Origin of the sequence: Aeromonas sp. ASNIH2 (assembly GCF_002934795.1) — a bacterium.
Classification (GTDB): Bacteria; Pseudomonadota; Gammaproteobacteria; order Enterobacterales; family Aeromonadaceae; genus Aeromonas; species Aeromonas caviae.
Map to the genome: position 1 here is coordinate 1599651 of NZ_CP026406.1, position 56343 is coordinate 1655993.

54 protein-coding genes, 7 tRNA genes, 2 pseudogenes and 1 riboswitch (2 of these 64 running past the window's edge) are annotated in these 56343 nt (G+C 57.0%); of the genes and pseudogenes, 19 read left to right on the forward strand and 44 right to left on the reverse strand.

Features of this window, described 5'->3' with window-relative positions:
• The 3 genes from C3F36_RS07355 to C3F36_RS07365 all read left to right on the forward strand — a co-directional run.
• Window positions 1–74 carry the 3' end of an ABC transporter permease gene (locus C3F36_RS07355; protein WP_103259501.1) on the forward strand. Its footprint begins 895 nt before the window's first position, so 74 of the gene's 969 nt are visible here — the last part of the coding sequence; the start codon falls outside the window, past its left edge; the stop codon is at window positions 72–74.
• 110 nt (window positions 75–184) lie between these two features.
• Window positions 185–1000, forward strand: coding sequence for an ABC transporter permease (locus tag C3F36_RS07360; RefSeq protein WP_011707522.1), 816 nt, complete (start codon window positions 185–187; stop codon window positions 998–1000).
• A 29-nt stretch (window positions 1001–1029) separates the two neighbouring features.
• Complete coding sequence (locus C3F36_RS07365) at window positions 1030–2460, forward strand: gamma-aminobutyraldehyde dehydrogenase (RefSeq protein WP_104454805.1); 1431 nt, start codon at window positions 1030–1032, stop codon at window positions 2458–2460.
• Window positions 2461–2582: 122 nt separating this feature from the next.
• On the opposite strand, the gene cyoE is transcribed toward C3F36_RS07365, so the two are convergent.
• Genes cyoE through C3F36_RS07385 form a run of 4 tightly spaced genes read right to left on the reverse strand, consistent with a single transcriptional unit; the run spans window position 2583 to window position 5669 of the window.
• On the reverse strand, window positions 2583–3461 hold the full coding sequence (gene cyoE, locus C3F36_RS07370) for a heme o synthase (RefSeq protein ID WP_104454806.1): 879 nt from the start codon (window positions 3459–3461) through the stop codon (window positions 2583–2585).
• Entirely contained in the window at window positions 3458–4468 is a 1011-nt protein-coding gene (locus tag C3F36_RS07375; RefSeq protein ID WP_104452226.1) for a COX15/CtaA family protein, read from the reverse strand. The genes cyoE and C3F36_RS07375 overlap by 4 nt, the downstream gene beginning before the upstream one ends.
• 59 nt (window positions 4469–4527) lie before the next feature.
• Window positions 4528–5010 carry a hypothetical protein gene (locus tag C3F36_RS07380; RefSeq protein WP_104452225.1) on the reverse strand — a complete coding sequence of 161 codons (483 nt, stop codon included), beginning with the start codon at window positions 5008–5010 and terminating at the stop codon, window positions 4528–4530.
• Window positions 5007–5669, reverse strand: a complete 663-nt coding sequence (locus C3F36_RS07385; protein ID WP_104452224.1) for an SURF1 family protein — start codon at window positions 5667–5669, stop codon at window positions 5007–5009. Before C3F36_RS07385 ends, C3F36_RS07380 begins: the two co-directional genes overlap by 4 nt.
• An 81-nt stretch (window positions 5670–5750) precedes the next feature.
• Between C3F36_RS07385 and C3F36_RS07390 the strand changes: the two genes are divergently transcribed.
• Window positions 5751–5957, forward strand: a complete 207-nt coding sequence (locus C3F36_RS07390) for a DUF2909 family protein (protein ID WP_043152873.1) — start codon at window positions 5751–5753, stop codon at window positions 5955–5957.
• 8 nt (window positions 5958–5965) lie between these two features.
• On the opposite strand, the gene C3F36_RS07395 is transcribed toward C3F36_RS07390, so the two are convergent.
• The 6 genes and pseudogenes from C3F36_RS07395 to C3F36_RS07420 form a co-directional block, all read right to left on the reverse strand.
• Window positions 5966–6847 carry a cytochrome c oxidase subunit 3 gene (locus C3F36_RS07395; RefSeq protein WP_104454807.1) on the reverse strand — a complete coding sequence of 294 codons (882 nt, stop codon included), beginning with the start codon at window positions 6845–6847 and terminating at the stop codon, window positions 5966–5968.
• A 2-nt stretch (window positions 6848–6849) separates the two neighbouring features.
• Window positions 6850–7404 carry a cytochrome c oxidase assembly protein gene (locus C3F36_RS07400; RefSeq protein WP_103859226.1) on the reverse strand — a complete coding sequence of 185 codons (555 nt, stop codon included), beginning with the start codon at window positions 7402–7404 and terminating at the stop codon, window positions 6850–6852.
• A gap of 9 nt (window positions 7405–7413) precedes the next feature.
• A pseudogene (gene ctaD, locus C3F36_RS24155) lies at window positions 7414–9011 on the reverse strand (cytochrome c oxidase subunit I).
• Between the two features lie 9 nt (window positions 9012–9020).
• On the reverse strand, window positions 9021–10151 hold the full coding sequence (gene coxB / locus C3F36_RS07410; RefSeq protein WP_233759727.1) for a cytochrome c oxidase subunit II: 1131 nt from the start codon (window positions 10149–10151) through the stop codon (window positions 9021–9023).
• Window positions 10152–10519: 368 nt separating this feature from the next.
• Entirely contained in the window at window positions 10520–12592 is a 2073-nt protein-coding gene (locus C3F36_RS07415) for a tRNA(Met) cytidine acetyltransferase TmcA (protein WP_104454808.1), read from the reverse strand.
• Window positions 12589–12903: an HlyU family transcriptional regulator gene (locus tag C3F36_RS07420; RefSeq protein WP_041211748.1), complete on the reverse strand. Its 315-nt coding sequence runs from the start codon at window positions 12901–12903 to the stop codon at window positions 12589–12591. Before C3F36_RS07420 ends, C3F36_RS07415 begins: the two co-directional genes overlap by 4 nt.
• A gap of 138 nt (window positions 12904–13041) precedes the next feature.
• On the opposite strand from C3F36_RS07420, the gene C3F36_RS07425 reads away from it, so the two are divergent.
• The 3 genes from C3F36_RS07425 to C3F36_RS07435 all read left to right on the forward strand — a co-directional run bounded on the left by C3F36_RS07425 (window position 13042) and on the right by C3F36_RS07435 (window position 14569).
• Entirely contained in the window at window positions 13042–13248 is a 207-nt protein-coding gene (locus C3F36_RS07425; protein ID WP_199769676.1) for a bacterioferritin-associated ferredoxin, read from the forward strand.
• Between the two features lie 132 nt (window positions 13249–13380).
• Window positions 13381–13860, forward strand: a complete 480-nt coding sequence (gene bfr, locus C3F36_RS07430; RefSeq protein ID WP_010675778.1) for a bacterioferritin — start codon at window positions 13381–13383, stop codon at window positions 13858–13860.
• Window positions 13861–14110: 250 nt separating this feature from the next.
• Window positions 14111–14569, forward strand: coding sequence for a methylglyoxal synthase (locus C3F36_RS07435; protein ID WP_041211864.1), 459 nt, complete (start codon window positions 14111–14113; stop codon window positions 14567–14569).
• 64 nt (window positions 14570–14633) lie between these two features.
• Here the strand turns inward: C3F36_RS07435 and C3F36_RS07440 are convergent, their stop codons facing one another.
• A complete protein-coding gene (locus C3F36_RS07440) occupies window positions 14634–15221 on the reverse strand; it encodes a superinfection exclusion B family protein (protein ID WP_041213974.1) in 588 nt (195 codons plus the stop codon).
• A 189-nt stretch (window positions 15222–15410) separates the two neighbouring features.
• A riboswitch (yybP-ykoY riboswitch) is annotated at window positions 15411–15518 on the forward strand.
• Between the two features lie 88 nt (window positions 15519–15606).
• On the opposite strand from C3F36_RS07440, the gene C3F36_RS07445 reads away from it, so the two are divergent.
• Window positions 15607–16593: a sodium:calcium antiporter gene (locus C3F36_RS07445; protein WP_267893454.1), complete on the forward strand. Its 987-nt coding sequence runs from the start codon at window positions 15607–15609 to the stop codon at window positions 16591–16593.
• Between the two features lie 94 nt (window positions 16594–16687).
• Here the strand turns inward: C3F36_RS07445 and ansB are convergent, their stop codons facing one another.
• From ansB to C3F36_RS07460, 3 genes are all read right to left on the reverse strand, one after another.
• Window positions 16688–17746, reverse strand: coding sequence for an L-asparaginase 2 (ansB, locus tag C3F36_RS07450; protein WP_104454811.1), 1059 nt, complete (start codon window positions 17744–17746; stop codon window positions 16688–16690).
• A 129-nt stretch (window positions 17747–17875) separates the two neighbouring features.
• Entirely contained in the window at window positions 17876–18070 is a 195-nt protein-coding gene (locus C3F36_RS07455) for a heavy-metal-associated domain-containing protein (RefSeq protein WP_104454812.1), read from the reverse strand.
• A 111-nt stretch (window positions 18071–18181) separates the two neighbouring features.
• On the reverse strand, window positions 18182–19132 hold the full coding sequence (locus tag C3F36_RS07460; RefSeq protein ID WP_041213976.1) for an AEC family transporter: 951 nt from the start codon (window positions 19130–19132) through the stop codon (window positions 18182–18184).
• Window positions 19133–19266: 134 nt separating this feature from the next.
• On the opposite strand from C3F36_RS07460, the gene treR reads away from it, so the two are divergent.
• The 4 genes from treR to C3F36_RS07480 all read left to right on the forward strand — a co-directional run bounded on the left by treR (window position 19267) and on the right by C3F36_RS07480 (window position 24204).
• A complete protein-coding gene (treR, locus tag C3F36_RS07465; RefSeq protein ID WP_041211765.1) occupies window positions 19267–20214 on the forward strand; it encodes a trehalose operon repressor TreR in 948 nt (315 codons plus the stop codon).
• Between the two features lie 186 nt (window positions 20215–20400).
• On the forward strand, window positions 20401–21831 hold the full coding sequence (gene treB, locus C3F36_RS07470) for a PTS trehalose transporter subunit IIBC (protein WP_104454813.1): 1431 nt from the start codon (window positions 20401–20403) through the stop codon (window positions 21829–21831).
• Window positions 21832–21919: 88 nt separating this feature from the next.
• A complete protein-coding gene (gene treC, locus C3F36_RS07475; protein WP_104454814.1) occupies window positions 21920–23581 on the forward strand; it encodes an alpha,alpha-phosphotrehalase in 1662 nt (553 codons plus the stop codon).
• A gap of 2 nt (window positions 23582–23583) precedes the next feature.
• A complete protein-coding gene (locus tag C3F36_RS07480) occupies window positions 23584–24204 on the forward strand; it encodes a sugar O-acetyltransferase (RefSeq protein ID WP_029314833.1) in 621 nt (206 codons plus the stop codon).
• Between the two features lie 87 nt (window positions 24205–24291).
• Here the strand turns inward: C3F36_RS07480 and C3F36_RS23795 are convergent, their stop codons facing one another.
• Complete coding sequence (locus C3F36_RS23795) at window positions 24292–24525, reverse strand: Lrp/AsnC ligand binding domain-containing protein (RefSeq protein ID WP_233759728.1); 234 nt, start codon at window positions 24523–24525, stop codon at window positions 24292–24294.
• The gene (locus C3F36_RS23800; protein WP_233759729.1) at window positions 24506–24751 is read right to left on the reverse strand and encodes a winged helix-turn-helix transcriptional regulator; all 246 of its coding nucleotides are present in this window, start codon (window positions 24749–24751) and stop codon (window positions 24506–24508) included. Before C3F36_RS23800 ends, C3F36_RS23795 begins: the two co-directional genes overlap by 20 nt.
• 96 nt (window positions 24752–24847) lie before the next feature.
• Here C3F36_RS23800 and C3F36_RS07490 point away from each other — a divergent pair, with 96 nt between their 5' ends.
• A complete protein-coding gene (locus tag C3F36_RS07490) occupies window positions 24848–25723 on the forward strand; it encodes an EamA family transporter (protein WP_104454815.1) in 876 nt (291 codons plus the stop codon).
• Window positions 25724–25776: 53 nt separating this feature from the next.
• On the opposite strand, the gene C3F36_RS07495 is transcribed toward C3F36_RS07490, so the two are convergent.
• Window positions 25777–27270, reverse strand: a complete 1494-nt coding sequence (locus tag C3F36_RS07495) for a histidine-type phosphatase (protein WP_104454816.1) — start codon at window positions 27268–27270, stop codon at window positions 25777–25779.
• A gap of 392 nt (window positions 27271–27662) precedes the next feature.
• On the opposite strand from C3F36_RS07495, the gene C3F36_RS07500 reads away from it, so the two are divergent.
• Window positions 27663–27995 (forward strand): hypothetical protein, encoded by a 333-nt coding sequence (locus C3F36_RS07500; protein WP_039039727.1) that lies wholly within the window; start codon window positions 27663–27665, stop codon window positions 27993–27995.
• 109 nt (window positions 27996–28104) lie between these two features.
• On the opposite strand, the gene C3F36_RS07505 is transcribed toward C3F36_RS07500, so the two are convergent.
• From C3F36_RS07505 to istA, 21 genes and pseudogenes are all read right to left on the reverse strand, one after another.
• A complete protein-coding gene (locus C3F36_RS07505) occupies window positions 28105–28704 on the reverse strand; it encodes a Yip1 family protein (protein WP_029314835.1) in 600 nt (199 codons plus the stop codon).
• 237 nt (window positions 28705–28941) lie between these two features.
• A pseudogene (locus C3F36_RS07510) lies at window positions 28942–30285 on the reverse strand (potassium channel family protein).
• A 266-nt stretch (window positions 30286–30551) separates the two neighbouring features.
• A tRNA-Asn gene (locus C3F36_RS07515) sits at window positions 30552–30627 on the reverse strand.
• 8 nt (window positions 30628–30635) lie between these two features.
• Window positions 30636–30711 (reverse strand) — tRNA-Phe (locus C3F36_RS07520).
• Between the two features lie 3 nt (window positions 30712–30714).
• A tRNA-Thr gene (locus tag C3F36_RS07525) sits at window positions 30715–30790 on the reverse strand.
• 125 nt (window positions 30791–30915) lie between these two features.
• Window positions 30916–32763, reverse strand: a complete 1848-nt coding sequence (locus tag C3F36_RS07530) for an AAA family ATPase (RefSeq protein ID WP_104454817.1) — start codon at window positions 32761–32763, stop codon at window positions 30916–30918.
• A gap of 368 nt (window positions 32764–33131) precedes the next feature.
• Window positions 33132–34853 (reverse strand): DUF2326 domain-containing protein, encoded by a 1722-nt coding sequence (locus C3F36_RS07535; protein ID WP_104454818.1) that lies wholly within the window; start codon window positions 34851–34853, stop codon window positions 33132–33134.
• On the reverse strand, window positions 34847–35083 hold the full coding sequence (locus tag C3F36_RS07540; protein ID WP_104454819.1) for a hypothetical protein: 237 nt from the start codon (window positions 35081–35083) through the stop codon (window positions 34847–34849). Before C3F36_RS07540 ends, C3F36_RS07535 begins: the two co-directional genes overlap by 7 nt.
• Window positions 35076–36041 carry an SMEK domain-containing protein gene (locus C3F36_RS07545; RefSeq protein WP_104454820.1) on the reverse strand — a complete coding sequence of 322 codons (966 nt, stop codon included), beginning with the start codon at window positions 36039–36041 and terminating at the stop codon, window positions 35076–35078. The genes C3F36_RS07540 and C3F36_RS07545 overlap by 8 nt, the downstream gene beginning before the upstream one ends.
• Window positions 36042–36703: 662 nt before the next feature.
• Entirely contained in the window at window positions 36704–37108 is a 405-nt protein-coding gene (locus tag C3F36_RS23240) for a hypothetical protein (protein ID WP_158656090.1), read from the reverse strand.
• The gene (locus tag C3F36_RS07550) at window positions 37101–39719 is read right to left on the reverse strand and encodes a hypothetical protein (RefSeq protein WP_104454821.1); all 2619 of its coding nucleotides are present in this window, start codon (window positions 39717–39719) and stop codon (window positions 37101–37103) included. Before C3F36_RS07550 ends, C3F36_RS23240 begins: the two co-directional genes overlap by 8 nt.
• A gap of 62 nt (window positions 39720–39781) precedes the next feature.
• Window positions 39782–40282: a hypothetical protein gene (locus C3F36_RS07555; RefSeq protein ID WP_104454822.1), complete on the reverse strand. Its 501-nt coding sequence runs from the start codon at window positions 40280–40282 to the stop codon at window positions 39782–39784.
• Window positions 40283–41695: 1413 nt separating this feature from the next.
• Window positions 41696–42409 carry a hypothetical protein gene (locus C3F36_RS07565; protein WP_104454824.1) on the reverse strand — a complete coding sequence of 238 codons (714 nt, stop codon included), beginning with the start codon at window positions 42407–42409 and terminating at the stop codon, window positions 41696–41698.
• Window positions 42409–43053, reverse strand: coding sequence for a TM2 domain-containing protein (locus C3F36_RS07570; RefSeq protein WP_104454825.1), 645 nt, complete (start codon window positions 43051–43053; stop codon window positions 42409–42411). The genes C3F36_RS07565 and C3F36_RS07570 overlap by 1 nt, the downstream gene beginning before the upstream one ends.
• 92 nt (window positions 43054–43145) lie before the next feature.
• The gene (locus C3F36_RS07575) at window positions 43146–44027 is read right to left on the reverse strand and encodes a helix-turn-helix transcriptional regulator (RefSeq protein WP_158656092.1); all 882 of its coding nucleotides are present in this window, start codon (window positions 44025–44027) and stop codon (window positions 43146–43148) included.
• Between the two features lie 741 nt (window positions 44028–44768).
• Window positions 44769–45995, reverse strand: coding sequence for a tyrosine-type recombinase/integrase (locus C3F36_RS07580; RefSeq protein WP_104454827.1), 1227 nt, complete (start codon window positions 45993–45995; stop codon window positions 44769–44771).
• Between the two features lie 178 nt (window positions 45996–46173).
• Window positions 46174–46620: a DUF2787 family protein gene (locus C3F36_RS07585; protein WP_104454828.1), complete on the reverse strand. Its 447-nt coding sequence runs from the start codon at window positions 46618–46620 to the stop codon at window positions 46174–46176.
• 65 nt (window positions 46621–46685) lie between these two features.
• Window positions 46686–47174 carry a hypothetical protein gene (locus C3F36_RS07590; protein ID WP_104454829.1) on the reverse strand — a complete coding sequence of 163 codons (489 nt, stop codon included), beginning with the start codon at window positions 47172–47174 and terminating at the stop codon, window positions 46686–46688.
• A gap of 19 nt (window positions 47175–47193) precedes the next feature.
• Window positions 47194–47718 (reverse strand): hypothetical protein, encoded by a 525-nt coding sequence (locus C3F36_RS07595; protein ID WP_104454830.1) that lies wholly within the window; start codon window positions 47716–47718, stop codon window positions 47194–47196.
• A 245-nt stretch (window positions 47719–47963) separates the two neighbouring features.
• Window positions 47964–48719, reverse strand: a complete 756-nt coding sequence (gene istB / locus C3F36_RS07600) for an IS21-like element ISAs29 family helper ATPase IstB (protein WP_104454438.1) — start codon at window positions 48717–48719, stop codon at window positions 47964–47966.
• A 14-nt stretch (window positions 48720–48733) separates the two neighbouring features.
• Complete coding sequence (istA, locus tag C3F36_RS07605) at window positions 48734–50275, reverse strand: IS21-like element ISAs29 family transposase (protein WP_104454439.1); 1542 nt, start codon at window positions 50273–50275, stop codon at window positions 48734–48736.
• Between the two features lie 477 nt (window positions 50276–50752).
• On the opposite strand from istA, the gene C3F36_RS07610 reads away from it, so the two are divergent.
• Window positions 50753–51541 carry an NYN domain-containing protein gene (locus C3F36_RS07610; protein WP_104454831.1) on the forward strand — a complete coding sequence of 263 codons (789 nt, stop codon included), beginning with the start codon at window positions 50753–50755 and terminating at the stop codon, window positions 51539–51541.
• A gap of 76 nt (window positions 51542–51617) precedes the next feature.
• Window positions 51618–52736 (forward strand): PD-(D/E)XK nuclease family protein, encoded by a 1119-nt coding sequence (locus tag C3F36_RS07615; RefSeq protein WP_104454832.1) that lies wholly within the window; start codon window positions 51618–51620, stop codon window positions 52734–52736.
• 538 nt (window positions 52737–53274) lie between these two features.
• Here the strand turns inward: C3F36_RS07615 and C3F36_RS07620 are convergent.
• The 5 genes from C3F36_RS07620 to plsY all read right to left on the reverse strand — a co-directional run bounded on the left by C3F36_RS07620 (window position 53275) and on the right by plsY (window position 54351).
• Window positions 53275–53350, reverse strand: a tRNA-Asn gene (locus tag C3F36_RS07620).
• An 8-nt stretch (window positions 53351–53358) separates the two neighbouring features.
• A tRNA-Phe gene (locus C3F36_RS07625) sits at window positions 53359–53434 on the reverse strand.
• A 3-nt stretch (window positions 53435–53437) separates the two neighbouring features.
• Window positions 53438–53513: transfer RNA gene (locus C3F36_RS07630), tRNA-Thr, on the reverse strand.
• Between the two features lie 52 nt (window positions 53514–53565).
• Window positions 53566–53641 (reverse strand) — tRNA-Phe (locus C3F36_RS07635).
• Window positions 53642–53688: 47 nt separating this feature from the next.
• Entirely contained in the window at window positions 53689–54351 is a 663-nt protein-coding gene (gene plsY, locus C3F36_RS07640) for a glycerol-3-phosphate 1-O-acyltransferase PlsY (protein WP_029314836.1), read from the reverse strand.
• Between the two features lie 171 nt (window positions 54352–54522).
• Between plsY and folB the strand changes: the two genes are divergently transcribed.
• From folB to C3F36_RS07655, 3 genes are all read left to right on the forward strand, one after another.
• The gene (folB, locus tag C3F36_RS07645) at window positions 54523–54894 is read left to right on the forward strand and encodes a dihydroneopterin aldolase (protein WP_010675798.1); all 372 of its coding nucleotides are present in this window, start codon (window positions 54523–54525) and stop codon (window positions 54892–54894) included.
• Window positions 54894–55403 carry a 2-amino-4-hydroxy-6-hydroxymethyldihydropteridine diphosphokinase gene (folK, locus tag C3F36_RS07650; RefSeq protein WP_041211771.1) on the forward strand — a complete coding sequence of 170 codons (510 nt, stop codon included), beginning with the start codon at window positions 54894–54896 and terminating at the stop codon, window positions 55401–55403. Before folB ends, folK begins: the two co-directional genes overlap by 1 nt.
• Before the next feature lie 117 nt (window positions 55404–55520).
• On the forward strand, window positions 55521–56003 hold the full coding sequence (locus C3F36_RS07655) for a YbaK/EbsC family protein (RefSeq protein ID WP_104454833.1): 483 nt from the start codon (window positions 55521–55523) through the stop codon (window positions 56001–56003).
• A 9-nt stretch (window positions 56004–56012) separates the two neighbouring features.
• Here C3F36_RS07655 and mdtD read toward each other — a convergent pair whose 3' ends face one another.
• A protein-coding gene (mdtD, locus tag C3F36_RS07660; RefSeq protein WP_104454834.1) for a multidrug transporter subunit MdtD crosses the window boundary here: on the reverse strand, window positions 56013–56343 show its 3' end. It continues 1058 nt past the right edge of the window; 331 of the gene's 1389 nt are visible here — the last part of the coding sequence; its start codon lies beyond the right edge, outside the window — the gene reads right to left on this strand; its stop codon occupies window positions 56013–56015.

A 56343-nucleotide genomic window follows, 5' to 3' on the forward strand; every position in this document is an offset into this window, starting at 1 on the left:
CGCTGGTGCCGATCCTCATCATCGCCATCTACCTCACCATCGCGAAACGCTTGGGGGCTTTCGATGCGCTTTGATACCCATATGTCACTTATCCACACGAGTTCGCGGGGGCCCATCCTGATCATGGCTATCCACCTGACGACAGCGAAACGCTTGGGGGCCTTCGATGCGCTCTAATCAGCCCATGAAACGGGACCATGGCAACCAGCCTTCCGGCCTGCTCAAGTACGCGGCCATCGGCGGCCTCTTGTTCCTGCACTTTCCGATCCTGTTCATCTTCCTCTACGCCTTCACCAGCGAGAGCAAGAGCTACCAGTTCCCACCGCCCGGGCTCACCCTCAAGTGGTTCGAGGTGACCCTCAACCGCCCCGACGTGTGGCGCGCCATCCAGCTGTCGCTGGAGGTAGCGGGGCTGGCGACGCTGGCCGCCATGGTGCTTGGCACCCTGGCGGCGGGGGCCATCGCCCGCAGCCGCTTCTTCGGCCAGGAGGTGGTATCGCTGTTGCTGGTGCTGCCCATCGCCCTGCCCGGCATCGTCACCGGCATCGCGCTGCGCTCCGCCTACGGGGTGATGGAGATCCCTTTCAGCTTCTGGACCATCGTCATCGGTCACGCCACCTTCTGCGTGGTGGTGGTCTACAACAATGCCCTGGCGCGCTTTCGCCGCACCAACCAGAGCCTCATCGAGGCGTCCATGGATCTCGGTGCCGACGGCTTCCAGACCCTGCGCTACGTGATCCTGCCGAACCTCGCCACCGCGCTGTTGGCGGGAGGAATGCTGGCCTTTGCCCTCAGCTTTGACGAGGTGATCGTCACCACCTTCACCGCGGGCCAGCAGACCACGCTGCCGATCTGGATGTATCAGGAGCTGATCCGGCCACGGGACAGGCCGGTCACCAACGTGGTGGCGCTCATCATAGTGGCCTTCACCACCATTCCCATTCTGCTTGCCTACTACCTCACCCGCGACGGCCAGGACGTTGCCGGCAGTGGCAAATAACGACTCAACGCGTGCGCAAGGATGCAACCATGAAACTCTCTACCCAACTTTTGATCGACGGTCAGTTCGTCACCGGTGACGGCCAGGCCGAGCCCATCCTCAACCCGGCCACCGGCGAGCTGCTCGCCTCGGTACCAGAAGCCTCGTTCGAGCAGGTGAACCGGGCGGTGAACGGCGCCCAGCGCGCCTTCGCCCAGTGGAGCCGCACCACGCCAGCCCAGCGCAGTACCGTGCTGCTGCGCCTGGCCGATGCCATCGAGCGCCACGCCGAGGAGTTCGCGGCGCTGGAATCCCTCAACTGCGGCAAGCCCTATCTGGCGGTGCTCAATGACGAGCTGCCGGCGGTGGTGGACTGCTTCCGCTTCTTCGCCGGCGCGGCCCGCTGCCTGCAGGGGCCGCTGGCGGGGGAGTACGTCGAGGGGCACACCAGCATGATCCGCCGCGATCCCATCGGGGTGGTGGGCAGTATCGCCCCCTGGAACTATCCGTTGATGATGGCGGCCTGGAAGATGGCCCCCGTGCTTGCCGCCGGCAATACAGTGGTGCTCAAGCCCTCCGAGCAGACCCCGCTCACCGCCCTGCGCCTGGCGGAGCTCGCCAGCGAGCTCTTCCCGCGCGGCGTCATCAACATCGTCTGTGGCCGGGGCGATAGCGTGGGGGCGCCGCTGGTGGAGCACCCGCTGGTGCGCATGGTGTCGCTCACCGGTGACATCGCCACCGGCCAGAATATCCTGCAAAGTACCGCCCGCACCATGAAGCGCACCCACCTTGAGCTGGGGGGCAAGGCGCCTGTCATCATCTTCGACGACGCGGACCTGGAGGCCGTGGTGGCGGGCATTCGCACCTTCGGCTTCTACAACGCAGGCCAGGATTGCACCGCCGCCTGCCGCATCTATGCCCAGGGCAAGATCTACGACAAGTTTGTCGCCGCCATGACGGATGCGGTGGCCTCCATCAAGGTCGGTGGTCCGCGCGAGGAGGGGGTGGAGATGGGGCCGCTCATCTCTGACCGGCAGCGCAACCGGGTGGCCAGCTTCGTGGAGCGGGCCCAGAGCAGCGGCCACGTGGAGGTGACGGCGGGGGGCAAGATCCGCCCCGGCAACGGCTTCTTCTTCGAGCCGACCCTGATCGCCCATGCCCGTCAGGAGGATGAAATCGTGCGGCGCGAGGTGTTCGGCCCCGTGGTGTCGGTGACCCGCTTCAGCGACGCCGAGCAGGTGGTGCAGTGGGCCAACGACTCGGACTACGGCCTCGCCAGCTCGGTCTGGACCCGGGATCTCGGCCTTGCCAGCAAGGTGGCCAGCCACCTGCAATATGGCTGCACCTGGATCAACACCCACTTCATGCTCACCTCCGAGATGCCCCACGGCGGCATGAAGATGTCGGGCTACGGCAAGGATCTCTCCCTCTACGCGCTGGAGGACTACACGGTGCCGCGGCATATCATGGTCAAGCTCTAGGCTCCCGTCCCCCTGAAAACAAGGTGGCCCCTTGGGGCCATCTTGTTTTGCATCAGGTCTGTGCATCCCTGCTGTGCACCGACGCAGCGTCACCATTCACCCGACCGCGACCCGCATCAACATCATGACAACCGCCACAACCAGTGGTGATCCAGAATCAGCAGACCAAACAGCAGCATCAGGTGATAGATGGAGAAACGGAAGGTGCGCATCGCCTGGCCGGGGCGCTCCTCATATTTCAACAACCAGCCATGCCAGCAGAATCCAAGGTTCAGCCCCGACATGCCGATCAGATAGGGCAGCAGGCAGACGAGCGTCAGGATCAGCAGATAGAGCAGGATGGCGGTCTTGGTGAAATCGGTGCCGTGGGTGACGGGCAGCATGGGAATATCGGCACCGGCATAGTCATCGCGCCGGTGGATGGCCAAAGACCAGAAATGGGGCGGCGTCCAGGTAAAGATGATCATCACCAGCAGCCAGGGCTCGGCCGAAAGCTGCCCCGTGATGCTGGTCCAGCCCAAGAGCGGTGGCATGGCTCCCGCCAATCCGCCGATGACGATATTCTGCGGCGTGGCCCGCTTCAGCAGCAGGGTATAGACGACCGCATAGCCGAACAGGCTGGCCAGGGTTAGCCAGGCAGTCAGGGGATTTACGCCCCAATGGAGCAGAACAAACCCCGACAGTGCCAGACAGATCGCGAAACTCATCGCCTGCCCCGGCGTGATCCGTCCCATGGCGACCGGGCGCCAGCGCGTTCTGCGCATCCGGGCATCGATGCCGCTATCCAGAGAATGGTTCATGGCCGCCGCCCCGGCAGCGAGCAGTCCAATCCCCGCCAGGCCCAGTATCATCTCGTCCAGAGAGGCGCGTGTCGGCTCGGCCAGCAGCATGCCCACCCAGGCGGTCAGGAGCAGCAGGGCGACCACCTTTGGTTTGGTCAACTGACAATAATCGTGCAGCCGACGGAGGGCAAAGCGCTGTGCCCGCCCTCTCCCATTCATGTCCGGCTCCTGACCATCCCAGGGGGTCGCAAGGGGTCGTGATGAGGCACAGAGAGCCTCCCGCGCGCCAGCACACAGCAAACCAGAAGGTGGGCTGCCACCAGATTGTGCGCAAGGGCGTTGGCCAACGGCAGGGCCAGATGGACGTTCGCCAATCCCAAGGCAATCTGCACGGTCAGCAGACCCAGCAACAACCAGCCAAACCCTCTCAGGGGGGTCCGCTGGCAGAGCAGCGCGAGGGCGAAAGCCCCCACCAGCAAGGCCGTGGTCAGCGCTCCCAGGCGATGGGCGATGTGAATGGTCTGGCGCGCCTCCTTGCCCAGCACGCCGAACTCATAGCTGGCGTGCCCCAGGGGGAGGTGAAAGGCTTGCGCCCAATTCAGCTCTGCCTGCCAGTTGCCCTGGCACAAGGGAAACTCCACACACGCCATGGCCGCATAGTTCGCCGACGTCCAGCCCCCCAGCGCGATCTGCAGCAGCAGCACGCCACAGGCCATGCTGCCAAGCCAGGACACACCCTGGTGTACGGGCGGGGGTGAAGGGAAGCCTGCCAATTCGGCCCGATAGAGCCAAAGCAAGGTCAGGATGGCGAAGCCACCCAGCAGATGCGTGGTCACCACCAGGGGATGCAGGGCCAGGGTCACCGTCCACATACCCAGCGCCGCCTGACCCGCAACCAGCACCAGCAAGATAAGCGAGAGGTGGCGCAGTCGGCCGCCTGTACGCCAGCCCAAGCCGGACAGGAGCACAATCACGCCTCCCAGCACCCCGGCGAAGTAGCGATGCACCATCTCGCTGCGCGCCTTGTGAGGAACAAGCGGGCTGGCCGGATAGCGCTGTGCCGCCAGTTCCGCATGCTCGGCGCGGGGAATGGCAAGGGAACCATAGCAACCTGGCCAATCGGGGCAAGCCAGCCCGGCATCCGTCAACCGGGTATAAGCACCGAGCGCGATGACAAGAACTGCCAGCACAATGGCCGCGGAGGCCAGCCTCTTGTGCATCTTCATATGCCGCCTCGCTGACCGTGCAGTAACCAGAAGATGCGAGTCCCATGCCGGCTGCATCGTCACTGCACCCCACGCTGATACTTGAGCAGTTGCTGCAGATCCGACAGTACCGCCTTGCCAAGCAACGGCCAGGTCGTCGTGCTGCCGGGCACCTCGTAACGCAAGATGGCCAGCCCGCGGTCGTCCACCAGCAGTATATCCCCCTCTCTCATTTCACTGTTTGTCTCGTGAGGTGGCGTCAACTGGACCAGTTCCAGCTTGTCCAGGTTGCGGCCAAGTGCAGCCTGGATGCGCGCCATCAGCACAGGGACCTGCCGGCATTGCCCCTCGCAGCGAGGGGCCACCAGATAGACCAGTCGCCATTGGTGCTGATGGGCAGGAAGCGGTTGCAACAGGTAGATCTCCTGGTGCAGCCAGTGCCCCTTGCTGCGCGTGCCGGGTTCATACCAGCCCTGGTGAAGAGTCAGAGCCGCCAGCACCACAGGCAGCAGGATCACCGCAGCAAAGAGCGCTGGCACCCGCCAGCGTCGCCATCCGCTCATGGGGAGCACCTCCTTGTCAGTATGACCCCCCCTGACAGAACCACCAGCGCCAAGCCGAGCCATTGCACCCCATAGGCCCGGTGTTTTTCAGGAGGCATGACATTGTGCTGGTAGTGATAGAGGAGTGGGGTTCGTCTTTGATACAACACTGCGTCTGCAAGCGGGGCTCCGATTGCCTGTCGCAGGGTCTCGACCCTGATGGATTGCAGCCGGTTCGGGTAGGGGCCTGGTTCTATGTTCTGTCCCAGCAGGAAGCCGCCGGGAGCCATGCGCAGCACACCTTCAAGGGTCATTGCGGCGGGGATGGCGGGATTGGGTAATTGCGACCTGTCGGATGGCGCGGGCACCCATCCCAGGTTGACCAGCAACAGTGAGGATCCTCCTTCTGCGCGTACCGGGATGAGCACGTCATAGCCAACCTCCCCGTTGACGATCTGGTTGTCCAGCAACCAGACATAAGGGCTGACCCACTCGGCTTTCCCTTGCAGAGGCTGGCCATCCAGTGACTCCGGGTGTTGCCAGTCGATCTGGGCCAATGTCCTTGGCCCGGCCTGCTGCATCTTTGCCATCTGCGCCAGCCAGGCCGTTTTTTCCATTGCGCGCTGCCACTGCCAGAACGCCAGCTTGCACAAACCGGCCGTCACCACCAGAGTGAACAACAAGACGAACCAGCGTCTGTGATGCCATGGTCGTCGCTTGTCTCGTGCAGCCGAATCGCGCATATCGAGGAGGATCCCAAGATGTTGATCAAGGTCGTTCTGATACTCATGCTGCTGCTCATCATCGGCCAGCTGTTTCACGCCCTCTGGCTGATGCTCAGTGCAGGCAATACGCAAAAGATGTCGGTACCTCTGGGCCGGCGCGTCTTCTTCTCCCTGCTGGTGGTCATCATACTGCTGCTCTCTCTCGCGATGGGCTGGCTGGAGCCCAACCCTCGCCCCTACTGAGCACGGCATCAAAGCAGGTAGGCAAAGACGAACAGACAGAGCCAGACCACATCGACGAAGTGCCAGTACCAGGCCGCAGCCTGGAAAGCGAAATGACGCTGTGGGGTGAAATGATCCCTCAACATGATTCGCAGCCAGATGATGGTCAGGAAAAGGGTGCCCAGCAGCACGTGCAGTCCATGGAACCCGGTCAGAATGAAGAAGGTATTGCCATAGATGCCGGAATCCAGCCGCAACCCGAGATCCCGATAGGCATGCAGATACTCATAGCCTTGAAACCACAGGAATGTCAGCCCGAGCACCACGGTGGCCAGCAACATCCCCTTGAGCCGCATGCGTCTGCCGTTTTCCAGACTCATGTGTGCAAACAGCAGGGTCACGGAGGAGCCGAGCAGGATCAAGGTATTGATGAGGGGGATCCCCTGCCAGGGCATGGCCTGGGTCGTGGCCCCGCCGGGCGTCTTGAGCAGGGGCCAGTGAGCGGTGAAATCCGGCCACAGCAGTTGGCCCGTCATCACCCTGTGGCCCGCACCATCCAGCCAGGGCACCGCAAGCTGGCGTGCATAGAACAGCACTCCGAAAAAAGCCAGAAAGAACATCACTTCGGAGAAGATGAACCAGACCATGCCCTGCCTGAAGGATCTGTCCATCTGGGCGCTGTAGAGCCCGGTCATGGACTCCCGGATGATGTGACGGAACCAGCCAAACAACATGAATGCCAGCAGGGCGACACCGGCCATCATCAGATACCGGCCGAAACCGGTCTGCCCACTCGCCACTTCATTGACCAGATGTCCCGCCCCCAACGCCAGGAAAAACAGTGCAATGGCACCAATGATGGGCCAGCGACTCTGGTCCGGGACATAATAGGTCTGGTTCACCTTGGACATGGTCATTTCCTCTGTGCGAGTGCCGGTGCAGGTACGGACGCCGTGATGTCATAGAGCGAGTAGGAAAGCGTGATGGTATTGATGCTGTCCGGTAGTGCCGGATCGATATAGAACTTGAGCGGCATCAGCTTGCTCTGCCCTGCCCTCAGCTCCTGGCGATTGAAGCAGAAACACTCCACTTTCTTCAGATAGGCTGCGGCGGGACCGGGAGAGACCGACGGGACCGCCTGACCCACCATGGCCCGCTCCGTGGGATTGAACACCCGAAAGTTGACCATTTTCACCTCCCCCGGCCGCACCGACAGCCGAGCCGTTTCACCACTGAACTCCCACGGCATCCGGGTATCCGCATGAGCAAGAAACTCGATCTGGATGCTCCGCTTGCTGTCGATCACCGCCCGCTCCGTACTGGCCGCTTGATCAGACGTCTTGCCATTGAGGCCGGTGATCCGGCAGAAGACGTCATAAAGCGGCACCAGCGCAAAGGCAAAACCAAACATGACGAGCACGACCAGAGCCAGTTTTCTGAGCAAGGGCGCATGACTGACCTGGGTCATATGACCTCCCTAACGCTCTTCCGACCGGATATCCGGCGGAGTCTGGAAACTGTGATAGGGAGGGGGAGAAGAGAGCGTCCATTCCAGCCCCTCGGCCCCCTCCCATACCCGATCGCTCGCCTTGGCTCCGCCTCTGATGCATTTGACCACGCCCCAGACAAACAGCAGTTGGGACAGGCCGAAGGCAAAACCCCCCAGGCTGATCAGCATGTTGAAGTCGGCAAATTGCAGGGCGTAATCGGGAATGCGGCGAGGCATGCCCGCCAGCCCGACAAAATGCATGGGGAAAAACAGCACATTGACCGAGACGAGCGAACACCAGAAATGCCATTGGCCGAGCCGCTCGTCATACATGTGCCCCGTCCATTTCGGCAACCAGTAGTAGGCCGCAGCCAGGATCGAGAAGACGGCACCGGTCACCAGCACATAGTGGAAATGGGCCACTACGAAATAGGTGTCGTGATACTGAAAATCAGCCGGTGTCATGGCCAGCATCAGCCCGGAGAAACCGCCAATGGTGAACAGAGTGATGAAGGCGATGGCAAACAGCATGGGGGTCTCGAATGTCAGAGAACCACGCCACATGGTGGCAAGCCAGTTGAATACCTTTACCCCTGTCGGCACCGCGATCAGCATGGTGGTGTACATGAAGAACAGCTCCGCCACCACGGGCAATCCGGTGGTGAACATGTGGTGAGCCCAGACCATGAAGGAGAGCAAGGCGATGCTGCTGGTGGCATAGACCATGGAGCGATAACCGAACAGCGTCTTGCGGGAGAAGGTCGGAATGATGCAGGAGACGATGCCGAAAGCCGGCAATATCATGATGTAGACTTCCGGGTGCCCGAAGAACCAGAAAATGTGCTGAAACAGGACAGGATCCCCCCACCAGCCGCATCGAAGAAACTGGTCCCGAAATACTTGTCCGTCAGTACCATGGTCACCGCAGCCGCCAGCACCGGCATGACAGCGATGAGCAGAAACGCCGTGATCAGCCAGGTCCAGACAAACAGCGGCATCTCCATCCAGCCCATGCCCGGCGCCCGCAGGTTGAAGATGGTCACGATGACGTTGATGGCCCCCATGATGGAGGAGATCCCCATGATGTGAATGGCAAAGACAAACAGGGCCGTGCTGTTGCCGCTGTACTGGGTAGACAGGGGGGCATAGAAGGTCCAGCCAGAACTGGGGCCGCCTCCCTCCATAAACAGGCTCGACAGGAGGATGAGGAAAGCAAACGGCAGGATCCAGAAGCTCCAGTTGTTCATGCGGGGCAGTGCCATGTCAGGGGCCCCAATCATGATGGGGATCAGCCAGTTGGCGAGGCCGGTGAAGGCGGGCATGACGGCACCAAAGACCATGATGAGGCCGTGTACTGTGGTCATCTGGTTGAAAAACAGGGGTTCCACCAGTTGCAGTCCGGGCTGGAACAGTTCTGCCCGGATCACCATGGCCATGGCGCCACCGGTAAAGAACATGGTGAGGGCAAAGCACAGATAGAGGGTACCGATGTCCTTGTGATTGGTGGTGTAGAGCCAGCGCCTCAGACCGGCCGCTGGCTGGTGGACATGTTCGCTGTGCGGGGTATCCGTGATTCCATCACTCATGCCGACGCCTCACTTGTCCTTGTCCGGATTGGCCGCGTTGAGAAGGGACTGCACCTCGGCTGGCTGCACAAGGTCACCGGTCTTGTTATCCCAGGCATTGCGTTCATAGGTGATGACGGCGGCGAGTTCCTGTGCCGTCAACTGTTTGCCAAAAGGTTGCATCGCCGTACCACTCCGGCCATGCAACACCGTATCCAGATGCTGGGCACGATGCTCCGCCTGTGTGGTCACCTTGCTGCCATTGAGCGCCGGGAAGATGCCGGGCAATCCGGTACCCGCGGGCTGATGACAGGCCGCACAGTGGCCCAGATAGACTTTCTCCCCCAGCGCCATGGCTTGTGGCAACGTCATGGTCTCCGCTGCCTGCGCCTGTTGCTGTGCCTTGGCGGTTGCCTGCTCGTCTCCCTTCCTGGCAATCCACGTCTCGAACTCCTCTGCGGATTTGGCCACCACAACCACGGGCATGAAACCGTGATCCTTGCCGCACAGCTCGGCGCACTGCCCACGATAGGTGCCCGGCTTGTCGATCCGCGTCCAGGATTCGTTGATGTAGCCAGGATTGGCATCTTTTTTCACGGCGAAGGCGGGAACCCACCAGGAGTGGATGACATCGTCCGAGGTCATCAGGAAACGGATCTTCTTGCCGACCGGCAACACCAGAGGGTTATCCACCTCCAGCAGATAATTGCCGCCCTTGGGGGCATCACCGGAGATCTGTTGTTTGCTGGTCGCCAGCAGGGAATAAAACGCCACCGGATACTCGAGGTATTTGTAATGCCATTTCCATTGCGAGCCAGTGACGAGGACGGTGAGATCGGCCTTGGAGGTATCCTCCATCTTCAACAGGGTCGAGGTTGCCGGTGCCGCCATCGCGATCAGTATCAACACGGGGATGGCCGTCCACAGCAACTCGATGCGGGTGCTTTCGTGAAACTGGGCGGCTTTGGCACCGCGCGATTTTCGATGGTGCACGATGGACCAGAACATGATGCCGAAGACGAGCAGACCGATGACACAACAGATATAGAAAATCGTCATGTGCAGGTCATAGACCTGCTGGCTGATGGCGGTCGCCCCGCGCGTCATGTTGAACCGGATCTCATTGGCAAAGGCGCTGCTGCTGATGAACCACATCATCATTCCGGCACCTGCCTGAGCTGCATCGTTTCTCACATTGCACTCCCTGTGCACGTTGGAGAAGATGGCCTGCATTCAATACGCCCAACGCTAACCATCTGAAAATAATGCATTTATTAAAATTCATTTCACATTCAAGTATTAGTCCATATTCAGAAAAAACCAAAATGCAGACAGCCCTGACCAGGCTCATCAGAGCAGTGGCAATGGGCAAAACGCGAGCAGGGAAGAGGGAGAAACGGGTCCCGGGGTGGCCGCGCCTTGAACGGGGAGAGCTTCAGCCATGGTGAGTCGAATCGATGTGCAGAACCCGGGAGGGGCCATGGGGTCCTCCCGGGCTCCGTGGTTTTCTGCCGTGCCAGAGGCGGGGGTCAGCCCGCTGGTGCTTGCTGAGCCAGCAGTCTGGCCAGCAGGGAGCGCAGTGCTTTTATCAGGGCGGGTTTGCCCGCGACACCCTGTCGGGCAGCCAGCTCGGACCAGGACGCATATTGCCAGATAGTGGCGATCAGCAACCGTCGTTCATCCTGACTCAACGCATCCAGCATCATCACTTGCCGGAGCAGCCAGCGTTGCAGTGTCGCCTGGCACAATTCGAATGGCTTGTGATGGTGGGCAAAGCAATCGAGTTCCCGATGCTCGAATTCATCCAGATCCGGCACATGAGTGACAGGTCCGCCTCTGAGGGATAGCCAGACCAGTTCGGTATCCAGCCTCTTGAGTTCACCAGCCAGCAGGGCCGGCAACTGGCTCATGAAACGCTGTCGCCATTGCGCCAGCTCTGCGTGATATTCCGATTGCAACGGCATCAGCAGCAAAGCTGCATGACTGCCGCTGGCCGCATCGCGCTGCAGACCAAGACGCAGCACCTTCAATCCCGCCTTGAGCCAGAATGGCAGCAGATCTGGACTGGCGGAGAAGGCAGATCCCAGATAATCGACCCCTAATACCCGATAATGTGATACCAGCTTGTCCAGCAACCGGGACCCCAGCCCGAGACGATGAAGGGCAGGATGGATGGCGATGCGCATCACCCTGGCATAAGAGCGCTCCCCCGCCGTCACGAAACCGGCGTGGGCCAGCAGCGACTGGGGCAGCAGATGTCCACGAGGGCGCCTTCGTCCGGCCCAGATCGCGTGCGCCAGATCAGGGGGTATATTGCCCTCCCGCGCGACCAGCGCCACCCCGAGCAACTCCTGTCCCTGCTCCATCAGATGAATGTCGAGATCCGGCCCCTCCAGCAAATACCGCAGATCACTGGGGCTGGTCTGGTAGTGAGCCAGTACGAGCAGGCCGAACACCCGATTGAGCAGCGCGTCATCACGGGCCAGCTCATCTTGTCCGACCAGGCGCCAGGTCGGTGATGTCGGGGGATGAGGTGCCGATATGTCGGCATTCAGACCAAGGAGCCGGAAGATCAGAGGCTCCAGCGGATCGCTCAGGCTCCAGCGAATGGGCTCCACCAGGTGCAGCTCCTGCCAATCCGGGGTTTGCTCATCGAGTACCCTCTTGAAGCGCAGATGAAAGCCGCGCCCCGTCCCCTCATAGCCGTGCTCCGTTGTAGCGAAGACAATGCGACTGTGACGGGCCAGCATGGCTTCCAGCAGCGGGGTCGGGATGGCGGCGGCCTCATCCACCAGCAACAGATCCGCCAGCACATCTCCTTGAGCCACCCGATCAGGGGACACATAGCTCAGACCGGCCAGCCGCTCAGGCATCTCTGCCAGCGCGCGCTCTGCATGGGCAAAAAGTGTCGCCACTGTAGCGTGGGAAGGGGCCGTCACCGCTATCGTCAAGGCCGGATCCCGACTCAGCAAGTCGGCGCTCGCCAGCCCCAGCACGGCGCTCTTGCCACGACCGCGATCGGCGCTCAGCACCAGGGGGCGACGGCGATGGCCGTGCAACACGTTGTGGATGGCGGGCAGCGCACGGGCCTGATCCGCACTTAGCGGCCGGTCCCCGTCGAGAGGCTGCCAGGTAATATCACAAGAGGCAGGCGTCAGATCTCGCGCCGGATCTTCTTCCAGCAACCGTACCAGACGGGAGATGAACCCCTGCCCGGCACGATCGACCTCCTCTGGCTGGGCGACCAGCCTCTGACGATCAGGGTCTGGGTAGGTCGGCCATACCTCCCGCGGCGGGGTCAGCAGAAGCAAGAGCCCCCCAGCCCTCAATGTCCCCGCCAAGGCACCGAATGCATCGGGGTGAAAACCGCTGAAGGCATTGAATACCAGGGTGTCGCACTCCTGACCGAGCCGTTGAAGCGCCTTGGCGGCAGGCTGCGGAGCATGACGCTCAGGACCCTGCCCCAGCCAGAACACCCCCCCCCACAGCAAGGATTCGGCACGAACGATGCAGTCATCCTCCTCCCCTTCCAGCCAGATCAGACGCCGCTCGCCGGCAGAAGCGATAGCGTGGCGCAAGGCGAGCAGCTCGGCTGACATCATGGAGCTGGGCTGGCGTCTGGCTTCACACGGGGTTCAAACATGCGCTCCCCCATCTGGTCGATGAAGGTATGGGCCTTTTGCACCATGAAGCGCTCGGCATCCGCCGGGTTGGCAAAGAGATCGGAGCGGATGAAGCGATGGGTCTGTAATTGCCCGTCTATCTCCCTGGTGATGCGACCGGCCAGCCTGTATTGCCCCCCTTCCGCCATGGGCTCGGGATAGATGAGATAGCCCATGTATTCGATGGGCTCAACCTCGGGGCTCTGGGCGATCTCTCCCTTGAACAGGGCATTGAATAGTTTTTTGAACATGTTCGCATCCTCTCTGATAAAGGCATTCTCCCCAAGGGTGGAATCACTGGCAAGCACGGGATCTTATTACCATTCGTTCTTTGCACTACGAACCATTCTCATTTAGATTTCATCTCATTCCAGCATGAGGTCCAGATTATGTACGTGTGTTTGTGCCGCGGCATCACAGATAACCAGATCCGCAAGGCGGTACAGGCAGGCAAGACTGAATTCAGACAGTTGAAACAGTCGCTGGAAGTCGGTGCCCAATGTGGTAAATGTGTGCGCATGGCGATGGAGATCATCGCTACCGAAATCGACAAGATGAGGTCAGAGCAGGCACCGCTCTATTACGAAGTGGCGTAAAACCGCCGACTGCTCGTCTTCATCTCTCCTTCTGCCCTCCAGGGGACGACTTTCCCCCATCACGTTATGGTCATGTTTCTGGACTAAGCTCTAGTGATCGTTGCCTAGGCTCGAAAACGAGGAGTAATGTCGATGAAAGGAGATCCCAAAATCATTGCCCACCTCAACAAGGTGCTGGCCAATGAGCTGGTTGCCATCAACCAATACTTCCTGCATGCCCGCATCTATGATGACTGGGGCCTCAAGGGGCTGGGGCACAAGGAGTATCACGAATCCATCGATGAGATGAAACATGCCGACGAGCTGGTCAAGCGGGTGCTGTTTCTGGAAGGGCTGCCCAACTTGCAGGATCTGGGCAAGCTGCGCATTGGTGAGACGGTGGAAGAGATGCTGCGCTGTGACTTGTCTCTGGAGATGGACGCCATCCCCGACCTGAAAGTCGCCATCACCTATGCCGAGTCTGTGCAGGACTACGTCAGCCGCGACCTGTTCCAGGAGATCCTGGAAGATGAAGAGGAGCATGTGGACTGGCTGGAAACCCAGCTCGATCTCATCGCCCGTATCGGTCTGGAAAACTACCAGCAATCCCAGCTCCATGCCGAGTCATCCTGAATCGCGATGACATCAAGAGACAATCCCAACCCGCCCAGGCGGGTTTTTTCATGGCACCAGCGGCAGAGATCTTGCCCAACGATACGGTAGCCAACCTGGTTGCTGACAAGGCAGGCCAGAGGCTGTCAGGATGGCAGGCGCCGGATTGAACCGCCTCCGGGATCACAGTTACGATGCATGGGGCAGCGGCAGGCGCCGCTTTCGATTAGGATACGACCCCATTCCCATCATTTTGCTACGGATGACCTCCATGGAACTGATTGCACGCGAGATGGCGCCCCACAAACGGGTTGCCCTGGTGGCTCACGACAACATGAAAGCCCCTCTGCTGAACTGGGTGCTGCGCCGCAAGGAAGAGCTCAAGCTCCACCATCTCTATGCGACCGGCACCACTGGCACCCTGCTCGGCAAGAAGGCGCAGCTGCCCATTACCTGCCTCTTCTCCGGCCCCATGGGAGGGGATCAGCAACTCGGCGCCCTCATCGCCGAAGGGAAGATAGACGTGATGATCTTCTTCTGGGATCCCCTCAATCCCGCCGCCCACGATCCTGACGTCAAGGCCCTGCTGCGCCTCGCGGCCGTCTGGAACATCCCGGTCGCCACCAACGAGGCGACGGCGGACTTCATCATGGACAGCCCGCACATGCAGCAGGCATTCAGCGTCCAGGTGCCCGACTACGCCGGCTACCTCAAGGCCAGAACCGAATAAGCAACGCCAGACAGCAAAGAGCCGGAACAGATGTCCGGCTCTTTTCTTTCATGGGGGGAGAAGGTCAGCGCTGGAGGCTTTTCTGCGCGAATTTGGGCCTGGCATTCATGATCTGCTCCACCTGCTCGTCGCTCATCTTGCCCCGCGACAGCCCCAGAACCTTGTAGGTCAGCAGAGGGCGCGCTGGCAGGGCGATCATCAGGGCGCGGATCTGGTTCTCGTCCTCCTTCTCTCGCGCCGGCTTGCCGTAGGCGTAGGTGAGCACGCCGGCATCCATCAGGTTTTTGACGGCGGGTTCGGTGATCGGCAGGTTTATGACGCTTTTCCGTTGCAGTACGAACTCCCGCAGCACCGCCTTCTCGTTGAAGTCGAGGAAGCCAATCATCTGGGCCAGTTGATCCTGCTGGCGGCGGGACTGCCACTCGTCACAGGCCCACTCCCAGGCGATCAGGAAGCCCTGACTGCAGAAATAGGAGATGGCGATCAACATGCCGACCCCAAGCCAGGCCGCATGAGCCGTGGCCCACTGGCTCACGGCGCCTTTCATCAATCCGGCCGGAAACAGCAGTATGATGCTGCAGCAAAGCAGCAGCCAGACCATCAGCCAGTTGAGGCGATTAAGCTGGTAAAAATGTTGGATCCACCGTTTCATCGTTCACCCTTCCCAAGTCAATGTGGACAGTAGCCAACTCATAGCAATCGCTGTGCCAGCACAAGGATCCCCGTAAAAAGATCAGGATCCCGGACGGGAGAGTCGAGGGTTGTCACATCCTTTTACAACTTGTCGCACGGATCATCCCCTGTTGGCCTTGCGCCTCACCGAGCCACTTGGTAAAAAGCCCGCACTGTCATTGGGGAGTAGCAACCCGCCCGTGATCCGGGCAGGGTTCATGTCAACATTCTTGGATCTGCCGATCCATGGCATGGGCGGCGATAGCACCTATCGTCCTGCAAGACCTTTGGCCTCGATACGCAAGCCAGCCGGGCGAGCCGTATCGAGTCCATCGGTTGTTCTGCTCGCCTGGCGGTTACTCATCATGCTGATCACCCTGCTGTTATTTCTGATCTCTGCCGTCACCATCTATCTGGCCTGCGAATACTTCGTCAACGGCATCGAATGGACCGGCCATCATTTCAAACTGTCCCAAAGTGCCACCGGTTCTCTGCTGGCGGCCCTCGGCACGGCCCTGCCCGAATGTATCGTCACCCTGACCGCCCTGCTGATGGGGGATGCTCCCGCCCAGCAGCAGATAGGCATAGGTGCGGCCCTCGGCGGTCCCCTGGTGCTCTCCACCCTTGGCTATGCCGCCGTTGGCGTGACCCTGCTGCTGTGCCTGGACCATGGGCACAGGGTCATTCATGGTGAGGTGCAGCGCGAAATTGGCCGCGATCAGGCCTGGTTTGCCGCTATCTTCCTGCTGGCCGTGCTGCTTGGCATGGTGGCCTTCACCGGTAAAACCTGGCAGGCCCCCCTGTTCGTGCTGATGTACCTCCTCTATGTGCGACGTGAGCTGAAACAGACCGACAGCCACGAGGCCGAATTGCCCTCCCCCCTCAAGCTGGATCCGCACGCCAGGATCCCGGCGCTCGGCAAGGTGCTGCTGCAAACCCTGGTGGCGCTCGGCGTGGTGGCGCTGGCGGCCCAGCTGTTCGTTCACCAGCTGGAGAACATGGGCGAGCTGTTCGGCCTCTCGCCGGTAGTGGCCGCCCTGTTGCTGAGCCCGGTGGCCACCGAAATGCCCGAGCTGATGAACGTGCTCATCTGGGTGCGGCAGGGCAAACACCGGCTGGCACTGGCCAATATCTCCGGCGCCATGATGATCCAGGGCACCATTCCCAAGGCGTTCTGCCTGCTGTTCACCCCCTGGCTGCTGGACAGCACCATGATGGCCTCCTCCCTGGTCACTCTGCTGGCGGTCGCGCTGCTGTGGAGGGGGTTCAGTCGGGAGCGGATGACGGCGGGCAGGCTCGCCCTGGTGGGACTGGTTTACCTGAGCTTCTGCGGCTGGCTGATGATGAGCTGAGGGCCGGCATCTGCCTCTGGCGCAACAAGAAAGGGCAGGATCCCATCCTGCCCTTCATCTCACGGGGTAGTGTCAATCAGACCGATCCGAGGTCTTAGAACTGCTGGAACCAGCGCTGGATCTGGGCCGGATCCTTGCTCTGGGTCAGGGCGAGCATCAGCAGCACCCGCGCTTTCTGCGGGTTGAGGGTCTCGGCGGCGACGAAGCCGTACTTGGCATCATCGATCTCCGCATCCAGGGTGGTGGAGCCGGTCGGCACGCGGGCGGAGCGCACCACGCGAATGCCGTCCTTGCTCGCCTTGGCCAGGGTGTCGAACAGGGTGTGGTAGAGGTTGCCGTTGCCCACCCCGGCGCTGACGATGCCGTCAAACTTGGCATCCACCAGGGCCTTGGCCGGCAGGTCCGAGGCGTTGGCGTAGCTGTAGACGATGCCGACCTGGGGCAGCTTGTCGAGCTTGCTCACATCGAACGGGGTCTTGCTGGTATGCAGACGGGCCGGGCTGCGCTGGTAGTCGATCTTGCCGTTGTGGATGTAGCCGAGCGGGCCGAAGTTGGGGGAGGCGAAGGTCTGCACTCCTGTGGTGTTTGTCTTGGTGACGTCCCGGGCATCCAGCACGGTGCCGTTCATCGCCACCATGACGCCACGCCCCTTTGAGGCGGGGTCGGAGGCGGTCACCACGGCGTTGTAGAGGTTCATGGGGCCGTCGGCGCTCATGGCGGTGGAGGAGCGCATGGCGCCCACCAGCACCACCGGCTTGTCGCTCTTGACGGTCAGATTGAGGAAGTAGGCGGTCTCCTCCATGGTGTCGGTGCCATGGGTGATGACGATGCCGTCCACGTCATCCCTGGCCAGCAGCGCGTTGACCCGCTTGGCGAGCGTGAGCCACACCTCGTCGTTCATGTCCTGGGAGCCGATCTTGACCACCTGCTCACCCTGCACGTCGGCCACGTTTTTCATCTCGGGCACGGCGGCGATCAGCGTCTCGATGGCCACCTTGCCGGCCTCGTAGTTGGACTGTGTGGCGGACTGGCCCGCCCCGGCGATGGTGCCGCCGGTGGCCAGAATGTGCACGCTGGGCAGCGCCATGGCCATGGGGGAGAGGGTCAGGCCGAGTACAGCGGCGATCAGGGTCTTGCGAATGGGAAGGGTCATGCTGCAATCCTTTTGGATGAGGGAATTTCAGCATTTTTATTCTTTTTAAACGGGATTTAAGTGACCATTCCCACCAATAAAAAGAAACAAACAGAACATTAGTCTAATTTATACCAATTAAGTGATAATTCAATCTACCTGAAAGCCTCTCGCCTCGATCAGGGCGATCAACTCGGCTTTGCTCAGCTCACTCTCGATGACAGCCTGGCGGCTGGCAAAGTCGACCGTGGCGGTGCGGACTGACGGCTGAGCCAGCAAGGCCTTTTGCAGGCTGGCAGCGCAGCCGCCGCAAGACATGCCGGTAACGGTGAGTTCGATGGTCATGGGCTCTCTCCTCTGTCGATGTGACATCAGCCTAAAGCTGCCGCCTCCGGCAAGGTCAAGGGCGAATGCCGATCCCGTCAACCCCGGGTCGTGCATCATGGCGGCACCCCATCACCCCATCAGTCCCAGGTAGTTCATCAGGGCGGCCCCCAGGCTGGTGGTGACGAGCGAGCCCAGGGTGGTGGTGGCGATGATGTTGGCCGCGAGGGCGCTGTCACCCCCCATGGCACGTGTCATCACATAGCTGGCTGCGGCGGTGGGGGTAGAGCTGATGAGAAACAGGATGCCGAGGGCCTGCGGGCTGAAGCCGAGCCCCCAGGCCCCCAGTACCAGCAGCACGGGGATGCAGCACAGCCGGTTGACCGTGGCCCAGCCGGTCAGCATGGCGCCGCCGCGCAGGGCCTTGAGGTTGAGGCTGGCGCCGGTGCACAGCAGGGCCAGCGGCAGGGTCATGTTGGCGAAATAGTTGCCCGTGGTGATGACCAGCTGGGGCAGTTCAATGCCGAGCAGACCGAAGGGCAGGGCCGCCAGAATGGCGATGATGAGGGGGTTTTTGACGATCCCCTTGAGTATGGGGGCGAGCCCCTTTCCGCCCCCCAGGCTGCGGGTCAGGGTGATCACCGCGAGCACGTTGTAGAGCACAGTGATGGAGCCCACCAGCAGGGCGGCGGCCCCTATCCCCTCCGGGCCGTAGGCGTTTTGCACATAGGCCAGCCCCATGATCCCCATGTTGCCGCGAAAGCTGCCCTGCACGAAGATGCCCCGCAATTTCTGCTCGCTGATGAAGCGGGCCGCCAGCACCTCCAGCACCAGGAAACCGGCGAGGGTGCCGAGCAGGCCATAGAGGATGAGCCAGGGGCTCGGCATGGTGGAAAAATCGGTGCGCACCATGCTGAGAAACAAGAGAGCTGGCAGGGTGACCTGGAACACCAGACGGGAGGCGGACTCGACGAAGCTGTCGGGCAAGAGACCCAGCCGCTTGAGCCAGATGCCGAGTACCAGCACCAGACAGATGGGGCCCGTGATGGAGAGAGAGAAGTGCAGACTTGCCAACAGATCCATGATGCGCGTCCTGTGCAACGGCGAAGAAAGTCGCCTGGGAAAGGGCATTCTAACGCCATGGGCTTGTATTCACAGGAGTTAATCACAACAATGTCTGCATCCCGATTGTCGCCCTCCCCTGTCACGGATCCCCCATGGAAAAGAAACTGACCATCCTCGATATCGCTCGCCTCAGCGGGGTCGGCAAGTCGACCGTCTCCCGGGTGCTCAATCAGGATCCCAAGGTCAATGCCCAGACCAGGGCCAGGGTCGAATCGGTGATCGCCCAGCACGGTTTCGTGCCGAGCAAATCGGCGCGGGCCATGCGCAGCCAGAGCCAGCAGGTGGTCGGCATCGTGGTGTCGCGCCTCGACTCCAGCTCCGAGAACCAGGCGGTGCGCGGCATGCTGGAGACCCTCTACCAGCGTGGCTACGACGCCGTGCTGATGGAGAGCAAGTTCTCCCCCGCCAAGGTGAGCGAGCACCTGGCGGTGCTGGAGCGGCGCGGGGTGGACGGCATCATCCTGTTTGCCTTCAACGATCTGGACTATGCCGCCATGGCGCCGCTCAGGGAGAAACTGGTGCTGATGGCCCGCGAGCGCCCCGGCTTCTCGTCGGTCTGCTTCGACGATGACGGGGCGGTGCGCGCCGTGCTCGCCCACCTCGGGGAGCGTGGCCTGACCGAGGTCGCCTATCTCGGGGTGGAACGCAGCGATCTCACCACGGGGCTGCGTCGGCATCAGGCTTACCTCGACTACTGTCGGGAACAGGGGCGCACACCCCGCAGCGCCCTCGGGGATCTCGGTCTGCAAAGCGGCTATCGGCTCGCGGCCGAGCTGCTCACCCCCACCACCCAGGCCATGGTCTGTGCCAGCGACACCCTGGCCATCGGCGCCGCCAAATACCTGCAGGAGCAGGGTCGCACCGACATCCTGGTGAGCGGCCTTGGCAGCAATCCCATGCTGACTTTCCTCTTTGCCAACACCCTCAGCCTGGATTTCGGCTACAAGGATGCCGGTATACTGGCCGCCAGACAGCTGCTCGATCAGATTGAAGAGGGGCAGCCCCCCAGAGCGACCATCGCCCCCTGTCAGCCCCTGTAGTCTATCTTTTCCTCCATTCCCGGCGTTTTGCGCTTTTTGTGACCAGCGCCACGAATTGGGAACGTTCCCATTGCCGATACCAGCCACTGGCTTCATGCTGATTGGGAACGATACCAATAAACGGGCGGTCCTTGGCCAGCCGGTAAAGACACGACCATTATTCATGGAGTCACAGAGGGAAGGCTCATGTCAAAAGTCAACACACAGCATCTGGCGCAGCTGATCGAGCGGATCGGCGGCAAAGAGAACATCACCACTGTCAGCCACTGCCTGACCCGGCTCAGGTTCGTGCTGGCCGATCCGGCCAAGGCCGATCCCAAGGCCATCGAGACCATCCCTTCGGTGAAGGGGAGCTTCACCCAGGGCGGCCAGTTCCAGGTGGTGATCGGCAACGAGGTGGATCAGTGGTACAAGGCGCTCACCCAGGAGATCGGCGTGAGCGGTGGCAGCAAGGAGGCCGCCAAGCAGGCCGCCCGCCACAACATGAACCCGTTGGAGCGCGGCATCTCCCACCTGGCGGAGATCTTCGTCCCCCTGCTGCCCGCCATCATCACCGGTGGTCTGATCCTGGGCTTTCGCAACGTCATCGGCGACATCAAGATGTTCGACGACGGCACCCACACCCTCACCGAGATCAGCCAGTTCTGGGCCCAGGTGCACGCCTTCCTCTGGCTGCTGGGTGAAGCCATCTTCCACTTCCTGCCGGTGGGTGTCTGCTGGTCTGCGGTGAAGAAGATGGGCGGCTCCGAGATCCTCGGCATCGTGCTGGGTATCACGCTGGTGTCGCCGCAACTGATGAACGCCTATGGCATCGGCCAGCAGACCCCGGAAGTGTGGGACTTCGGCCTCTTCGTCATCCAGAAGGTGGGGTATCAGGCCCAGGTCATTCCGGCCCTGCTGGCGGGAGTCTTCCTCGCCTGGGTGGAGACCAGCCTCAAGCGCATCATCCCGGCCTATCTCTACCTGGTGATTGTGCCCTTCATCTCCCTGCTGCTGGCGGTGATCGTGGCACACGCCCTGATCGGTCCGTTCGGCCGCTGGATTGGTGACGGCGTCGGCTTTGCCGCCAAGGCGGCCATGACGGGTTCGTTTGCCCCCATCGGCGCCGCCCTGTTCGGCTTCCTCTATGCGCCCCTGGTCATCACCGGCATCCACCACACCACCAACGCGGTGGACCTGCAACTGATGCAGAGCATGGGCGGCACCCCCATCTGGCCGCTGATCGCCCTCTCCAACATCGCCCAGGCGTCTGCGGTCGTCGGCATCATCCTGATCAGCCGCAAGGAGAACGAGCGGGAGATCTCGGTCCCGGCCGCCATCTCCGCCTATCTCGGGGTGACCGAGCCGGCCATGTACGGCATCAACCTCAAGTACAAGTTCCCCATGCTGTGCGCCATGGTGGGCTCAAGCTGTGCGGCTCTCATCTGCGGCTTCGCCGGGGTGATGGCCAACGGCATCGGGGTGGGCGGCCTGCCGGGCATCCTCTCCATCCAGCCGCAATACTGGGGCATCTACGCCGTCGCCATGCTGGTGGCCATCGTGGTCCCCGCCCTGCTGACCCTGCTGGTCTACAAGCGCCAGCAGGCTGCCGGCAAGCTGGATCTGGCCACGGCCTGATCCACACAACCTCGGCGGAGCCCTGGCTCCGCCCTTTATCGTTGCCCTGTTCCAACTAATCCGGTTTCAACCAATGAGCGAACCAACCATGACACAGACACCCTGGTGGCAAAGCGCCGTGATTTACCAGATCTACCCCAAAAGCTTTCAGGATTCCGGCGCCCGTGGCACCGGTGATCTCAAGGGGATCATGGCCCGCCTCGACTACCTCAAGACGCTGGGGGTCGATGCCCTCTGGCTGACCCCGGTCTACGTCTCCCCCCAGGTGGACAACGGCTACGACATCGCCGATTACCTCAACATAGATCCCGCCTACGGCACCATGACCGACTTCGAGGCCCTGCTGGGCGCCGCCCATTCGCGCGGCATCCGCATCGTGATGGACATAGTGGTGAATCACACCTCCACCGAGCACGCCTGGTTCAAGTCAGCGCTGGGAGACAAGAACAGCCCCTATCGCGACTATTACATCTGGAAAGATCCGGTGGACGGCGGCGTGCCCAACAACTGGCAATCCAAGTTTGGCGGCAGCGCCTGGGAGCTGGACCCGGCCACCGGCCAGTACTACCTGCACCTCTTTGCCCGCGAGCAGGCGGATCTCAACTGGGAGAACCCGGCCGTGCGCGCCGAGGTGAAGAAGATCATCCATTTTTGGGCGAAGAAAGGGGTCGACGGTTTCCGCCTCGACGTCATCAACCTCATCTCCAAGGATCAGGCATTCCCTGACGACGAGGTGGGGGATGGCCGCCGCTTCTACACCGACGGGCCGCGCATCCACGAATTTTTGCAGGATGTGAGCCGCGACGTCTTCGCCCCCGTGGGGGCCATGACGGTGGGCGAGATGTCTTCCACCAGCCTGGAACACTGCCAGCGCTATGGCGCGCTGGATGGCTCCGAGCTCTCCATGGTGTTCAACTTCCACCATCTCAAGGTGGATTACCCCAATGGCGACAAGTGGACGAAAGCGCCGTTCGATTTCCTCGAACTCAAGCGCATCTTCAACCACTGGCAGAGCGGCATGCACGGCAAAGGCTGGTCGGCGCTGTTCTGGTGCAACCACGATCAGCCGCGCATCGTCTCCCGTTTCGGCGACGAGGGTCAGCACAGGGTGGTGGCCGCCAAGATGCTGGCCAGCACCTTGCACGGCCTGCAGGGCACCCCCTACATCTATCAGGGGGAGGAGATCGGCATGACCAACCCCGGTTATCAGCACATCGACGACTATCAGGATGTGGAGAGCCGCAACATCTTCGCCATCAAGCAGGCGGAAGGGATGAGCGAGGCCGAGATCCTCGCCATTCTCGGCGCCAAGTCCCGGGACAACTCGCGCACCCCGATGCAGTGGAGTGCCGCCGCCAACGCCGGTTTCACCAGCGGGACACCCTGGCTCAAGCCAGCCGCCAACTATCCCGAGATCAACGCCGAGGCGGCGCTCGCCGACCAGCACTCGGTGTTCTGGCACTATCGGGATCTCATCGCCCTTCGCAAGACGCACCCCATCTTCACTCAGGGGGATTATCAGGAGCTGCTGACCGGGCACCCGCAGATCTGGGCCTATGCCCGCCGCGCCAACGGTCAGACCCTGCTGGTGGTGAGCAACTTCTACGGCGAGCCGGTGGCATTTGCCCTGCCTGCCGAGCTGCAAAGCGGGCAAGGTCGGCTGCTGCTCGGCAACTACCCGGATAGCCCGGCCCGCCCGCAATCCTGCAAGCTGCGCCCTTATGAATCCCTGATCTGGCTTATGGAGTAATGATGACTGACGCAACAACAGTGCAGCGGCCCGCCGTGCGTGGCCCCGAGTGGCAGAAGATGGTGGCGGGAGCGCCCTATGATGCCGGGGACCCCGAACTGCGGGCTGCGCGGGAGCAGTGCCGCGCCCTGCTGGGAGAACTGAACCGGGAGCGAACCGATGCCCCTGGCTGGGATGAGCGCCTCACCCGCCTGCTGGGTGGCCGCGCAGAACGCTGTTTCATCACGCCCCCCTTCTTCTGCGACTATGGCGCCAACATCTTTGTCGGCGAGAATTTCTACGCCAATTTCAACTGCACCATCCTGGATGTGTGCGAGGTACACATAGGCGACAACGTGCTGCTGGCCCCCGGAGTGCAGATCTACACCGCTACCCACCCGGTGGCGGTAGCGCCTCGCATCAAGGGGGTGGAGTTCGGCAAGCCGGTGCGTATCGGCAACAACGTCTGGATTGGGGGCAGCGTCGTCATCTGCCCGGGCGTCACCATAGGGGACAACAGCGTCATCGGGGCGGGGTCCGTTGTCACCAGAGACATTCCGGCAGGCGTGGTGGCGGTCGGCAATCCCTGCCGGGTCTTGCGCCCCATGACGGCAGAGGAGCTGGCGCCCGGAGAACCTGGCTGACACAGAAGGGGCAGGCCGTACCTGCCCCTGTTCGTTTCCCTGACGGCGCTCCCGCAATGCCGGCAAGGCTTCGGCGCAACCCCCTCTTTACCCGGGCAGCAGGGCGCCGCAACGCTTGTGCTGTCCCATGACCACCAGAGTCTTGAAACTGCGTACCTGATCCCTGGCATGGAGCACCCGACGGGTGAACTGCTCGTAACTTTGCATGTCCCTGGCGGCCACTTGCAGCACGAAGTCCTGCTCCCCCGTCACATACCAGAGATCCATCACCTCGGGTTCCCGCTGCAGGCTGGCGATCATCTCAATCGACGATGCGGCCATGATCCCGCTCCAGGGTCACCAGCACCAGCATGGTGATGGGCCAGCCCATGGTGGACGGTGCCACCAGCGCCACTTCCCGCTCGATGAGACCGGACTCCCGCAAGGCGCGGACGCGGCGGTAGCAGGCAGGGGCGGAAAGACCGACCCTGTGGGCCAGCTCCGGCGTGGGCAGACGGGCATCCTGTTGCAGCTCGGCGAGGATGAGCAGATCAAATTTGTCGGTCATGGGGTTCATTAGATAAAAATTATCGCACAAGGCCAGTATTAGACCGGTTTTACCCAAGTCTCCAGATATATTTTACTGCCCATCGTCCTGCTCGGTATGAACACCATGCAACCCAATCCCAATGCCCTCTCCTCTCTTCTGGCCGTCCTGCTCGCCATGTTGTCGATCACCCTCGGCGCCTCCCTGGCCAAATCCCTGTTTCCCCTGCTGGGAGCCGCAGGTACGACCCTGTTCCGGCTGGGGTGCGCCGCCCTCCTTCTCTCCCTGGTGTTTCGCATCTGGCGTGCCCCCCTCGACCGACGCACCCTGCTGGGCGCCATCCCCTACGGCCTGTCGCTTGGGGCCATGAACCTGCTCTTCTATCTGGCCATCGCACGCATTCCCCTCGGCGTAGCCCTGGCCATCGAGTTCATCGGCCCCCTGACGGTGGCCCTGCTCTCCTCACGCCACCGGGCAGACTTCATCTGGCTGATACTGGCCATCGCCGGGCTGCTGCTGCTCTTGCCCCTGCGGGCAACACAGCAGGCCATCGATCCCCTGGGTGCAGCGTTGGCTCTCGGGGCTGGCCTCTTCTGGGGGCTCTATATGCTCACCGGCAAGCGGGCAGGAGCCTTGCTGGGCGCACAGGCTCCGGCGCTGGGCATGTGGGTGGGCACCCTGCTGGTATTGCCCTTCGGGCTGGAGGGTGCGATCGAGGCGTCATTCACCGTCCCCGTGATCCTCACCATCATCGGGGTGGGGCTGCTCTCGAGCGCCATCCCCTACTCTCTCGAGATGTTTGCCCTGCGCCGCCTGCCGCTCAAGAGCTACGGCATCCTCACCAGCGGCGAACCCGCCATGGGCGCCCTGATGGGGCTGATGCTGCTGGGGGAGCAGTTGCCTCCGTCCCAGTGGCTCGGGATAACCGCCATCATCGCCGCCTCCATGGGCACCACCTGGCAGGCGGGTCGTCGACAAGCCGGCTCCGCCTGAACCAAAAAAAATCGGGGCCGGCGATGACCGGCCCCGGGGATGGCACGAGCGCGTCAGGACGAGTAGTCGTAACAGCGTTTGAGCTCGCCGAAGTCATAGAAGAAGCTGCCCACCGCAATGGGGGCGCAACCTGCCTTGAAAGCGAGCTCCTTCTCGTTGTAAAGCATCTTCACCAGCACCCGGCCGGCCTCGTTGCGGTAGACATCCCACTGGATGTTGGCAGCATAGGGAGAGACCCAGCCGCCACGCCATTCGTTGTTTTCCTGGCTCATCAGCACGCCAGGCTGGGCGCTCTGGCGGCTCCCTTCCAGCTCCATCAGGGCCGCCAGCGGGATCAGGGTCTCCGCATGGGCGAAGCGCAGCTTGGCGACATGCTCGCCCGCCTCTTCCACCACCTGGGTCTGTACCTCGTTGAAGAGGCCGTCAAGCAGGGGCTGGGCCACGGCGTAGGTGGCGCTCTGGCTGGCAAGACTCGGCCCCTTCTCGTAGAAGTCCTCGGCATCGGAGAGGTAGGAGAACCAGGCAGACTCCTCTGGCGTGATGAACTGCTCGAGATCCCAGGACCCGCCTTGTGCCTGCGCCTCCCGGATCATCCCCGGGCCGATGATGAAGAGGTTGTAGAGCATGAGGGCGGCGTCCACCTCGTCGCGCACATGGGTCTTGCCGCCGTCTTCCGGATTCACCGCCACATAATCCACCCCGGCGGCCAGCTCGTCGACGAAGGCTTTACTGTAGAGACGCTCGAGCATCTCGCGGGCCATCACCCGGGTCCTGGGCAGGGCCTTGAGCGCATCGAGGACCTCGGTCAGCTCGGGAGCAGGAGCCACCCCGTTGTCTTCGTCCCCCACAAAGGCCTGATAGGCCTGGAAGGTGGGCAGATACCGGGTGTACTCCCCCTGCGGCTCGGTCTTGTGGAAGTAGAGCTCGAACTTGTTGCGCAGCCCCTTGTCGATCTCGGAAGGGTTCTCCTGGCTGACGTAACAGTCGGGGCTGTCCGTCACCAGAGAGACCCGTTTGGCCAGGCTCTGCATGAAGAAGTAGGCGCTTTCGTTGGCGCGATCCTTGCCCGATGTCTCGACCTTGAGGCAGAGGGGAGTCGATTCAGTGGTCAGCAGGGTGGGCAGCCGTTCGGCGAGCCGGGTCGCCAGGTTGGCGTGCTCCTCCTTGCCGAGCGCACTCAGCAGGCCATAGCCGAGGGTCTGGTTGGCGGCCGTGACGGCGTCCACCTTGGCGCCGAGCCGTTGGCCCAGCTCGGTCAAGACCCCCTGTCTCGCGGCCTCCTCCCACACCAGCTTGGTCAGCACATCGTATTTGGGGCTGGACAGCGAGCGGGAGCCGTGGCGTGCCACCAGTTCGGTGAAGACGGGACTAAAGCCTTCAGGGGCCACCTCATAGCTGTTCATTGCCTGACGGGCGGCATAGACCGCCTTGGTGCTGTATTGATAGTCGCCGACGGCGGGCGAGGAGGAGTCATTGCCCGAATGGCAGCCGCTCAGCAGGGTGGCCGCCACGCAGGCGGCAAGGGAAGAGACGCGAAACATAGTCATCCTTGAACCAGTTTGAAAATGAAGCCGCACAGTACGCACCGGATGTGACAATCCGGTGTCAGGTCTGTGACATGCACCTCTCTCCGGAAGGGTGACTCCCCTCCAACCTGCCTGCTTCCTCCCCACAAAACATCATTCACATTTTTTGAACGTGTAGGCCAGTTTATCTCGCTAACAATGACCGGGGGAGGCGCTTAATATTCACACATCGCTTAGGCAGGAGCGCCAAGCCGCAAAACAACTGGTCGTTCATGGCAGTCCCCCATACACATGGGTGACAAACATCCGTGACAAAACAACACACCATTTGAATGACCTCTTGCAAGGATGCATTGATGCAGGCCTGTCAGGCCTGTCAGGCCTTGCCAATGACATAAAAACCAAGAGAGTGAATAAACATGAAAAACGTGATCAAGATGCTGGCCGTTGCAGGCCTGATGAGTGCCGGTGTTGCCCAGGCTTCCGTCCCCGCCGACTTCAACGCCACCCCGGGTGTGCTGTTCGTGAACTGGCATGCCAGCGCCGCCATGGCCGGCAAGGCCAACCCCATGCTGGAGGTGCGCGATGAATCCGGTGATCTGGTGGCCTCCGTCCACGCCAACCTGATGGGTACCCAGCAGGTACAGATCCCGAGTCGCGCCCAGGGCAACCTGACCGTCAGCCTCGGCGATCAGAGCAGCGATTACCGCATCCCGTTCGGCATCGGCAGCGGCAATCCCCGCTGATCAACGCAGACGACGTCCCTCCCTGGTCTAGACACGCCGACCAGGCGAGAGATCAACGACAAGGGCGCCATCAAGGCGCCCTTGTCGTCGTTGCCGTCGGCACGCACGGCTACTGGGTGAAGACGGGACCGAAACCGGATCCCCACAGGATGGCCGTGGCAGCCAGCACGCAGACCAGCAACACCAGGCCGACCGTCACCACTGAGCTGGCGTAGATGAATCCCTGCTCCTTGGTGATGTGCATCAGGATGGGCACGCCGATATAGAGCAGGTAGACGGAATAGGTCAGCCCGACCAAACCGATGAGCATCACGAACCAGAGATGCGGGAAGAAAGCGGAGAAGCCCACCATGAAGAGTGGCGTGGAGGTGTAGGCCGCCAGCTCCAGCGAGGTCGTGTAGCTGGGATCCGAGCCGAAGGTATGCCCCATCCAGTGCACCAGATAGGAGAGTGCCAGCACGCCGATGATGAGGGTCACGTACATGGCGACCGACAGCTTGAATGCACTGTTGGCGGTCAGGGTGATGGGATCGCCGACCCCGATGCTCCAGCCGATGTGAACGGCGGAATAGTAGGCGCAGATGGGAGGGATAAGGGCCACGAGCAGGATGTGGGTCAGACTGTTTCTGAAGCTGTCGTGCCGCTCGTCTATGGTATGCCATTCGGTGTGGGGATGGGCATACAATCCCCATAAGTGATTCAATATCATAGCGTTATTCCTTCTCTACATCGGTGGTTGGCGGATCGATACCGGGCTTTCTCCTCTGATTGCGTCATGTCCGGGCGCTGGTGGCGCCATCGCTTGTCATGGCATGCGATGACTTTAAATAAAGTCGCTCCACCGCCGCTGCGTCAAGCAAGGTCGCCGGGACAGCCGGGAGGGATGGGAAGACAGCAGGAGGGCACCGGAGGCGGGCACTGATGGCACCCGCCGTCGGCGCTCCCGTCAATACTGCTTGGTTTTCGAGGCAAAACCCGCGAGGAAGAGACCGGTCAGGAACATGCCGCAGAAGGCTTCGATGGCCGACAGCAGTTGCAGCGGCGAGGAGGTCTGGGAGATGTCCCCATAACCCAGGGTCACGAAGGTGACGATGCTGAAATAGAGGGAGCGCCCCAGATGGCCGTGGGTTGCAGACTCCGGTGCCAGGAAATAGGTCAGGGTCGCCAGCAGGATCACCCCCATCGACATCAGCAGGCTTCTGATGGGACGCTCCCCAAACCCCCAGGTGATGAAGCTGATGAACTTGCCCGCGTACTTGAGATAGCACAACAGGGAGAGCCAGCACTTCGTCATCGGACCGCTGCGCAACCAGCGCTCCCGGAACAGCTCCCGCGGGCTCGCCAGGGACTTCATCTCGTGCAGCTTCTCCTTGTAGTAGCACTCGCCGGCGTCGACGGTGTCACCCACGCTGGAGAAGAGACGCTTGGCATTGCGATAGAGTTTGCTCGCCTCGTTGTGGTCGATCCGCCCATTGTCGTTGTAGACCACCTCCACCTTGTCCAGGTTGGTGTGCTCCATGGTGGCATCGAAGTTCTTGGCGCTGACGCTGAAGTTTTTCAGCACCGCCCGGGAGGAGTGGAAGCGGATCTCCCCGCACTCTATGGTGAAGTCCTGAAAGACCCCGTCCTCCAGCGCCAGCTCCCGCTTCTTGGCCCAGGCCCTGTGGTCCCACAGCAGGGAGTCGAACAGATCGAGCCCGATCACCCCGCCATTGACCCTGACCCCCTTGGCCGAGCAGTGCCACAGATAAACCTTGGAGTTGTTGACGGCCCCATCGAGAGAGAGCTCGTCGAGACAGGTAAAATCGAGCAACCGGCCGGAGATGATGGGGCTTTTGAGGGTAACACCGCCGATGTTGAGCAAACGATGCTTGCCCAGCACCTGGGCCTCCCCCTTGTTGTTCTCCGAGACCGAAAGCAGGCTTTGCACCCGTTTCACCTCGTCATTGCCATGTTTTCCCGCCAGCCACATGCTGTAAGGCTCGAAACGGGTCTCCGAGCGGATGAGGCCGCTCTTGCGCAGGGATTCCAGTGCACTCGAGGCGCTCTCATACAGGCGGACCTTGTCGTCGCTCATGTAGACACAAAGGCTCAGCACGCAGCGGGAGCTGATGAAGCGGGCGATGCCGATCTGGAAGATCACGCTTTTTTCTATCTTCTGCTCCGCCATCCAGTCGTCGAAATGGGGCAGCGACGCCACCAGCAGCGCCCAGATACGGGGATAATCGTTCTCACGCCGTCACTCGTTGAATTGCTCGGGGGAAAGCTGCCAAAGCTCTGTTGCATTCATGCATGACCTCACTCAAGAAACCGATCCCGTTTTGCCGGGCCGGGGTGACGGCAGGCGTCGATCACGACAGGGTGATCCGGCGGGCGCAGCATAGGGACTCACCACGCCATCATACTCGGCAGACGGGCCAAGTCACTGGGAGGAAAGATTCAAGAGGGGCGCTGCGACAGCTTTGTCACCGGACAGGACGCTTTTCGAACAGCGGGAAGCGGAACATCGAAAAACGGGAAAAGAAAAAGTCCAGCATTGCTGCTGGGCTTTTTATTTGGCTCCTCCTGCTGGGCTCGAACCAGCGACCTGCGGATTAACAGTCCGTCGCTCTACCGACTGAGCTAAGGAGGAATTATTCGTGGTGCCCAGAGACGGAATCGAACCGCCGACACGGGGATTTTCAATCCCCTGCTCTACCGACTGAGCTATCTGGGCAAATGGTGCCGGCTACCGGAATCGAACTGGTGACCTACTGATTACAAGTCAGTTGCTCTACCTACTGAGCTAAGCCGGCACACTTCAAACCATTGTGCATGAACACGTTTTTATTTCATGGCACCAAAATATGGTGCCCAGAGACGGAATCGAACCGCCGACACGCCACTCTCACCAAGACCCACTCGCCTACCTGTTGTTAAATCATTGAGCGTTGAAAGCATCACGCCAACTCGGGGCCAGAAGATGGTCAGTCACTGTATATACCCTTCTCTCTGTCTCTTGCGAAGCCCCACCAACATGGTGATGAATTTCGGGCCGCAGACCGTTCATAAGCATCTTGCCGTGAGAATGTTGAAAGGAAACTGGGATCAGGCCATTCGCAGGAACGAAAGTATTGTCCGAGGGGGCTCTGTCAGGCATTCCAGACGCGGCCCACTCCGGCTTATTGCGCTTACGCGGAACATTGTAGAGCGACGTGGTAACCTGTCCACGCGCGATGCGCGCTGCATTCACGAGGTCATCGCGCTTGAACGCAATCACCTCCGCAATCGTGGCGTCAATTAGCTCAGGAGCTAACTCATCGAATACCGCCTTTAAATGCGCAGCTTGGGCAAACGAATGCTCAACATCATTCAAGGGTGTGAAAACCTCCGAGACACGAGTCACACCGTTGCTCTGGCGTTCTGAGGTAGCGGTTGATAATTCAAATTGCATCTCCTGTTCGGTACGAAAATCTCGATCCCGATGCAAGATGATCCTAGCGTCAGGTCGCATGTCGGTAATCATGTTTGCAAGGAGTCTTGCCGCTTGAAGGTTTCCGCACCCGTTGTAGGAGAGCACAGCTAGGTTATCAGGTGCGCCATTAGCTTTTGCTAGTACCGTAACCGGGAGCGTCAGCTTATCTTCTGTCATCAGAATCACGGGTCTGGCAGGATCGAAAGCATCGGCACCAGCGGATAGGGCTCCGAGCGCCATTAGAATGGGGATAGCAGGACGTTGGGCTTCATCAACTGGAACTTTCGCACCAGCGCTCATCCATGTAACAGCAGCGTCGGGATCGTACATAAGGCGCTGGATCAGTTGAGGCGAATGGCTGGCAAATAGGATGCGGGTTTGCGTTTCAGCTGCGACGTTTCTGAGAGCATCATATAGTCGAGCTTGGCTATCGGCATGCAGGTGAGCATCCGGTTCATCCAGCAAAATCAACGGCGGCGAGTAAAAACATGTGTAGGCGATGATCTGAATGACTTGAAGCATCCCCGTCGACGCCATGTCGAGCGTGACGGTGGCATCAGGAGTTTCGACTTCGACTGTTATATAGCGATCTCGATGTTGATCATGTCTGACTATGACGCAAGTTCCGGGATAGCAGCGATCGAGAAGCTGGGAAAAGGTCTTCCATCCGCTCTCTGGTAAGAAACCAATATCGCGCTCTCGTCGCCAGCGCTCCCTAGCCACGTCATCTAAATCGCGTGTAAATAGATGATCAAGTACTGTTCGTAAATAGAGGTTGGCGTCACCATGCATGACTGCAGCATCCATAGCCCCTTTTGTCCGCCACTCTTCGCGGATTGGAATTCCAGATAACCCCGGAGTGAATATTGAGAACGGACGGTCGCTATTTGCAAGGACAGCGGCGAAATCATCATCCCCTGTGCGAGTAATAGCGATATTCGCGTTCTTACCGCGACGGATCTCGACCGCGATTTCCTTATCCGTGTCGGTGTCGAGATCCACTCCATAGTAGGTAATCGAGTAACCAACGTTTTGTGTCGCTCGGTCCCCACGCCTCAAATCTAGCAGTCGCTCAGTGGGGCGGAACAGCACCGCATCATTGGCAACGGTTCCAGCAAAGTCAGGAAGACCATTAGGACGGATACTTCGTAATGCAGCCTGCAAGATCGATACTCCAAGTTGCGCTGCTTGCAACGCACTGCTTTTACCGCTTGTGTTGCCACCAACCAGCGCAGTCACTGGTTTCAAATCGATTTCGAGTAACTCCACCCGCTTGAAATGATTGATGACGATTTTATCGAGCCGAACTCGCATGATTTCCCCCCTGAAACTTACCAATTAAACGTGCGGGGTCGCGAATTAGGCTGAACAACGCACGGTCATGGCCAAAGCATGCCATATATCTTTTAGCGGAAATACGATGTTCAGTCACGATATCGCATAAAATCAAATAGTGGCGGGTAACAGCCCGTACTATTTCAAACCAGCTAGGGACGCCCAATCGGGTTACTCTCTGCAACCGAAGCCTAACTAAGCGACCCCCCTGCTCAATTCGGGACTAAATCAAGGGAAAAATCGCTCACTTCCTAGCCACCATACCCCATCATACGAATCAAGAAATGAAGACTAACAGTGCATGTACTGCTTAAACTAGGGATTTTATTGTCGAAAAATAACATTTCTTAATAGGAGATCTCCTGATAATTGGCCTTCAAAAACTTCGATGCTTTTGTAAAAGCTGCACGTTTCAACTTTTCCATATCTAAGTGAAGATTGGAGTTAAAATCTACATCATCTATTTTGTCACTATTAAGTGTTAGAATGTACTGTTTATCAGATAGTGTTTTGCTACCACTTATATAGTTTAGGCTTTTTATTAGAGTGTCATAATCTACATCAAAAATGTTATCGTGGACTAACAAGCCTGGGTGGCGACTTCCTGTTTCGGCGTTCGTTAACAAACCGATATCATAAAGAAAAACCTTTTCACGCTCATTACTATGGCTACCATCATCATAGATACGAAGATCAAAATTAAAAATTTCTTTTTTCTTCGAAACTGTCACATCAAAGGAACTGAGGCGATTACCAGCAATTTCCTCATGCATATCGAGTATAGTCGCCTCAAGAGACTCTATAACATATGATGAATTAGAAACTAAGCCATCCAGAAAAAATACAAGCCCATCACGCTCATTATTTTTATCTTTCTTCTCTCGCTCATACTCTGCATGTTTTTTGATAAATGTTGAAAGAGAAGCGTGTTCTTCTACCTTCTTTTGATACGTAGAAATGGTTTGACGAAGATTCTTCAAGGCACCTTTTTGATCGATAAGAGAAAGTTTTTCTTTATATGTTTTATCTTGTCGAAGAATATTAACTTCGAGATCCCTGAGGCTCTCCTCAAGCACCTTACGCCGCCCATCAATCAGGGTTTTCTGAAACGTATCAATTTTCTTTTTGAATGCTGTCACTTCTTCAATTTGCTTTTTAATAAGGTCTCCAAGGCCTTCCTTGAACTGATTATAAAGTTCCGCAACCTCGCTCTCATCAATATAGTTATCGCCTCTGAACAATTTTATTTTTGCAAGTTCAGTTTTGACAACACCTTGTCTGGAACGAAACTCGTCGAGTTGCATTTCAATCTCAATAATCTCGTCTTTTACGATATCGTAACCTTCAACATTTTCTAAACGCTCGATTTCTTGATGAATTCTAGTAACTTGGCTAGTTAATTCATTTAGGTCAGCCTTTGCCTCTGAAATATTCTTTCCTGTAATAGAGGCAATGTTCTCTTTAATTTTAGAGATAGCTTTGTTAATTTTATCTATCTCATTTGATAGCCCTTTAGCTTGTTTATATGGCTTGGGATCAATATTGAGCAAAAACAAGTGTGGTGTGTAATCTGCTGGAATATTTCGATTGGTATCAAAGCACTTAATTATAGATTTAAACTCCGAACGTTCGTCCCGCATTAAAGGTCCTAATATAGCACGAAAGGAGGGAACGCTCTCATCATTACAAGATCCAAAAAGCAACGCGGTCAAATAATTTGTTGCAGAGTCAACGTCTGTGAACACAAGAGTATCCCCATCAACAATCATGGTCGGACACTTGTGATTTTCCACACTTCGCTTCGTTGTTACACGTTTACCGTTGAGCTCAAAATCAAGGCATATCAGCGTATTGTGAGGGAGGATATGATTTGGAATCCGTGAGACCCTACTTTCCTCATAACGTTTCAGGAGACCATAATTAATAAATTCGATAGCCATCGACTTGCCAACACCGTTAGTTTTTACATTACCATCGGTGGTCTCGCCGAGAATAAGGTTGATCCCATCCTCAAAGAGGATTGGATCAAAAATGGATGGTTCGCTATATAACTTTCTAATTCTCAGCATTTTGCAACCACGTAAGGTTCATGGAAATCAATAATATCTAGAGAGTATAAAAACAGCATTGCATAATATATACTCCTGGCATTAACCCCCCCAGGCGTTGTTATTTCTTTTGCGATATCAAAAATACTCACCTTAGATTCATCAGAATTTTTAAGTAGCCTCAGTATCTCAAACCCCAATACGGGGGCGGCTTTGCGCAAATCATCATCTTTAGAGAATAGGTTAGGCATGGACAACCTCCTTCTTATAAGGAAAGATATTGCACTTCACCAATTGTTCTATTACGTAAAATTCAGCAGCGCCTTCATCAAAGGTATATCCGTTAGACCCAAGAAGAGCCCTGAAATCAAAAATAATCCGCTCGAGAGCTTTTTTAGGATCGCCAGAACAATCAGTTAAAACATTGTCACTATATCGTCTTAGATAATTAGATGCACGCCTTAATTTAACTTGACCAAAATCGGCTTCATTCTTAACAGCGTCTAATACGGCACCATACTCAATATAGCCGTCATTATACATATCGACCAAAAAATCAGCATGATCAGCAAAGCGCCTGAATATCTTGTCCTCAGGAATAGGCTCATCCAGATATCCATTCCCTGCATTCTCATGACCTTCATCACTAATATACTCAATGATGCCGAGGATAGTAAGAACCTCATTAGGCAAACTATTCTTAGCAGGGGATAAAAGCTCTGCATCCAAAAAGTCTACAATACATTTTAATTTTTTAAGATTTGGATCGCGAGTTATTTCCTTGATAAGAACTTCCACATCAAAAATGTCAGCTTTAGTATCAAGACGATAATTGTCGTCGCCAATAGCATCAACTGCATGGTTTGTTTTCTTAACTATATTAAGTATGAGGAGCTTGTCGAATTTCCGGAACAATCCTTTTTCGATAAACTTATCTACCGTGTGCTTAGTTTTAACTAACGTCGAGGTAGATGTAACCTGAATGGCAATCTTTCTTATCTCATCACCAAGGTCGATGGCAGCAGCATTAGGTTCAATTATATTTATATTTTTGAGATTGTACCCGTATACCAGATTTAAAAGTCCGCAGTAAAAATCCTCAGCGCCATGATTAATATCAGTTAGACTCACACAGTTGTTGTACTCAACCTCCGCTCGTAGCCATGAAAGCGCTTTGATAATTCGTTGTTGGTACTCCATACGTTTCATGCTTTAGAGCCTTCAATTATGTGGCGATTATCGACTCTCACGTACAGCCTGCCCCATCAATGCATGTCAAAATATCAGAATAAACGCACGCACAAGCACCAAGAGGTATTGCTTGTTGGCAGGCGTCACGAATAACTTCGCCATCAACGCCAAAAGCATAATGGTCAAGCGTTAAGCTGCATTTGTCAATGCACGATCAAATTTTGAACCCGACAACCCTAGTGAAAGTGCGAACAAACTCACCTTCTTATTGCAGGCCTCTTACACTTGTACTGGCTGATTTCCTAGATCTGCTGACCGTGAGGATAACCGGAGCCCTATTTTAGCCCCCCCCCCTCGCCCCCAACCCTGAACATGACCAGTACAGGCATCATGGAGAAAATACTATGCACCCAAAAGCCGGTGTGCAATCAGGCGCTACAGGGACTATTGAATATCATGTTAGGGAAGGTATGCGCTCTCTGGGGTAGCGGAGGTCTCGCATACCTTCCCCAACGGAACTATCACCCCTATATATAACGCATTGATATACCAGACCATTTAAGGTTGATAGGTAGCGCATCCTCCAGAAGGTGCGCAAGACCCAGAAAGCAGAAGATCTGGTAGGCAACAAAAAAACGCCGCAGCGATGAGCTGCGGCGTTGTCATATGGTATCGATTAATTAATCATCATCCCAAGGTTGTGGACGTGCGTTCCTGAGCAACCGCTCTTCAAAATCCTCCATCTCCAAGTGGGCCATTCGAGCCTCAACAGCATCGGCAAGTGTATCGGGCCTGGGGGCTTTAGATACATGGTCAGGATCATGAGGCACTTCCATACCAAGATGACTCCCTATCAGCTCAAATAATGCACATGTAAATTCACGCCTTCCCCATCCCGGTTGCGTATACAACAACGATGTCGCCCGGCGCTTTAATAAGGGGATAGAAGCAAGACAGGGCATATGCTCATTCATCAATCCGGCTATAGTGGCCGAGTTATAGGATGTCTTTCGAGCCTTCATTACGTGATACAGCGTATAGGCTTCTGCAAGCACTTGATTACCATTATGTTTTTGTTCAGACATTGTACACCTCTATTTCGGCCAAGCGATGTTTAACCTCGTCAAGGCGCTCAGGCCTGAACAGAGGTTCAAGTGGATAATCAGGTAGTTGTCGAAGCAGCAGAGCTAGCACCCGCAGCACCTTGTCAGTCACGGGCACCAAATGCTCCTCGAGCTTGGCTCGCTTGCCGTTTTTACAGCTGTCTACGGTCACAGACAGCCCCACCGAAGTTAGTAACGCGGCTATCTCTCTGTAATTCATCGTGTGCTCTAACCACGCCTGCTGTACGAGAGATCGGGTCAGGATCAGGGTCAAGATGCCCAGCGAGCCATCCTCGCGGACCCGCATCTTGGAACCTTGCAGAGCCAGCGCAGACTCGTACTGGTCGTCCCAGCTGTCCCAGTCCTCCATAGCTTTCAGACAATTATCCTCTCGCCAGCCATCGAACCTGGCACGGCAGTGATCTGCATCGGCGGCACTCTGCCAAGGCACCGTATCGCAAACAATATGCGTCCCTCCGGCCACGTCTACCATCCGTGGATTAACCAACCGACGCTTCTGGTCGAACTCGTAACTCAATTTGACCTGCTTCTTGATCTCGATGAGATCTCGCTCTGTAACCCATTGAGTCCGCAGAGAGATCAGGTGACTAGCGTCGATCTTCTGACCAGGCACACGCTCAAGGTAGAGTTGCATGATTTTTTTGTTCTGTTCCTCTGTCGTTCCCGCACACTTAACGCCAGCTTTCGCCAGCACAGGGGGCGTATCACCCTTGATAGCGGTGCATTGCCCCCGCGTTTTTATCGACACAATCTGGCGAGCATGGTGCTTCAGCTCCAGCATCGGCACGGGTTCGCCACTCTCATCACCATGCAACCGCTGGCACAGTGCCTGATAACGACGACACAGCGGCCCAGTCTGGTCGAGCTCCTCCAACGGGGCATCAGTCAAGAAACCATCGGTAGTGACCGATACAACAGTTCGATGTGAAGGTATCCGGAGGAGCAACTCACCACAGACAGCCCGGATCAGGCCTGTGGTATGGGCGGCCATGTAAGGATTGGTCACAGCCGACGGCCCTATCTTCTTGCTCTTGCCAGTAGCCGTATCAAACGCCGTCTTATCGCTCAATCCCTGAGCCAGCTTTCCATACAGCGAATTCCCGATCTCTTTGACCATCACCTCCTCAAGGCTCTTTTTGGGATACTCCCGACGTAACAACTGGATCATTCGCGTGAAGTCCTCGAACAGGGGCTCACTACCCGATAGCCAGGGCACAATGACACCGTGTTCGATATGGATGGTGGCCCCCATGGAGAGAGCCAACTCGATTTCAGGCGCGGTGACATACGCCAACCCCGATAGAGGAAAGCGCAGTCCATATTGCTCGGATCTGACAGGTAAACATGGAAAGCGAGTGCCCGTAGGGAAAGTGAACTCGACGTAGGCGAACCCCATGACATGACCGATAAAATCATGGGGATCCGTGCTCATATGCATACTGGCGTAGTCAGGTACCAGCTGGTCACAAAGCCCCGTGGTATAAGCGCCTTTCAGATCCCAGTCATACCAGTCACCTATCGCAGTGGGCCCCACCATGAATGACTCATTGCGGCCACCGAGGTAGCAGCGGATGGCGAGAGTCTCAAGCAGTCCACGAGCCGGAGATTGAACCGTCACACTCTTGGTCCTGACCTTTCCCGTACCGCCATTCCATCGCTCCAACTTGGTGATCTCCAACCCGAAGGCCGTCTTGTAGTCGATGGCGGCATCGTTGAGTAGTCGTCGAAATACAGAAACACCGACAGCGCCCAAAGTCCGAGGCAGCTTCTGCAAACCGAACTGCCCACTGAGAAAATCGCGTACTTTCAGGGCGTATTTCACAGCAATCTCAGCATCGCGCAGGGCATACCGTTCAAACGCCTCCTTGTCGCCAGCTAAGAGCTCGTCCATACGTTCGATACTGTAGCCCTCAGGGATCTCCACCTTGGGTAAGCCAAGCATTGCGCCCAGCGCTGACAGCGGTGATTTGTTGGGAGCCAAGAACAGAGTGTCGACAAATTGGATGATTGATTTCTGGGGCTTACGATTGCGATCGCGCAGAATGATGGGCTTTAGCGGCGCACGACGCTTACGTTCAGCAGTTTCGTCGACGCCATAACCGCTATCGGTGATAATTTGACCGACCACGCTGCTACCCTGTCCATCCAGACTAGCCTTCATGTGCCAGAAGTCTTTGAAGGTACTCAAGTCGGCACGCAGGAAGTGAGCAACAACGACTATCGTGCGAGGCCATTTTTTGATCAGGCCAGCAGCACGGCAATCCTCAACCACTTGCGAAATGAACTTTTCAAAGGAGAGGCGCTTTCCCTTATCAGGGTAATAAACTTTGCTAAGCGTCTTGCCATGAGGGGTGATCACAAAGACTTGATAAGACAGCACTTCATTATGGCCATCCACCAACACCCATTCGGTATCAAAACCTATCCAGAGGGGGAGGCCATCAGCAAGCGAGATGGGTGGTTGGCAGGTTTTGGGGTCAAACGAAACTTTCCTTATCGCAAACGGAAGATGGGAGGGTTCAGGGCGATCTTCTTCTACCACTCCGATCTCTGCTTTCTTAAATTCAAACATGAGAATGCTCCAAACAAAATGACCCCTTCCCTGCATGCAGGGAAGGGGTCGGTTGTTCGAGGTTATTGAGTAGATGACCCGTTCAGGCGATTAGAAAGCTCGGTCAACAAGTGGACACATGCAGCTTCAGAGGAGCAGAGGCATGTCATTATCGGTTTCTCGATACCATCAGCATATAAGCGAACCACGTGCCCCAGGTTCATCTCCCCGTAGTCAGCAGACTTGACCAACTCCGGTAACACAATGGTCCCGTCTTCTAACACGAAATATTTTTCAAGAAGACCGGCATTCGCCAACGCATCACGAACATCCTTAAGAAGCTGCACTTGCTTCTCAGGTTCAGCAGCAGCGCCGAAAGCTATTTGCCGCTCAAGGCTGTTGATCCCAACGCCCAACCGTGAAATGGCATCGGGAGTCATTGTCTCCAAAGGCTCATTCAGCGGTTGATAGCGTTTGGTATAGGCGATGTGCAACAAATTGACGAGATTTCGGCCAATGATGGCGGTTTGCTTGGCTACAGCAGTAGCGGGCGCTTGGGATTTGCGGGGGGATTTAACTGTCATGTGAACTACCTCTGTTGGATAACTTCGTAAAATCAAACGTCAACAAGCTAGTTGCCGACCCATAACTCTTTGATTTATGTAAGTTAACCAAGCAGTTCCGTCACAGTCAGATAAATTGGCTGACATTGAGGCGTGGTTGCCAGGGGTGCCGTCAAAGACGGATAGGTAATATCCATATACCTACATATAAGTAACTTTATCCCCGTGCGCTGAGAAAGTTACAGAGAAAAAATGACATGTTCAAGCGTTTTTTGTTGTGGCGTGTGGTGACACCCATCTGCACATCAGAGCGAACCCTTGGCGCACAATCCTTCCGCCACGCGCATTACTCAAGCTGGGGAAGCCGCGCCTGATAAGAACTGCTGCCATGGTGTAGTAATACCGTTGGGGATGGTGCAGATCCACCGCACCGCCCCTATCATGAGCGACTGATGAATCTTGGTGGCTGCGCGAAGCCCATGTTCCCACTCAATATGACGACATGGGCAACCATACAGCTCGCAATCTCGGCTTACCCGATTGGCAGTAACACCAGATAACCGCATAGGCAACATGGCAGGGGATGGAGATCGCTTCGATGGGGCGTGTGATCCGCTCTCCATCCCCAACGGTCCTATTACCCCACTCCCCGAACCCTTGATATGCTTGCCCTCTAGCGTTCCCACCTTGCGCACATCCCCAAATCTGCGCCATCGCATTAGCACTGGATTTGCCTCCCAGCGTCATTGCTCCAATAACGGTGCCGGTGGACCCGTTGGCACTGATAAAGTCAGCCGTCCGCCGCTGCGAAAATTCAAGCAATGAGCCCAACTCGCGATCCCTCTGCTGATGACTTTCTTAGCCCCCCGGAGATGCGAAAATGGCACGAACGGAGCCCAAAATTCCTGTCAGACTGCGCGAAAATCTGAAAACGCGCCGCCATGAATTTCGGGAGTCCATGCGGGGCATGGGCCTGTGGGGAGGTGTGTTATGACCGTTGGGGATGAGGGTGAGCCCCACCCGCCCTCATCTGGGGCTCTGCCCCCCCCTGATCCAGCATCCGCATGAAAATGTGCTGCCGATGAAAAGCAATTTCTCCTATCCAGCCTTCTCTATCAGTGTTGCCCGCTGGTTTCTCTGATGGCCCGAGCTGCCTTGGTCTCTTGCTTGGTTTACTGGCCTGACCTAGGCTGAGCTTGCCTTGCTGGCTAGCCCGCGTCTCTCCCTCCGGGCTGCTTGTTAAGAATATGTTTGGCCTACTGGCTCCATATTTTCTGTCTAACCCTTATCAGCGTCTGGCCGTACTGAGGCAGTCTGAGCATCCCTGCTGCTGGAAAGCTGGCTTCACGCGCATTGACCCCGCGCATCCTAAGTAACTGCTGCCCTAAGCCCTCGGAAAAAAAATAAAGGCGGGATCGCTCCCGCCTCATGTCCTTACTGAGCGACATACAGCTCGACACTGCACTTTGTATCTCTTGGATCTCCCAACTCCTTCTGACAGGTCTTGCTCTGGCCCTTCTCATTGAGCTCGAAAATCCGCTTGGCCTCGACTCGATAAGTCCCGTACTGCGTCTTGAGTGGGTTAGCAAATGGCCCTTCAAAATCAATACTGCATTCCGACCCGCAACTCTCCACAACGGTATGCCCGTTGCTTTGGATCGTAATGAACTCGGCAGTACCACTACCGCCCGAGAAGTTGTAACGCCGTTTACCTACGAATGGTAAATCAGCGCGGGCTTGAGCCGTCTCCTTCATCCCTTTGGGTTGCTGGCTCGTTCCTGCCTCGCACATCTTATCCAACAATGCATCGATCATGACCTCAGGCTGTGGCTGGCCGTTTATCTCCAGCGCTTCCACGCTGAATTCCTCGCCTTGGATCCACATCTGGAGCAGCCCACGGACAGGTCTATCTTCAAATGTAAAAGTACCGCTCACGTTGACCAGCTTGCGCCCATCAGTAGCTTTACCTGCTGACCACTCGGGATCCTTGAAGAAGCTATCGGCCTGCTGCTCCAAGGTCACGCCTGGACAGCTTTCCAGTTCTCCCGTCTTCACCGTCAGCTCATTCCATTTATTGAGCAACCCGGCTTGAGCTGTAGAGGCCATCAGCAGTGAAACGCTGGCTGCCAAAGCAATTTTCTTCATCATTACCATACCCATTGGAACGCCCTTACTGCTTGATAGTTGTAGCGTTTATCGAATTCTTCTTGGGACAGACAAAGCACCTTGATGAACTCGATCAGTGAGAGCAAGACAGGGATCCCTGTTGTACAGGCCGCCAGATAGATCAGGCCCCAGCCCCAGTTACCGGTGTAGAACTTATGAAGGCCAAACCCGCCGCCGAAGAAAACCAGCAGCGCCATTAAGACCTTCCGCTTGCCCCTATGCTGAACCGAGCCCCCCGCTGGGGCTGATTGGGTTGGAGCTTGAGCCTGGGCAGGTTCCCGAATAGGCCATGCCTCTACATCGATAGGTGAAGGAAGTACTTCTGCGATCGCTTTGGCCTTCTTCTTGGCCGTGCCCCATGTATCGATGGCATCAACGAAGGAACCTGTCAGCGACAGATCAACAACCCCTTCTTCCGGTGAGCTGAAATGCACGGTGACGCGCAACCCGAACGGATTGATACCGTACTTCCAGGATGCTTCCAGCTCTCCTTTGGCTCGGTCGGCTTTTTTGATGGTGCCCCCTTCTGCTTGCAGGTGGGCGGCTACGTGCTCGAAGACAGCCTCATAATCGTCATGACTGCGCAGAACGAGGTCAGATATTGTAGTTATCGTGGGAGATCCCATGGTTTTACTCCTTGTAGACTGGGTTATAAATAGTGGCGATGAACCCCGACAGGTGGTGTCGGGGTAGTAATAAGAAGGGTGAAAAATTTGGCTTACATCCGGCTGAGCAGGGCCTTGAGGTCGCGCTTGACCAGAGCCTGGATCCCCGCAGGGCTGATCACTTCAAGGTGCGGTAAATAGGTTTTGATCACGGGTAATAGCTGAGCTCCATCGAATACCCTGCTTGCCAATAGGATGTCGCCATCCTCCAGTTCCTTGATCAGCTCCTGTTCTGGCAGGATTTTTCTGAGTCTGAACTCATGAGCAATCGATGCTGAGGCCTTGATAATGACCTCGTGAGTCAGCACGGCTTCTTGCTCAATCAATCGCTGGAGTATCTGTTGTTGGGGTTCAGTGATACCGGAAGGATCATCCGTCAGCCGGATGAGCAATATCCGGGATAGGGGCTCGATAAACGGGGTATCAACGGTTACACCAGCCAAGAGCCAACGCCCCCTTCGGTTGACCAAACGATATGGTGCAACCTCGATCTCTGCTTTGGAGTCTTGCCACGACAGCCAGACCATAAGCTGTTGGCTGATCGCTTTGGCGAGGGGCTTTAGCCACTGGTGATGGCTGTCATCTTCGTCACGCTGAAAGCCTGAAAGCACGAATACGGGTGAGGCCTTGGGGGCAAGCCATTGCTTTATCAGGGTATCGTGATCATCTGGGAATAGGGCCTTGGCTCCGAGCTGCTCACACAGGCGAAGGATCGCAGGAGTCGACGCTCTGCCAAGGTAGGATGGATCCAACCAGTAGGTCTGTCCCTCACGTTCCAGCGGCAGGTAAGCCAATCTGACATTCAGATCACGCTGGATGGTGCGGGCCGAGACGTTGAACTCGGTGGCCAGTTCGGAGATCACCAATCTTTGCCCGTTGTTGAGCTTGGTCAGGATCACGCCGAGGCGTTGGGCTAGGGTGTCGTGTTCTGCCATCCAAGTGAGCATCGTTGTCAAAGGTGTCCAAGTGTCGCGGAGGTGCCCGACAGGGCGTGTCGACTTGGATTTTCATGACAGGGGCGGACTTGGGTAAGCGGAGTTGGTATAGCTGGTGATGAGTTGGTATTCGGACCGGCACGAGGTCACGTGTGGGTCCTCAGATAGTCGGCGGTGGGCGGGCCCTTATCTTGATGATTAGGTCCCACCGCCCTTGAAAATTTCAGCAGCCGAGCCTTGATAGCATCCCCGTAACTGCCCCGGAGGGTCCCAATGTATGACGGGGTGTGCGGCTTCGAGTGATACCACGGCTCCGCCTGCCGTCGCGAAAATGGTGGGACGCGCATTTGCAAATTTCGGGAGCCCATGCAGGGCATGGGCTGGTGAGCCGGTGTGTTATGACCGTTGGGGATGTAGGAGACATCCCCCATGACTCTGCTCCGAATCCAAACAGGTGAGCAGCTCTCATGGTTATGCCTGTGCATGTCTCTGAGGTCTCACGTCGCTTTATCACTGCCGCTGGTTGACTGGTACGGCTTCTACAGATAGCCCAGTGTTGATGGCCTCTCACGATCTCAGGCCGCGGTATCTGGTTATGTGGGTAGCGTCGTCTCCCCCTCCGGGCCTTCCTGTTATCATTTTGTTTCAAATATCTGCTCGATATGACTCGCCAGCCACCGGGGGTCAATGACTGGCGAGTTGGTCGGAGATACCCTTGCCGCTGCTCTTGCTTTCGCTTGCCTATCCCGCTCGTTGCAACGCTAGTGGTTCTGCTTTGACGGCTCCGGGTGGGATTAATGCCTGCTCCACGCAGTTGGCGACTTGGGTGCTGGTGTGCCTCAGTCTGCTTGCGTGTAGGTGTGCATACCGTTGGCTGGATTGGCTACTTGAGTGGCCCAGCTGCGCCTGCACGTCATACAAGGTTCCACCGCTGGAGACGATCAAGGCTGCCACCGAGTGTCGGCAAGTATGGATGCAGACTGGTCCTCCAACCTGTGCCCGTTTCAGCATCCGGTTAAACGGCTTGGTGACGTTGTTGAGCGGCTGGCCCATCTTCAGTCCTGGGAACAGGTAGGGGTTCCCAAGGATCTCAGGCGTATCCTGCAAAACCTGCATCGCCAGATGATTCAGGTGCAAGATCCGACTCTTGCCATTCTTGGTGTGTGGGATAAACAGCGTCTGGTGCTCCCTGTCCAGGTGATCCCACCGAGCCAGCCTCAACTCATCCTTACGCAGGCCAGTGAGCAGCAACAGCTTGACGTACTGACCCGCATAGCGATTCTCGTCAGCATCTGCCGCCATGAACAGACGACGGATCTCCCCCTTATCCAGATAGCGAGTTCGCTGGTTGTTCTCCGACAGAGTTTTCAGATAGACCAACGGATGCTGCTCCAGATAACCCATCCGCACACTCCATGTCAGGATCGCCTTGAGCAACGTGGTGATCCGATTGTTGGTGGCCGGTTTGCATTGGCTCATCAGTGTGGTCTGGAGTGCCTGCCCTTGTTCCAGATTGATTTCCGATAGCAGCCGTGCGCCCAACGCCGGTTGCAGATGATCCCTGAATCTCTGCTCATCCTTAAGCCATGAACGCTTGTGGTGCTGGGCGTAGGGCAAGTAATGCCGATGAAAGAGTTCGTGCAACGTTAGCTCCTGCCGTTTGTCCTCCTTCATCTGCTTGGGGTCGATGCCCTGCGACAACAGCCGTTTATAGTCTGTTGCGATCTCCCTGGCCGTGTTGAGGTCTACCTCTGGGAAGCGACCTATGGAGATAGCTCGCTTGCGACCATGCCACAGATAACGCATCAGGAACTTCTTGTTCCCCTCCCCTTTTCCGACCAAGCATTTGAGTCCAGAAATCTGGGTGTCGCTGTATTCGGCCTCAGTGGATTTTGCATCGCTGGGGTTAGGTGGCAGGGCTTCGATAGCTTTTTGGGTGAAGCGAAAACGAGATGGGAGACCTGACATAGTGGAACTCCTGTTAATGGGTGATGACGAGGCAAGCCCCCAAGAAAAAACAGCACAGGGAGGTCGGATCCCTGTGCCGGTCTGGTGGTGCTGATTTATCTGGTGGTGGTGATGTTGGCCGCTGACTGCTGACAAATTCGCGGCCAACGGCTTTCCGGTCGATATCCGGTCTTCGGCGTCAGTCTGGTGTCACCGTCAGGGTGAATACGTCCATCTGGGCATAGCAGCAAAAGCTCTGCTGCCAGACCTCCAACCATTCATTCACCTCTGCCGCCGACATCTCACCGATCAGCGAATGGGAGTACGCACCCATGCTGAAATCAAAATCCAACTCCTTGGCCAACTCGGCGCACCAGCCTTGGCCTACATAGGCAAAGTCCGTGACGTAGCGCAGGTGCCAGCCGTCATCCCGACGTTCGAGGCGGATCTCGACAGGGTGATAGCCTCCCGTGGTTGCGCTGTAGTCTGGGTCTCGATAGTTGAGGGTCAGGGCTGCTGGTGACGTGCCATACGGGATTTCATCCACGAACTCGACCAGTGCCGAACTGATAGCCTGCTCCAGTAGCGTTTGCAGGTCGTGACTTATCCTCACAGGCAAGCCCGTGATAACGAGGGTAGGTTTCATGTTTTAGTGCTCTTGAAATGAAAGGTGTGTATTCGAGGGAGGAACGATCAGGGTAGGAACAGGGATTAGCTGGCGGCGCTGACCTCGGGTAGCTTGGCATTGAGTCCATCGAACCACACGCTATGTTTGCCGGTGATCAGATGGCCGAAACGTACCTCGGATGCCGCCTTGGTCAATTCCAGATGTCGCAGCACTGCTGCCAGGAACCCCGCGTTATTGCTGCTGCCTTTGAAGTTCCAGATCACCTTGAATAACCCCGAGGTAAATGGCTTGTCCGGCTGTTGCTCGTTGAGCAGATCGATGACTTGCGCCAAGCCGAACCACTCCTTGGAGCACAGGCCACCACCGCTGCTGCCAGTCAGCCGGATCAACAGCTCAGCCTGCTCGGGCTCATGGCCTACTTCATAGCCCACAGTGGTCGTTGAGCCTGGCGAGAGCAAAGTGGCTACGCCACTAGCCAAGATAATCTTGGCGGGCTGAACTGGTTTATCGCTGGCCTCGGTCGTGGTGCTGGCCTGCTGATTGGCAGCTTGCTTGTTAGTTTTGGTATTCATATTGGGAGCCTCGGGTGAATCAGATTGTGGATTTCAGGTAGATAGTGGTGCCCAAGTCAGGCTGGGTCTGCTCTTGCTGGAGTACAAAGGCCAGATGCTGGAATACAGGGATTGGGGCAGATAGAGCATCAAACGGGGTGCCATAACCTGTGAAGTGATAGGGTTCCCATGCTTCAACAGCAGGGAGCGGCAACCAGAACACCGCATGCTCGGCACAGTCGAACAGCTGGATAGTCCCCGCAGCCAACCGCCAATAGTCAGCGTAGTAACCCTCGTCGTCATCTCTGACTGACTCCCCAGTGTGGCAAGCGATAGATAGCTGTACTTCTGGTGCTTCAGAGTGCAGCGACTTGGCCTTGAGGACGGTCGCCTCTTTGATCACGACCAGCAGCACGGGCTGATTTTCATCTGGCAGGAACTCAGGAACATACATTCCATGTGTAATGACCTCCTGCATCAGCAAACTCAGCGTTTGCCAGCTGTAGGCATACCCCTTGAGCGTCTCGTGGGAAGCGTATTTCCCTTCTTGGATAAACTCGTCCATGGCTAGCCTCCCTCAGTCCGCTGGTCCGGTGATGTAGCCGATAGTGCCACCGATGATGGTGCCTGCGACGGCACCTGGGATACCGCCTTTGGCTCCGATACCAGCCCCTGTGATCGCACCTTTGATCGCCCCCTTGGTGCTGCCTTTTACCGTGAAGTCGACACTTGCGTATTCCGGCGAAGTTGAACAGCCATTCCGGCCAACGTGAACACCCTGATCCTTAACGCGCTCACGTCACCCCGTTTCTAACTCGAGTGTTCAGATTGGGTCAACTCACTTCTCCTCTTTCTCATCGATTCTCCCTTCAGTGACAGCCGGTGAGCGTTGTGCATCAGCCGGTCCAGGATCGCATCTGCCAGAGTGTTGTCCCCCAAGCTCGCGTACCACTCTTCCGTTGGCAGCTGACTGACCACTACCGTCGAGTATTTCCCGTACCGATCATCCATGATCTCCAGCAGGGCGTTGCGCTGCTCGGCATTCACCGCTTCTAGTCCCCAGTCATCCAGGATCAACAGCTCTATCCTTGCCAGTTGACCCAGCAGCCTGGCGTAACTGCCATCTACCTTGGCCTGGCTCAGCTCAAGTAGCAGACGCGGCAGCCGGTAGTAACGAGTGCTATGCCCTTGCTGACAGGCTTGGTAGCCCAGCGCACAAGCCAGGTAGGTTTTTCCACAGCCACAGGGGCCGGTAATGAGCAGGTTCTGGCCCCGGCGCAGCCACTCTCCTTGGGCCAGGTTTGCTACCTGTGACCGCTCTAGGTTGCGTGCTGACTGGTAGTCCAGCTCCTGCACCGTGGCCTGGAGTTTGAGCCTTGCCTGCTTGACCAGCCGAGCTTGCTTACGCTGCTCCCTGCTCAGTTGTTCGTGTTCGACCAGCAGGCTTAGCCGCTCGATGAAGGGCAGCCCTTCGTAGGTACTCGCCTGTTCAAGTTGTTGTTGCACGGCATCCGCCATGCCGGTCAGTTTCAGGTTTCTCAGGCGGGTCAGGGTTTGTTGGGTCATGGGGCGTATCCTCTTTAGTGGAAGCTCTGGGGGCCACGGATGTTCTCGTGCTCTTGCGGTAACTCTGGGTAGCTCAGCGGGCTTGCGGGCAGTTGGTCGCGGCCACTGGTCAGCACCGACTTGAGCTGCTTGAGCCGCACCAGTCCTTCCCGGTTAGCCAACTGGCAGCAAGCCTCGACCCGTGATGGCGGATACTCTCGACTAAGACTCAGTAGACCCAGGCAGAGTCGGTATGCCTGCTCGGCATGGGCTTTTTCTTCCAGCCGTTCGCTAACCCAGCACAAGGTGCCCGGTCCGATGTCAGCAGCCCACTGCTTAAGACGCCCTGGCGTCCAGCGTTGCTGCTTGCTGTGACGTTCCGGCATGTGCTCAGGGAGCGTGCTCATCCCCGGGATGGTTTTACGTGGATGGCTCGCGACCAGCTGTTGCTGGTGATAGACCTGAAGCAGGGTATCGCCCGCATGGAGCTCCAGTTGCTGACCCACATACTGGTGCGGCACCGAGTAATGGTGCTGCTCATAGCTGACGTGATAGTCGATGTTGACCTTGACCGTTTTGATGGCGACATAGCGATAGGGATGCACCGGTAGTGACCCCAGTGCCGGGCGGTCCAACTGCTCAAACGCCTCGCGTCGGTTACCGGGCAGCTGCTTGAACGGGCGCTCGTTGAGCTCATTCAACAAAGCCCGGATGCACTGGTTGAGTTCGGCAAGCGAGAAGAAGGTCTGATGGCGTAGACGAGCCAGGATCCAGCGCTCGACGATCTGCACTCCCACTTCAGCCTTGGCTTTATCCTTAGGCTTATAAGGGCGAGCTGGCATCACTGCCACCTGATAGTGCTCGGCCAACTGCTGGTAGCTGGGGTTTAGCTCGGGATCGTAACGGCAAGCCTTGCTGACACCGCTCTTGAGATTGTCGGGGATCAGGAGTGCCGGGGTCCCGCCGAAAAACTCAAAGGCACGGACATGGCTTTGCAGCCAGTCCGGCAGTGACTGTGACCAGGTGGCCTCGGCAAAGGTGTAGTTGGACGCACCAAGCACGGCGACAAAGATCTGGGCCTGACGGATCTCACTCGTGGAGGGCGAGACGATGGGCACCGTGGGCCCGCAGTAGTCGATAAAGAGCTTTTCCCCCGCCTTGTGGATCTGGCGCATGGAGCGTTTTTGCAACTGACACCAGGACTTGTAACGGTCGCAGAACTGGGAGTAGCTGTAACAGCTATTGGGATAGCGCTGGGTGTATTCCTCCCAGAGCAGTTGTTTGGAGACCCCCTTGCGCTTGAGCTCCTGATGGACAGAGGGCCAATCCGGCACGACATGGCGGGCCGAGATGGTGGTATCGGCCTGCGGATAGAACAGGGCAGCCAGTCGGGCATCATCAAGCTCGGTGGGCAAGGGCCAGGTCAGGCCGAGCGCCTGGGCACTTTTGAGGAGTTTCTGGATGGAGCCAACGCTGACCTTGGTGCAGCAACTTATCTGGCGAACAGAGAGGTCAGCCTCCAGCCGCAGTCGCAGCACTTCACGAATTTTACGCATTGCAATCCTCTTGGCAGACATAGGCTCTTCCCTGGCAAAAGGGAGAGCGTATCAAAGGTTGTTAAATCAATGCGTTAAGGATGATTCCGGTGAATGTGAACAGTGATTCCGGGATGTTGAACACTGTTTCCGGAAAGGAGGGGCAAAGTGTTCAGGTTGAACCGGAATGAGCGTTCACATTGGTCCGGAAATGGTGTTCACGTTGAACCGGAATCGGTGTTCATGATCAGCCGGAATATGCAACACTGCCGTCTCTCATTGGCTTGATGCTGACGGCGGCGACTTGCTTGCTCAAAATGTGATGGATAAACATGTTCTGTCCTTTGAATCGTGGATATGAAAAAGGCCCTGAGCGGTTAGCTCAGGGCCTGATGTTCGGGATGAACATGGTTTTAATATGTGTTTCAAAATGTGACGTAAGCGGTTGTGTATTATATAGATTTATCGCACCATTCCATGGTTGATCATATATATCAAGGATGATGAGGGAGGATATGGATGCTAGATTTAAATGAGCATAAGAAAATTGTGGTTCTGATTGATGCGGATAACGCGCAATACTCGAAGATAAAGTTCATTCTCAACGAGATATCAACTCATGGGCATATTATCACAAAGCGGGCCTATGGTGATTGGTCTAGTGAACATCTTAAAAACTGGAAAACGACTCTAAACGAATTAGCAATCCAACCAATACAACAGTTCGCATATACAACTGGAAAAAATTCAACTGATGCATCGCTGATAATAGATGCAATGGACTTGCTATATACAAACCGCTACGATGCGTTTGTTATAATCTCCTCGGACAGTGATTTCACCAAGCTAGCCTCTCGCTTGAGAGAAGCAGAAATGTATGTTTTTGGTGTTGGAGAAAACAAAACCCCGATAGCCTTTAGAAATTCATGTGACAACTTCATTCTTACTGAGAACCTTGGTGACACGGCCATTTCATTACCATCAAATGATGCAGTCCGAAAATCAGCTGGTGTTATTCCGCAAGAAATAATAGACATTTTATTTTCTGGCTGGCAACAGTTTAAAGATGATGAGTTAATTTCAGGTCTCGTGGAGTTTGAAAATAATGACAGCGACTGGGCTAACATTGCTGGCGTAGGGAATCTTTTGAAAAGAATAAAGCCTGACTATGACTCCCGAACTTATGGGGTGACAAAACTACCGGAACTAATAGAAAAAACAGGTCTGTTTGATCTTGCAAAGTTTAAAGGTAAAGGACGAGTTAACATTATCGCTTACCGGCCAAAAAACCCAAAAAAACGAGTATAAATGGCTTGGTGGCTGATCGCTGTTACTTGTTTGCTCAAGCCTGTAGATACGCCTAACATTACTAGGATAAGCTTTAATGGACGATAAATTATTAAGTGACGCTATTGGAAGAAATGTCGTAGAGTATTTATTAGCATTTCAACCAGAAGAGACTACCGTATCTAATTTCTTTGCTACGAGTGGCACAGGCTACTTTGAAAACCCGACGAGTGACCTGATGGCACTATTTATGGGTAAGGATAACTATACGAAACCCTGGTTGTTAACGTCACTCCTTAAGACTCTTGGGCATGATATAGATTGCATTGATTTATCATCTGCAATGATTTTCCGAGAGGCGGCCACAAGCCAAAAAACTCGATTGGATATCTTCATCAAACATGACGACTTCATAATTGGTATAGAAAACAAAGTATTTGCTGATACGTACAATCCATTCTCTGATTACAATGATTTTTTAAACATACAAGTTGACAATAATCAAACCGTTTATCGCTGTATATTAAAGCCAGACTCAAACCCAGCAGCAGACATCGAAGGCTGGGAAACTATTACCTACTCTAAGCTGGTGCAGTCTGCTCTGGAAAATTTTGGCCTTGATATGCTAAAGGATGAATTTAGCAAATGGACTGTGTTCTACCGTGAGTTTTTAGAGCACTTGTTATCATTAAGTGGTTTGGTTGAGGAGGTTGTTATGAAGGAAAAAGACATTAAGTTCGTTGAGGATAATTTTCATGCGTTAGTGAAGGTCGAAGAGACCCTCGCCCTATTTAAACAACAAACTATAAATGATGTGAAATCTGTCTTAAGTAAGGCCATAGCAGATAGCAACATTGTCATTTCTACTAACAACTGGGAAGGTAATTATAAAGCAATCCATTTAACCCCCTCTAAATGGGGAGATAGCGGGGTGAGTTTTGTATATTATCCATCAAGTGTCGGGGATGGTTTATCCTATTATATAAACGCTTGGATATCTAAAAAAGACCACCCCGTGGCCGATGAACTATATGTTTTAATTAAGCAGGATAAACGCTATCCAGAACTGGAAGGCATGATGAATGCAGATAGCGAAGTAAAAATCACCAAAAACACATTGGAAATAAATTACATGGCTTGTCACAAGGATAAATCGAGGGTTCTCGCCGCACTCGAAACTCTCGCTGCATGGATGAGCAAGATTTTACAGAAGTGATTTTCACTGACCTCCTTTTAACGTGCTAAAATCCTGCGCCGCTTGATGAATCCGATCAAGTGCTTTGTGTTTGGCTTAAACTCAAGCCATCATGCGGCGTCTTAATCTTCTCGATTTCCATATAGACCGGATATGCCCCAGAGCAACGGCCAACATATCCGGTTAGCCATACTGAGGTTGATTTTCTATTCATCTTGCCCCCACACCCCCTCTTGTCTTTCCGGCCTTGTTCCGGTCCAACCATAAGCAACGTACCCAATCACAAAGACCGGAGCTGCCGACCGGAGAACTGGCCTGCCAACCTCCTGCTCTTGCGCCATCTTCGTGGTCGTGGTGCCACAGGTATAGCTTCGCCGAGCCGACCGGATATGGACCGGAGTGAGTTATTGACTCCAATACGACGGGCAGAGATGGCCGAAAAGATGGCTTAGCCAGAGGCAAAGCGTACGAGGGTAGCGAACTGGCTGATACGCGGTGATGCTGAATCCGAGAACCGCAGATAAAGAAAAAGCCCAGCATTGCTGCTGGGCTTTTGAATTGGCTCCTCCTGCTGGGCTCGAACCAGCGACCTGCGGATTAACAGTCCGTCGCTCTACCGACTGAGCTAAGGAGGAATTATTCGTGGTGCCCAGAGACGGAATCGAACCGCCGACACGGGGATTTTCAATCCCCTGCTCTACCGACTGAGCTATCTGGGCAAATGGTGCCGGCTACCGGAATCGAACTGGTGACCTACTGATTACAAGTCAGTTGCTCTACCTACTGAGCTAAGCCGGCACACTTCAAACCATTGTGCATGAACACGTTTTTATTTCATGGCACCAAAATATGGTGCCCAGAGACGGAATCGAACCGCCGACACGGGGATTTTCAATCCCCTGCTCTACCGACTGAGCTATCTGGGCGTGGGCGCTATTAAACGGATTTTAGGGCAGGTGGTCAACGGGAAATTTCACTTTTCGTCTCGTTCGTCTCTTTTTTGCGCAGCATCATCCATTTTCATCACTTCTGCTGGCGGGACCGCTCCCCGGCGCCCCCAGAGGCGGGACTCCTCCCCCTTGAGCAGGCGGGTAATATTCTCGTGATGACGGATCAGGATGAGACAGGAGAGCAGGGAGACCGGCAACGTGTATTCCGGTTTGAGCAGATAGGTAAAGAGCGGGGTCAGCAACACGGTCACGATGGACGCCAGTGACGAATAGCCGCTCACCAGCAGCACCAGCAGCCAGGTGGTGATGACGGCGCCCCCCATGGCAAACCCAATGGGCAACATGGTGCCGAGGGCGGTGGCGACGCCCTTGCCACCACGGAAGTGGAAGAAGAGGGGGTACATGTGGCCCAGACAGGCGGCCACCCCGATAAAGCCGAGGTAGACGGGCTTGATCTGCAGATACCAGGCGAGGTAGACGGGGGCCATCCCCTTGAGCACGTCGAGAAGCAGTACGATCAGCGCCGCCATCCGGCCGCCGAGGCGCAACACATTGGTCGCCCCCGGGTTGTGGGAACCATGGTCACGGGGATCCGGCAGACCCGTGATGCGGGAAACCAGCACGGCACTGGACAGCGAGCCGCCCAGATAGGCCAGAATAATCATCAAAATCGTCAGGGCCGTCATCTTGGTCGTTTTTACCACGATATGAATGGGGTATGATGCGGGCCACATTCCCAGGCCCGGGCTTGCCCGAAAGCGTGTCGCCCAAACCGGCCGCCAGCGGCAATCTGCTTGCCGGGCCTGCATCCCTGCGCTGTTTTCACAGCCCATCAAGAGTAAAGAAGAAGTACTGTCATGGACAAGGTGTTTATTCGCGGACTCGAGGTTTTGACCACCATAGGGGTATATGAATGGGAGAAGGGCATTCGCCAGAAGCTCTGTTTCGACCTCGAGATGGGGTTTGACAATCGCCCAGCCGCCGCAACCGACGATATCAATCTGGCGCTGGATTACGCCACCCTCTCTCGCAAGATCTGTGATCACGCCCAGGGCAAGATAGTGGAGCTGGTCGAGACCATGGCCGAGCAGGTCGCTGCCCTGGTGCTGGAAGACGAGCGGGTACAGTGGGTCAAGGTGACCCTGACCAAACCGGGTGCCGTGCCCAATGCGGCAGGCGTCGGGGTCGAGATCCTGCGCCATCGCACGCCGGCTGCGAGCGCCAACTGATGACCCGCATCTATATCAGTCTGGGATCCAACATCGAACGGGAACGCCATATCCGCGCCGGCCTCGATGCCCTGCACGCCGAATTCGGCGAGTTGCAGGTCTCCCGGGTATTCGAGAGCGAGGCAGTGGGCTTCAACGGCCGCCCCTTCTACAACCTGGTGGTGGGTGCCGATACCGAGCTGCCCCTGGCGACCCTGTGCCAGCGGCTACGCGCCATGGAGTTCGCTCACGGCCGCGAGCCGGATGCCAAGAAGTTCGCCCCGCGCACCCTGGATCTCGATCTGCTGCTCTACGGCGAGCTGGTCTGCGAGACGCCGCTGGTGCTGCCGCGCGGCGAGATCCTCACCAACGCCTTCGTGCTCTGGCCGCTGGCGGAGCTGGCTCCCACATTCCGCCACCCCATCGATGGTCGCACCATCGGTGAGCTGTGGGCAGGTTACGACAAAGCCTCCCAGCGCCTTGACCCCATTCCCTTCCACTGGAAAGCGGGCGAATTGCAGCATCACTGAACAACAAGGGCACCCTCGGGTGCCCTTGTTGATGACTCCGCTGATGATGGATAAGAAACGGTGATTGGGCCTGCGCCGGTGCAAGTGGCAGGATGACCGCCATCACAGGAGAACCCCATGCCACTCGATGCCATTCACGACTTCAACCGTCAGTTGCTCACCGACCTGCCCCACCAGCGCTTCGAGCACGAACCCATCCTCGATTACGCCACCGACGAGCGGGTCAAGGCTCGCCTCGGCTGGCAGGCCGAGTTCAGCAAGACCCTTTTCCTCAAATTCAAGGATGGTCGCTTCGCCCTGCTGCTGACCCACAGAGACGGCCGGCTCGACAGCAAGGCGGTCAAGGCGGCGCTCGGTGCCAAACCCTCCATCTGCACCGCTGACGAGATGCAGACCGAGATTGGCTGCCTGCCGGGAGCCGTCTGCCCCTTCCTGCCCCGCGCCGACATCCCCCTGCTGGTGGATCCCGTGCTCATGAATCACCATGACTTTACCTGGACGCCGGGCCACCCCGAGCAGACTTTCCTGCTGGAGACCACCCACCTGGCCGGACTGCTGGCCCGATTACCCTGCGACGTGAGCTACCTGCCCGCCCCCTGAGCCTGGGACTCAGCGCTTTTCCCGCGCCAGCTGGGCGAAGATCAGCGCCGCCAGCATGGACATCAGGCCGATGCACAGATAGGTGAGGTGGAACCCCTCCAGCCAGCGGCCACTCTCCTCGGGCTGGCCGATGGAGAAGAGTCCCAGCAGGCTGGCGGCGATGGCCACCCCCAGGCTCATGGAGAGCTGCATCACCACCGACAGCAGACCGTTGCCACTGCTGGCGTGCTCGCTGCTGAGATCCTGCAGGGTCAGGGTGTTCATGGCGGAAAATTGCAGGGAGTTGATGGCGCCAAAGACCGCCAGCCACACCAGCAGTACGCCGTGGGGCACCTGGTTG

Bases quoted from the DNA above. Each gene is read 5' to 3' on its own strand.
- treR (WP_041211765.1), top strand. From the start codon at position 19,267: ATGGAAAAGAAACTGACCATCCTCGATATCGCTCGCCTCAGCGGGGTC.
- C3F36_RS07395 (WP_104454807.1), bottom strand. From the start codon at position 6,847: ATGTCCAAGGTGAACCAGACCTATTATGTCCCGGACCAGAGTCGCTGG.
- C3F36_RS07440 (WP_041213974.1), bottom strand. From the start codon at position 15,221: ATGAAACGGTGGATCCAACATTTTTACCAGCTTAATCGCCTCAACTGG.
- C3F36_RS07365 (WP_104454805.1), top strand. From the start codon at position 1,030: ATGAAACTCTCTACCCAACTTTTGATCGACGGTCAGTTCGTCACCGGT.
- C3F36_RS23800 (WP_233759729.1), bottom strand. From the start codon at position 24,751: ATGACCGACAAATTTGATCTGCTCATCCTCGCCGAGCTGCAACAGGAT.
- folB (WP_010675798.1), top strand. From the start codon at position 54,523: ATGGACAAGGTGTTTATTCGCGGACTCGAGGTTTTGACCACCATAGGG.
- C3F36_RS07550 (WP_104454821.1), bottom strand. From the start codon at position 39,719: ATGTTTGAATTTAAGAAAGCAGAGATCGGAGTGGTAGAAGAAGATCGC.
- C3F36_RS07595 (WP_104454830.1), bottom strand. From the start codon at position 47,718: ATGGACGAGTTTATCCAAGAAGGGAAATACGCTTCCCACGAGACGCTC.
- C3F36_RS07480 (WP_029314833.1), top strand. From the start codon at position 23,584: ATGACTGACGCAACAACAGTGCAGCGGCCCGCCGTGCGTGGCCCCGAG.
- C3F36_RS07555 (WP_104454822.1), bottom strand. From the start codon at position 40,282: ATGACAGTTAAATCCCCCCGCAAATCCCAAGCGCCCGCTACTGCTGTA.
- C3F36_RS07530 (WP_104454817.1), bottom strand. From the start codon at position 32,763: ATGCGAGTTCGGCTCGATAAAATCGTCATCAATCATTTCAAGCGGGTG.
- C3F36_RS07615 (WP_104454832.1), top strand. From the start codon at position 51,618: ATGGACGATAAATTATTAAGTGACGCTATTGGAAGAAATGTCGTAGAG.
- C3F36_RS07505 (WP_029314835.1), bottom strand. From the start codon at position 28,704: ATGATATTGAATCACTTATGGGGATTGTATGCCCATCCCCACACCGAA.
- C3F36_RS07435 (WP_041211864.1), top strand. From the start codon at position 14,111: ATGGAACTGATTGCACGCGAGATGGCGCCCCACAAACGGGTTGCCCTG.
- C3F36_RS23795 (WP_233759728.1), bottom strand. From the start codon at position 24,525: ATGGCCGCATCGTCGATTGAGATGATCGCCAGCCTGCAGCGGGAACCC.
- C3F36_RS07540 (WP_104454819.1), bottom strand. From the start codon at position 35,083: ATGCCTAACCTATTCTCTAAAGATGATGATTTGCGCAAAGCCGCCCCC.
- C3F36_RS07445 (WP_267893454.1), top strand. From the start codon at position 15,607: ATGCTGATCACCCTGCTGTTATTTCTGATCTCTGCCGTCACCATCTAT.
- C3F36_RS07575 (WP_158656092.1), bottom strand. From the start codon at position 44,027: ATGGCAGAACACGACACCCTAGCCCAACGCCTCGGCGTGATCCTGACC.
- C3F36_RS07590 (WP_104454829.1), bottom strand. From the start codon at position 47,174: ATGAATACCAAAACTAACAAGCAAGCTGCCAATCAGCAGGCCAGCACC.
- C3F36_RS07655 (WP_104454833.1), top strand. From the start codon at position 55,521: ATGCCACTCGATGCCATTCACGACTTCAACCGTCAGTTGCTCACCGAC.
- C3F36_RS23240 (WP_158656090.1), bottom strand. From the start codon at position 37,108: ATGTCTGAACAAAAACATAATGGTAATCAAGTGCTTGCAGAAGCCTAT.
- coxB (WP_233759727.1), bottom strand. From the start codon at position 10,151: ATGATGATGTGGTTCATCAGCAGCAGCGCCTTTGCCAATGAGATCCGG.
- C3F36_RS07460 (WP_041213976.1), bottom strand. From the start codon at position 19,132: ATGGATCTGTTGGCAAGTCTGCACTTCTCTCTCTCCATCACGGGCCCC.
- C3F36_RS07375 (WP_104452226.1), bottom strand. From the start codon at position 4,468: ATGAAGATGCACAAGAGGCTGGCCTCCGCGGCCATTGTGCTGGCAGTT.
- C3F36_RS07545 (WP_104454820.1), bottom strand. From the start codon at position 36,041: ATGAAACGTATGGAGTACCAACAACGAATTATCAAAGCGCTTTCATGG.
- plsY (WP_029314836.1), bottom strand. From the start codon at position 54,351: ATGACGGCCCTGACGATTTTGATGATTATTCTGGCCTATCTGGGCGGC.
- C3F36_RS07610 (WP_104454831.1), top strand. From the start codon at position 50,753: ATGCTAGATTTAAATGAGCATAAGAAAATTGTGGTTCTGATTGATGCG.
- C3F36_RS07360 (WP_011707522.1), top strand. From the start codon at position 185: ATGAAACGGGACCATGGCAACCAGCCTTCCGGCCTGCTCAAGTACGCG.
- C3F36_RS07495 (WP_104454816.1), bottom strand. From the start codon at position 27,270: ATGACTATGTTTCGCGTCTCTTCCCTTGCCGCCTGCGTGGCGGCCACC.
- istB (WP_104454438.1), bottom strand. From the start codon at position 48,719: ATGACCCAACAAACCCTGACCCGCCTGAGAAACCTGAAACTGACCGGC.
- C3F36_RS07565 (WP_104454824.1), bottom strand. From the start codon at position 42,409: ATGATGAAGAAAATTGCTTTGGCAGCCAGCGTTTCACTGCTGATGGCC.
- C3F36_RS07585 (WP_104454828.1), bottom strand. From the start codon at position 46,620: ATGAAACCTACCCTCGTTATCACGGGCTTGCCTGTGAGGATAAGTCAC.
- C3F36_RS07455 (WP_104454812.1), bottom strand. From the start codon at position 18,070: ATGACCATCGAACTCACCGTTACCGGCATGTCTTGCGGCGGCTGCGCT.
- bfr (WP_010675778.1), top strand. From the start codon at position 13,381: ATGAAAGGAGATCCCAAAATCATTGCCCACCTCAACAAGGTGCTGGCC.
- folK (WP_041211771.1), top strand. From the start codon at position 54,894: ATGACCCGCATCTATATCAGTCTGGGATCCAACATCGAACGGGAACGC.
- C3F36_RS07380 (WP_104452225.1), bottom strand. From the start codon at position 5,010: ATGAGCGGATGGCGACGCTGGCGGGTGCCAGCGCTCTTTGCTGCGGTG.
- treB (WP_104454813.1), top strand. From the start codon at position 20,401: ATGTCAAAAGTCAACACACAGCATCTGGCGCAGCTGATCGAGCGGATC.
- C3F36_RS07490 (WP_104454815.1), top strand. From the start codon at position 24,848: ATGAACACCATGCAACCCAATCCCAATGCCCTCTCCTCTCTTCTGGCC.
- ansB (WP_104454811.1), bottom strand. From the start codon at position 17,746: ATGACCCTTCCCATTCGCAAGACCCTGATCGCCGCTGTACTCGGCCTG.
- C3F36_RS07570 (WP_104454825.1), bottom strand. From the start codon at position 43,053: ATGGGATCTCCCACGATAACTACAATATCTGACCTCGTTCTGCGCAGT.
- C3F36_RS07580 (WP_104454827.1), bottom strand. From the start codon at position 45,995: ATGTCAGGTCTCCCATCTCGTTTTCGCTTCACCCAAAAAGCTATCGAA.
- cyoE (WP_104454806.1), bottom strand. From the start codon at position 3,461: ATGAATGGGAGAGGGCGGGCACAGCGCTTTGCCCTCCGTCGGCTGCAC.
- istA (WP_104454439.1), bottom strand. From the start codon at position 50,275: ATGTCTGCCAAGAGGATTGCAATGCGTAAAATTCGTGAAGTGCTGCGA.
- C3F36_RS07390 (WP_043152873.1), top strand. From the start codon at position 5,751: ATGTTGATCAAGGTCGTTCTGATACTCATGCTGCTGCTCATCATCGGC.
- C3F36_RS07425 (WP_199769676.1), top strand. From the start codon at position 13,042: ATGTACGTGTGTTTGTGCCGCGGCATCACAGATAACCAGATCCGCAAG.
- C3F36_RS07415 (WP_104454808.1), bottom strand. From the start codon at position 12,592: ATGATGTCAGCCGAGCTGCTCGCCTTGCGCCACGCTATCGCTTCTGCC.
- C3F36_RS07400 (WP_103859226.1), bottom strand. From the start codon at position 7,404: ATGACCCAGGTCAGTCATGCGCCCTTGCTCAGAAAACTGGCTCTGGTC.
- treC (WP_104454814.1), top strand. From the start codon at position 21,920: ATGACACAGACACCCTGGTGGCAAAGCGCCGTGATTTACCAGATCTAC.
- C3F36_RS07535 (WP_104454818.1), bottom strand. From the start codon at position 34,853: ATGCTGAGAATTAGAAAGTTATATAGCGAACCATCCATTTTTGATCCA.
- C3F36_RS07420 (WP_041211748.1), bottom strand. From the start codon at position 12,903: ATGTTCAAAAAACTATTCAATGCCCTGTTCAAGGGAGAGATCGCCCAG.